50 protein-coding genes (1 of these 50 running past the window's edge) are annotated in these 57,671 nt (G+C 63.7%); 18 read left to right on the top strand and 32 right to left on the bottom strand.

Annotated elements, in window-relative coordinates:
* Window positions 1–674, top strand: the 3' portion of a protein-coding gene (locus DK391_RS20325; protein ID WP_109479770.1) for a LysR family transcriptional regulator. The gene continues 283 nt to the left of window position 1, outside the view; only the last 674 of its 957 coding nucleotides appear in the window; its start codon lies off the left edge, out of view; it ends in the stop codon at window positions 672–674.
* 15 nt (window positions 675–689) lie between these two features.
* Here the strand turns inward: DK391_RS20325 and DK391_RS20320 are convergent, their stop codons facing one another.
* The 6 genes from DK391_RS20320 to DK391_RS20295 form a co-directional block, all read right to left on the bottom strand.
* Window positions 690–1,496, bottom strand: a complete 807-nt coding sequence (locus DK391_RS20320; protein WP_109479769.1) for an IclR family transcriptional regulator — start codon at window positions 1,494–1,496, stop codon at window positions 690–692.
* Window positions 1,497–1,565: 69 nt separating this feature from the next.
* Window positions 1,566–2,297 (bottom strand): SDR family oxidoreductase, encoded by a 732-nt coding sequence (locus DK391_RS20315; RefSeq protein ID WP_109479768.1) that lies wholly within the window; start codon window positions 2,295–2,297, stop codon window positions 1,566–1,568.
* Between the two features lie 15 nt (window positions 2,298–2,312).
* The gene (locus DK391_RS20310; protein WP_109479767.1) at window positions 2,313–3,626 is read right to left on the bottom strand and encodes an MFS transporter; all 1,314 of its coding nucleotides are present in this window, start codon (window positions 3,624–3,626) and stop codon (window positions 2,313–2,315) included.
* Window positions 3,627–3,692: 66 nt separating this feature from the next.
* On the bottom strand, window positions 3,693–4,451 hold the full coding sequence (locus DK391_RS20305) for an SDR family NAD(P)-dependent oxidoreductase (protein ID WP_109479766.1): 759 nt from the start codon (window positions 4,449–4,451) through the stop codon (window positions 3,693–3,695).
* A gap of 3 nt (window positions 4,452–4,454) precedes the next feature.
* Window positions 4,455–4,982 (bottom strand): 2,4'-dihydroxyacetophenone dioxygenase family protein, encoded by a 528-nt coding sequence (locus tag DK391_RS20300; protein ID WP_109479765.1) that lies wholly within the window; start codon window positions 4,980–4,982, stop codon window positions 4,455–4,457.
* 187 nt (window positions 4,983–5,169) lie between these two features.
* Window positions 5,170–6,120 (bottom strand): LysR family transcriptional regulator, encoded by a 951-nt coding sequence (locus DK391_RS20295; RefSeq protein WP_109479764.1) that lies wholly within the window; start codon window positions 6,118–6,120, stop codon window positions 5,170–5,172.
* Window positions 6,121–6,403: 283 nt separating this feature from the next.
* On the opposite strand from DK391_RS20295, the gene DK391_RS20290 reads away from it, so the two are divergent.
* On the top strand, window positions 6,404–7,618 hold the full coding sequence (locus tag DK391_RS20290) for an MFS transporter (protein WP_109479763.1): 1,215 nt from the start codon (window positions 6,404–6,406) through the stop codon (window positions 7,616–7,618).
* A 128-nt stretch (window positions 7,619–7,746) separates the two neighbouring features.
* Here the strand turns inward: DK391_RS20290 and kdgT are convergent, their stop codons facing one another.
* Complete coding sequence (gene kdgT / locus DK391_RS20285; RefSeq protein ID WP_109479762.1) at window positions 7,747–8,763, bottom strand: 2-keto-3-deoxygluconate transporter; 1,017 nt, start codon at window positions 8,761–8,763, stop codon at window positions 7,747–7,749.
* 279 nt (window positions 8,764–9,042) lie between these two features.
* On the opposite strand from kdgT, the gene kduI reads away from it, so the two are divergent.
* The 4 genes from kduI (at window position 9,043) to DK391_RS20265 (ending at window position 12,351) form a co-directional block, all read left to right on the top strand.
* Entirely contained in the window at window positions 9,043–9,879 is an 837-nt protein-coding gene (gene kduI / locus DK391_RS20280; protein WP_109479761.1) for a 5-dehydro-4-deoxy-D-glucuronate isomerase, read from the top strand.
* Between the two features lie 32 nt (window positions 9,880–9,911).
* On the top strand, window positions 9,912–10,667 hold the full coding sequence (gene kduD, locus DK391_RS20275; RefSeq protein ID WP_109479760.1) for a 2-dehydro-3-deoxy-D-gluconate 5-dehydrogenase KduD: 756 nt from the start codon (window positions 9,912–9,914) through the stop codon (window positions 10,665–10,667).
* A 105-nt stretch (window positions 10,668–10,772) separates the two neighbouring features.
* Entirely contained in the window at window positions 10,773–11,657 is an 885-nt protein-coding gene (gene kdgR, locus DK391_RS20270) for a DNA-binding transcriptional regulator KdgR (RefSeq protein ID WP_109479793.1), read from the top strand.
* A 466-nt stretch (window positions 11,658–12,123) separates the two neighbouring features.
* The gene (locus tag DK391_RS20265) at window positions 12,124–12,351 is read left to right on the top strand and encodes a hypothetical protein (protein ID WP_109479759.1); all 228 of its coding nucleotides are present in this window, start codon (window positions 12,124–12,126) and stop codon (window positions 12,349–12,351) included.
* Between the two features lie 110 nt (window positions 12,352–12,461).
* On the opposite strand, the gene DK391_RS20260 is transcribed toward DK391_RS20265, so the two are convergent.
* Complete coding sequence (locus tag DK391_RS20260) at window positions 12,462–13,370, bottom strand: LysR family transcriptional regulator (RefSeq protein WP_109479758.1); 909 nt, start codon at window positions 13,368–13,370, stop codon at window positions 12,462–12,464.
* A 118-nt stretch (window positions 13,371–13,488) separates the two neighbouring features.
* Between DK391_RS20260 and DK391_RS20255 the strand changes: the two genes are divergently transcribed.
* The 5 genes from DK391_RS20255 (at window position 13,489) to DK391_RS20235 (ending at window position 18,801) form a co-directional block, all read left to right on the top strand.
* Window positions 13,489–14,367 (top strand): alpha/beta hydrolase, encoded by an 879-nt coding sequence (locus tag DK391_RS20255; RefSeq protein WP_109479757.1) that lies wholly within the window; start codon window positions 13,489–13,491, stop codon window positions 14,365–14,367.
* Window positions 14,368–14,395: 28 nt separating this feature from the next.
* Window positions 14,396–15,802 (top strand): 3-isopropylmalate dehydratase large subunit, encoded by a 1,407-nt coding sequence (gene leuC, locus DK391_RS20250; RefSeq protein ID WP_109479756.1) that lies wholly within the window; start codon window positions 14,396–14,398, stop codon window positions 15,800–15,802.
* Window positions 15,799–16,413, top strand: a complete 615-nt coding sequence (leuD, locus tag DK391_RS20245; protein ID WP_109479755.1) for a 3-isopropylmalate dehydratase small subunit — start codon at window positions 15,799–15,801, stop codon at window positions 16,411–16,413. The genes leuC and leuD overlap by 4 nt, the downstream gene beginning before the upstream one ends.
* Before the next feature lie 100 nt (window positions 16,414–16,513).
* Window positions 16,514–17,851, top strand: a complete 1,338-nt coding sequence (locus DK391_RS20240) for a dicarboxylate/amino acid:cation symporter (RefSeq protein WP_204117402.1) — start codon at window positions 16,514–16,516, stop codon at window positions 17,849–17,851.
* A 251-nt stretch (window positions 17,852–18,102) separates the two neighbouring features.
* Window positions 18,103–18,801 carry a hypothetical protein gene (locus DK391_RS20235; RefSeq protein ID WP_109479754.1) on the top strand — a complete coding sequence of 233 codons (699 nt, stop codon included), beginning with the start codon at window positions 18,103–18,105 and terminating at the stop codon, window positions 18,799–18,801.
* Between the two features lie 72 nt (window positions 18,802–18,873).
* Here the strand turns inward: DK391_RS20235 and DK391_RS20230 are convergent, their stop codons facing one another.
* The 11 genes from DK391_RS20230 to DK391_RS20180 form a co-directional block, all read right to left on the bottom strand.
* Window positions 18,874–20,301: an alginate export family protein gene (locus tag DK391_RS20230; protein WP_239482897.1), complete on the bottom strand. Its 1,428-nt coding sequence runs from the start codon at window positions 20,299–20,301 to the stop codon at window positions 18,874–18,876.
* A 77-nt stretch (window positions 20,302–20,378) separates the two neighbouring features.
* Window positions 20,379–21,314, bottom strand: a complete 936-nt coding sequence (locus tag DK391_RS20225) for a glyoxalase (protein ID WP_109479752.1) — start codon at window positions 21,312–21,314, stop codon at window positions 20,379–20,381.
* Window positions 21,315–21,372: 58 nt separating this feature from the next.
* Entirely contained in the window at window positions 21,373–22,107 is a 735-nt protein-coding gene (locus DK391_RS20220; protein WP_109479751.1) for a YoaK family protein, read from the bottom strand.
* Complete coding sequence (locus DK391_RS20215) at window positions 22,104–22,340, bottom strand: DUF1427 family protein (RefSeq protein WP_109479750.1); 237 nt, start codon at window positions 22,338–22,340, stop codon at window positions 22,104–22,106. Before DK391_RS20215 ends, DK391_RS20220 begins: the two co-directional genes overlap by 4 nt.
* A 19-nt stretch (window positions 22,341–22,359) precedes the next feature.
* Complete coding sequence (locus DK391_RS20210) at window positions 22,360–23,034, bottom strand: phosphohydrolase (protein WP_109479749.1); 675 nt, start codon at window positions 23,032–23,034, stop codon at window positions 22,360–22,362.
* A 20-nt stretch (window positions 23,035–23,054) separates the two neighbouring features.
* Complete coding sequence (locus DK391_RS20205) at window positions 23,055–23,462, bottom strand: DoxX family protein (protein WP_109479792.1); 408 nt, start codon at window positions 23,460–23,462, stop codon at window positions 23,055–23,057.
* Window positions 23,463–23,488: 26 nt separating this feature from the next.
* Window positions 23,489–25,375, bottom strand: a complete 1,887-nt coding sequence (locus DK391_RS20200; protein WP_109479748.1) for an amidohydrolase — start codon at window positions 25,373–25,375, stop codon at window positions 23,489–23,491.
* Window positions 25,376–25,490: 115 nt separating this feature from the next.
* Window positions 25,491–26,126 (bottom strand): hydrolase, encoded by a 636-nt coding sequence (locus DK391_RS20195; RefSeq protein WP_109479747.1) that lies wholly within the window; start codon window positions 26,124–26,126, stop codon window positions 25,491–25,493.
* Window positions 26,127–26,353: 227 nt separating this feature from the next.
* The gene (locus tag DK391_RS20190; protein WP_109479746.1) at window positions 26,354–29,161 is read right to left on the bottom strand and encodes a winged helix-turn-helix domain-containing protein; all 2,808 of its coding nucleotides are present in this window, start codon (window positions 29,159–29,161) and stop codon (window positions 26,354–26,356) included.
* Between the two features lie 161 nt (window positions 29,162–29,322).
* Window positions 29,323–30,318 (bottom strand): alpha/beta hydrolase, encoded by a 996-nt coding sequence (locus DK391_RS20185; protein WP_109479745.1) that lies wholly within the window; start codon window positions 30,316–30,318, stop codon window positions 29,323–29,325.
* A gap of 248 nt (window positions 30,319–30,566) precedes the next feature.
* Window positions 30,567–33,488 (bottom strand): winged helix-turn-helix domain-containing protein, encoded by a 2,922-nt coding sequence (locus DK391_RS20180; RefSeq protein ID WP_109479791.1) that lies wholly within the window; start codon window positions 33,486–33,488, stop codon window positions 30,567–30,569.
* A gap of 499 nt (window positions 33,489–33,987) precedes the next feature.
* Between DK391_RS20180 and DK391_RS20175 the strand changes: the two genes are divergently transcribed.
* Entirely contained in the window at window positions 33,988–34,902 is a 915-nt protein-coding gene (locus DK391_RS20175; protein ID WP_109479744.1) for an AraC family transcriptional regulator, read from the top strand.
* 10 nt (window positions 34,903–34,912) lie between these two features.
* On the opposite strand, the gene DK391_RS20170 is transcribed toward DK391_RS20175, so the two are convergent.
* From DK391_RS20170 to DK391_RS20155, 4 genes are all read right to left on the bottom strand, one after another.
* Entirely contained in the window at window positions 34,913–35,884 is a 972-nt protein-coding gene (locus tag DK391_RS20170) for an HlyD family secretion protein (protein WP_109479743.1), read from the bottom strand.
* 61 nt (window positions 35,885–35,945) lie between these two features.
* Window positions 35,946–36,146, bottom strand: a complete 201-nt coding sequence (locus tag DK391_RS20165) for a DUF1656 domain-containing protein (RefSeq protein ID WP_109479742.1) — start codon at window positions 36,144–36,146, stop codon at window positions 35,946–35,948.
* Window positions 36,130–37,626, bottom strand: coding sequence for an efflux transporter outer membrane subunit (locus DK391_RS20160; protein ID WP_109479741.1), 1,497 nt, complete (start codon window positions 37,624–37,626; stop codon window positions 36,130–36,132). Before DK391_RS20160 ends, DK391_RS20165 begins: the two co-directional genes overlap by 17 nt.
* The gene (locus DK391_RS20155; protein ID WP_109479740.1) at window positions 37,623–39,821 is read right to left on the bottom strand and encodes an FUSC family protein; all 2,199 of its coding nucleotides are present in this window, start codon (window positions 39,819–39,821) and stop codon (window positions 37,623–37,625) included. Before DK391_RS20155 ends, DK391_RS20160 begins: the two co-directional genes overlap by 4 nt.
* A 272-nt stretch (window positions 39,822–40,093) precedes the next feature.
* On the opposite strand from DK391_RS20155, the gene DK391_RS20150 reads away from it, so the two are divergent.
* The gene (locus DK391_RS20150) at window positions 40,094–41,014 is read left to right on the top strand and encodes a LysR family transcriptional regulator (RefSeq protein WP_109479739.1); all 921 of its coding nucleotides are present in this window, start codon (window positions 40,094–40,096) and stop codon (window positions 41,012–41,014) included.
* Between the two features lie 20 nt (window positions 41,015–41,034).
* Here DK391_RS20150 and DK391_RS20145 read toward each other — a convergent pair whose 3' ends face one another.
* The 4 genes from DK391_RS20145 to DK391_RS20130 form a co-directional block, all read right to left on the bottom strand.
* Window positions 41,035–42,990 (bottom strand): winged helix-turn-helix domain-containing protein, encoded by a 1,956-nt coding sequence (locus DK391_RS20145; protein WP_109479790.1) that lies wholly within the window; start codon window positions 42,988–42,990, stop codon window positions 41,035–41,037.
* Window positions 42,991–43,175: 185 nt separating this feature from the next.
* Complete coding sequence (locus tag DK391_RS20140) at window positions 43,176–44,108, bottom strand: MBL fold metallo-hydrolase (RefSeq protein ID WP_239482896.1); 933 nt, start codon at window positions 44,106–44,108, stop codon at window positions 43,176–43,178.
* A 132-nt stretch (window positions 44,109–44,240) separates the two neighbouring features.
* Complete coding sequence (locus DK391_RS20135; protein WP_109479737.1) at window positions 44,241–45,998, bottom strand: FAD-dependent oxidoreductase; 1,758 nt, start codon at window positions 45,996–45,998, stop codon at window positions 44,241–44,243.
* A gap of 81 nt (window positions 45,999–46,079) precedes the next feature.
* Window positions 46,080–46,721, bottom strand: a complete 642-nt coding sequence (locus DK391_RS20130) for an HD domain-containing protein (protein WP_109479736.1) — start codon at window positions 46,719–46,721, stop codon at window positions 46,080–46,082.
* Window positions 46,722–47,377: 656 nt separating this feature from the next.
* On the opposite strand from DK391_RS20130, the gene DK391_RS20125 reads away from it, so the two are divergent.
* The 5 genes from DK391_RS20125 (at window position 47,378) to DK391_RS20105 (ending at window position 53,692) form a co-directional block, all read left to right on the top strand.
* Window positions 47,378–48,352, top strand: a complete 975-nt coding sequence (locus DK391_RS20125) for a LysR family transcriptional regulator (RefSeq protein WP_109479735.1) — start codon at window positions 47,378–47,380, stop codon at window positions 48,350–48,352.
* Window positions 48,349–48,699 (top strand): hypothetical protein, encoded by a 351-nt coding sequence (locus tag DK391_RS20120; protein WP_239482895.1) that lies wholly within the window; start codon window positions 48,349–48,351, stop codon window positions 48,697–48,699. The genes DK391_RS20125 and DK391_RS20120 overlap by 4 nt, the downstream gene beginning before the upstream one ends.
* Window positions 48,700–48,909: 210 nt before the next feature.
* Complete coding sequence (locus DK391_RS20115) at window positions 48,910–51,270, top strand: FdhF/YdeP family oxidoreductase (RefSeq protein ID WP_109479734.1); 2,361 nt, start codon at window positions 48,910–48,912, stop codon at window positions 51,268–51,270.
* Entirely contained in the window at window positions 51,263–52,672 is a 1,410-nt protein-coding gene (locus DK391_RS20110; RefSeq protein ID WP_109479733.1) for a cytochrome ubiquinol oxidase subunit I, read from the top strand. The genes DK391_RS20115 and DK391_RS20110 overlap by 8 nt, the downstream gene beginning before the upstream one ends.
* A gap of 30 nt (window positions 52,673–52,702) precedes the next feature.
* Complete coding sequence (locus DK391_RS20105; RefSeq protein ID WP_109479732.1) at window positions 52,703–53,692, top strand: cytochrome d ubiquinol oxidase subunit II; 990 nt, start codon at window positions 52,703–52,705, stop codon at window positions 53,690–53,692.
* A 57-nt stretch (window positions 53,693–53,749) separates the two neighbouring features.
* Here the strand turns inward: DK391_RS20105 and DK391_RS20100 are convergent, their stop codons facing one another.
* The 5 genes from DK391_RS20100 to DK391_RS44925 all read right to left on the bottom strand — a co-directional run.
* The gene (locus tag DK391_RS20100) at window positions 53,750–54,622 is read right to left on the bottom strand and encodes an alpha/beta hydrolase (RefSeq protein ID WP_109479731.1); all 873 of its coding nucleotides are present in this window, start codon (window positions 54,620–54,622) and stop codon (window positions 53,750–53,752) included.
* A 123-nt stretch (window positions 54,623–54,745) separates the two neighbouring features.
* A complete protein-coding gene (locus tag DK391_RS20095) occupies window positions 54,746–55,705 on the bottom strand; it encodes a LysR family transcriptional regulator (RefSeq protein WP_109479730.1) in 960 nt (319 codons plus the stop codon).
* A gap of 191 nt (window positions 55,706–55,896) precedes the next feature.
* The gene (locus DK391_RS20090; RefSeq protein ID WP_109479729.1) at window positions 55,897–56,292 is read right to left on the bottom strand and encodes a DUF3331 domain-containing protein; all 396 of its coding nucleotides are present in this window, start codon (window positions 56,290–56,292) and stop codon (window positions 55,897–55,899) included.
* A 71-nt stretch (window positions 56,293–56,363) separates the two neighbouring features.
* Window positions 56,364–57,323, bottom strand: coding sequence for an AraC family transcriptional regulator (locus tag DK391_RS20085; RefSeq protein WP_109479728.1), 960 nt, complete (start codon window positions 57,321–57,323; stop codon window positions 56,364–56,366).
* A 144-nt stretch (window positions 57,324–57,467) separates the two neighbouring features.
* A partial coding sequence (locus DK391_RS44925; protein WP_204117401.1) for a hypothetical protein occupies window positions 57,468–57,671 on the bottom strand: 204 nt, incomplete at its 5' end.

Genomic DNA, 57,671 nt, shown 5'->3' with positions numbered 1-57,671 from the left:
CAGAACGCAAGCGCGATCCGAGCGGGCTGTTGCGCATCAGCGCGAGCCTGCGTCTCGGTCATGACCATGTCTCGCCGATTCTTTCGCTGCTGAGACAGCGTTATCCGTCGCTTGAAATCTGGCTCGAACTGCTCGACCGGCGTGTCGATCTGGTCGGTGAGAACTTCGATATCGACATACGCGTCGGCGAAGTGCAGGAGCCGCATCTGATCGCCCACAAGATCACTGATAGCGCGCGCATTCTGTGCGCGTCGCCCGCGTATCTGAAGCGCGCGGGCATGCCGCGCGCGCCCGCCGATCTCGCGCAGCACGACTGCCTGCTGTTCCGCGACAGAGACCAGCGTTTCGGCGTGTGGCGCCTGAGCGGACCCGACGGCGAGCAGGCGGTGAAAGTGACCGGGCCGCTGGCGTCGAATCACAGCGACATCGTGCAGCGTTGGGCACTCGATGGTTATGGCGTGATCATGGCGGCGATCTGGGATGTCGCGTCGAATCTCGAATCAGGTGCATTGGTGCGCGTGCTGCCCCAACACCAGCAACCCGCCGATGTATGGGCGGTGACGTCGGCGCGCGCATCATCGTCCGCGAAGATTCGCGTGTGCGTCGAGTTTCTCAAGGAGCAGTTGACGCATGGACCGCATGCATTGAAAACGCACGGTGTCAGTGGGTTCTGAGGCGCTGGGAGCAGCTCAGTTCGCCGAGCGCGCAGGCCCGAGCCGTTCGGCAATCGCCGCACACGCGGCGCGCAGCGGCTCGACGTATGTTTCGAGTGGCGTATCGCTGCGCCGGAACAGCGGAATGCTCACGCTGATGCACGCGATCGGCAAGCCGTCGGCACCGCGAATCGCGCAGCCATAGCAGAAGATCTGCGCTTCGTTTTCTTCGCGGTCTTCCGCATAGCCGCGTGCACGCGTCTCCTCGAGTTCGGCGCGCAGCGCGTCTGGCTCGACGATCGTGTTGGGCGTGAAGCGCGCGAGCGTCACGCCTTCCAGCAGCCCGTCGCGCGCGGTGTCGTCGAGTGCGGCGAGATACGCCTTGCCGACCGAACTCGAATACAAGGTCACGCGTGTGCCGATACGCGACGCCATGCGCACCGCGTGCGGACTTTCCAGCTTTTCGATGTAGACCATTTCGCTGCCGCTGCGCACGGCGAGGTCCACCGTTTCCTGCGTGGCGTCGCGCAACGTCTGCAACGCGTCCGCTGCCGCGACGCGCACGTCCGAGCGCTCCCAGCTACGGCTCGCGAGCGTCAACAGGCGCGGTCCGAGTTCGAACGTGCCGCCGCGCAGACTCTCGACCACCAGCCCTTCGGCAATTAGCGCACCGACGATCCGATACACCGTCGGACGCGGAAAGCCGCTGGCCGCCGCGAGTTGCGGCACGCTCGGCGCATCCTTCGCGTCAGCGATCAGCTGCAGCACCGACATGAACTTCGAAAAAGCTGCGGTGCCTGTGGCGCGGGCGGCGTCGAGTGCATCGGCGGCGGGTGTCGGCATGGTCGTTTGATGAGCGTTCAAGGTGCGGGACAAGGCGACGCGATTATAGCGAGGCGCCGCGCCATGCCCTTACGCGACCAGATAACCGCCATCGACAGGCAGCACCGTTCCCGTAATGAACGACGCGCCCGGCGAGCACAGAAACGCGACGGCGGGACCGATATCGTCGGGCGAACCCCAGCGGCCCAACGGCGTGCGATCCAGAATTGCCTTCGAGCGTTCGTCGTTCTGCTGCAAGGCCTGCGTCAATGGTGTCGCAATCCAGCCAGGCGCGACCGCGTTCACACGAATGCGATCCGCTGCATATGCAATCGCCAGCGATTTCGTCAGTTGCGCGACGCCGCCCTTGCTCGCGCTGTAACCCGGCACCAGCCCGCCGCCGAAAAAGCTCAGCATCGAAGCCGTATTGACGATGGCACCGCCGCGCACGCTCAACAGCGGCCGCGCCGCCGCACACACGCGCATGGTGCCCGTCAGGTTGATGTCGAGCACCTGCGCGAACACTTCCGGGTCGAGTTCGTCGCCACGGCGGATCACGCCCGCGCAGTTGACCAGCATGTCGAGCGAAGGCAGCGACGCGAACAACGCGTCGACGTCCGCTTTCGATGCGACATCCAGCGGCGCGGTTTCGATGCCGTCAGCGGCGAGCGCGCTGCGTTGTTCGTCGGTCGGCGCAAGACCGGCGGCGATCACACGCGCGCCGAGCGTCGCGAGTTGCCGCGCGATGCCCGCGCCGATGCCTTGCGTGCCGCCCGTGACGACGGCCGTCTTGCCTGCAAAGAGATCGTGTTGAAACGTCATGTCGATGTGTGAAGTTCAGGAGTGAGTCATGCGGGTTTCCGGCGTCGCATTCTGCTCGGCGCGTTCGGCAATCGGCACGCGCACGACGAACATGTACACCAGCGCCGCCGCGAACGCGACGCCCGCGCTGATCAGAAACGCGTTGACGAAAGAATGCGTGCGATCCACCACCACGCCCGTGATGAACGGCGCAAACGAGCCGCCGAAATAGCCGCCGAAGTTCTGGATGCTGCCCAGCGACGCCACCAGATGTCGCGGCGCGGCCACGCTGACGAGCGCCCATGCGGCGCCGCTCGCGAGGTTGACGAAGTACATCGCCAGCGACAGATACACGATGGCAAGCGTCAGCGTCGGCGTGAACGCAGCGGGCACGGTGAACAGCGCCGCGCCGATCAGGCCACAGCAGATCGGCCATTTGCGGCTGCGGATCGGCGCCACGCCGCGCGCCATCAGGCCATCGGCGACAAAGCCGCTCGACAGCATGCCGAGCGTGCCGAAGATGTACGGAATCGACACGACCCAACCCGTCTTCGCAATGGTCAGATGGCGTTCGTGTTCGAGATACGCGGGCAGCCACGTGAGGTACAGCCACACCATATAGATCACGCCCATGAAGCCGAAGATCATGCCCCATGTCGTAGCCGAGCCGAACAGGCCGCGCCATTCGGCAAACGTCATCTTGCGTTCGGCGCGCGCGAGCGGCTCTTCTTCCGTCAGGTGCCTGACTTCGTCGGGTTCGAGCGCGATGTCGCCGCGGTTGCGATAGATCAGATACCAACCAATCGCTACCGCAATGCCGAGCACGCCCATCACGACGAACATCCAGCGCCAGCCGAACGACAGCAGCAGCACGGTGAGAATGGGCGGTGCGAGTGCCGGTCCGATCGTCGATGACGTGGTGAAGATGCCAGTCGGACGACCACGTTCGCGCAGCGCATACCATTCGCTGACGACTTTCGCGCCCGCCGGAAATTGCGGCGCTTCACCGATACCGAGCGCAATGCGCGCCGCCAGAAATTGCGGCAACGTATGCACGAGGCCACCGCACAACTGCGCGCACGACCATACGAACATGCCCAGGCCAAGCATCACGCGCGCGCCGAAACGGTCGAGCATCGCGCCGACGGGAAGCTGCGAGAACGCATACGCAAACGAAAAGGCCGACAACAGCAACCCCATCTGCGATGCCGACAGACCCAACTCGCCGCTCACCGAATGATTGGCGATAGACAGCGTGCTGCGGTCCAGATAATTGACGATGCCCGCCAGCGTCAGAAACGTTAGCGCGATCCATTGAATGCGCCTGAGGCGCGGTGATTTGGCTTGCATGTGTGTCTCCTCCGTTGCTCTTGCGAGTCTTTATGGAAGTTGTTGCGTGAATGGCACTGCCGTCAATCAGTAAGTCGCGCGTCCTCCCGACAGATCGAACACCGCGCCCGTGCTGAACGTGCACGACGATGAGCACAGCCACAGCGTCAGTTCTGCGACTTCGTCGGGTTCGCCGAGGCGCTTCATCGGGCTTTTGTCGATCATGGTCTGCACGTGCGCGGGCGACATCTGTTCGAGCAACGACGTGCGCACGGCAGCGGGTGCAATCGCGTTGACGAGCACGCTGCCTTGCGCGAGTTCCTTGCCGAGCGATTTGGTCAACGTCAGCACGCCCGCCTTCGCGGCGCTGTACGCCGATGCATTCGGCGTGCCTTCCTTGCCCGCGAGCGAAGCGATATTGACGATGCGCGCATCGCGCGCGCGGCGCAGCGAAGGCACGAGCTGGCGGCACACATTGAAGGTGCCCTTGAGATTCACATCGACGATGCGCGACCATTCGGCGGGATCGTACTCATCGAGCGGCATGGTTGGCCCGGCATAGCCCGCATTGTTGACCAGCACATTGACGCCGCCGAAGCGTTCGAGCGTTGCCTGCGCAGCGCGCTCGACGGATGCGATGTCGACGATATCGACGGCAAAACATGCGATGCCTGGATAGTCGGCAAACGAAGCATCCGTATCGCGATCCCACACGGCAACCGATGCACCGCTCTGCGCCAACCGCTGTGCGATCTCCGCGCCGATGCCGCGCGCGCCACCTGTCACGACGGCTACCGCGCCCGTGAAGTCATACGTCGCGCGCCGCAATTCGAAAGGCCCGTTCACCCCTCACCTCACGAACTGGTCGACGTAGTCCGCGCCGAGGCCGACGCGCTCGTAGTGCGCACGGCACATGTCGAGCTTGGTGAACACGTCTTCGTAGCCGGTGTAGTTGCCGTGCGGGTCGCAGTAGTACATGACGCCGTTGACCTGGAAGTAGGTGATCATCTCTTCGACGTCTTCGGGCACGTAGAGCGTGTGCGTCTCGCCCGGCGGCTCGAACACGTAGCTGCCTTCCGTGGCGATCCAGTCGTGCTCCAGATAGCGCCAGCGGCCTTTGAGCACCATGCCGTGCACGGCCTGTGGATGACGATGGCGGCTCAGCACTCCCGACTTACGCACGCGCAGCAGGTTCATCCAGTAGCCGCTCGACACGTTCAGGCACAGCGGCCTGAACCAGACGTTGTCTGCCTGCGGAACCCACACGCGCTCGTCCTGCGGAATCGCGGATTCGACCACGATTTCGCGCAGGGCTTCGGGCGGATTGGGAAGCTGGTAAGGCGTCATCGCGTCGACGCCGTTCGATGGGGCTGTCATTGTGTCTCCGAGGATTTCGTCCATATTATGGACTTGTAAATCGTATTGTGGACACATGGTCGAACGGATCGACGGCGGTGTCAAGCGTAGATTTCGGGCGTGCGAAAGCGCGATCACATCGCCGTGATCGGGAAGAATGCGAAGAGAGTCTGAAAACTGCGCCGCTGAATGGCCGCTTGATGGCCGCTCAGTGCGCGCTATCTGGCGTGCTTTCCGCGGCGTTTTCTAACGCGCCGCCCACGCGCACTTCGAGAAACCGCAACAACGCCTTCACCTTGCTCGAGTGCCTTCGATTAGGCAGATACGCTGCATAGACGACAGCTGCACCGTTTTGCGGGGTCACGTGGCAATCCGCGAACAGGCGCATCAGGCGCCCTGCGCTGATTTCCTGATTGACCAGCCAGTCGGGCAGCAACGCCAGCCCTTGTCCGGCGAGCACGGCTTCGAGCAGCATCTCCAGACTGTTCGAAATGAGCCGCCCGCGCACATCGACGCGTTCGTGCTCCCCGCCACGGCTAAACGTCCACACCTGACGCGCGCGATAACTGCCGCCGTAGGCAATGCGCAGGCACTCGTGTCCGGCGAGCGCAGCGGGCGTCGGCGGCGTGCCCGCACGTTGCAGATAATCGCGACTCGCCACGACATAGCGCGGATTGTCGGCCAGCTTCTTCACGACCAGATTCGGATCGTGCGACAGCAAACCGATCCGCACGGCCACGTCGATGCGATCGAGCGCAAGGTCCGCGAAATGATCGGCGACCACGACATCGAGCGCGATGCGTGGATACTCGGCGAGAAACGCCGCGAGATGCGGCGCAAGCTGCATGCGGTTATACACGGAAGGCACCGTGATGCGCAGCGCGCCCACGGGCGACGCGCCGCTGTCGAGAATGCTTTCGTCGGCTTCAGCGAGATCGTCGAGCACTTTCGATATCTGCTCGACGTAGGCCGTACCCGAATCCGTCAGACTGACCTTGCGCGGTGTGCGCGTGAGCAAGGCCGTGCCCAGCGACGCTTCGAGCGCATCCATCAGGCGCGTCACCGACGAAGTCGCCACGCCCAGACGCTGCGCCGCCCTGGCGAAACCGCCCGCATCGGCGACTTCGAGCAATGTGTTCAACGCAAGCAGTTTGTCCATGGCGGCGATTATGCCCGCGCCGCCAGTTGCGCTCCACGCAACGGACGTTTGCGGCGCGTACCCATTCAAATCGGGCCACACAACCGCTAACCTTCGCCTGTCCGTTTTGCACGCCGCGGGCACCGTTTGCTGCAATTCGCTATGCTGCAAGGCGTTGCCGGCCGCGCGGCGCGTCCGCTGGCACTTTAGTTGGAAAGTCAGCTGGCACATCAGCCGCGCGCAGCGAAAGCACCACCCGCATTCAAGTCATACCCAGCCGTTTGCTACAGGGAAAGGAGTCAGCATGACCAGCAGTTCTTCGACGCTCGCGCGCAGCGAATCAGCCGCGGGACTCACGCGCGGGCTGATCGCGCTGTTCGCGTTCAGTTGCGGCGCGATTGTCGCCAACCTCTACTACGCGCAGCCGATCACCGAACTGATCGCGCCGTCGATTCACATGTCGAGCGGCACGGCGAGCCTGATCGTCTCGCTCACGCAGATCGGCTATGCGCTCGGCCTGTTCTTTCTGGTGCCGCTCGGCGACCTGCTCGAAAACCGCAAGCTGATGATCACGACGGCGCTGGTGTCGATCGTGAGTCTCGCGATTGCGCCCTTCGTGCACGCACCCGGCACGTTCCTCGCCGTCTCGCTGATGATCGGCTTCAGTTCCGTTGCCGTGCAGATCCTGATTCCTCTCGCCGCGCATCTCGCGCCCGATGAAACACGCGGACGCGTGGTCGGCACCATCATGAGCGGACTGCTGCTCGGCATTCTGCTGTCGCGGCCGATTTCGAGCATCGTTGCGGGTCATTTCGGCTGGCGCGTCGTGTTCGGCGCAGCCGCCGTGCTGATGGCGTTTGTCACGATCGTGCTCGCGCTGACCATTCCGACGCGACAACCATCGCATCAGGCCACCTATCCGCAACTGATCGCTTCGCTCGGTCATCTGGTGCGCACGATGCCCACGCTGCGTCATCGCGCGCTGTATCAAGGGCTGATGTTCGGTTCGTTCAGCCTGTTCTGGACTGCCGTACCCATCGAACTGACGCGTCACTACGGTCTGTCGCAGACGGCCATCGGCATATTCGCGCTGGTCGGCGCTATTGGTGCAACCTCGGCGCCCGTTGCAGGCCGTCTCGCGGACGCGGGCCACACGGTGCGTGCGACGCTGATCGCGCTGGTGGTCGGCGCGCTTGCCTACACGCCTGGGCTGATCCATCCCGCGTTCGGCGTCGGCGGACTGGTCGCGACGGGCGTGGTGCTCGACTTCGCGGTGCAGATGAACATGGTGCTCGGCCAGCGCGAAATCTACGCGCTGCATGCCGCGAGCCGCAACCGGCTGAATGCGCTCTATATGACGAGCATTTTTGTCGGCGGCGCAATCGGATCGGCACTGGCCAGCCCGTTGTACGAGCATGGCGGCTGGACCCTGGTGGCGAGCGTCGCGACGGCTTTCCCCGTGATCGCACTGCTGCACTATCTCGCGGTCGGCAGGCCGCATGCAGCGAGCCGCGCATGACAACCTGAACGGCTTCGCCACGCGCTGAAAACGGCAACGGCGCGAACCGGCTCGATTGAGTCGCCGGTTCGCGCCGTTTTTCTTTTGGTGCGTGTCTGGTTATGCGTAGTTCGAGTGCTATTCGAATGCTATTCGTGTGCGCCGAGCGGTTGAGGTAACGGCCCGTCGTCCGGTTCCAGGCGCTCGCTCAAACCAGCCTTGATGCGCGCACGCCGCGACCACATTGCCACCAGAATCGGCACGAGAATCGCCGTCACAAGACAGGCCGTCGCGACCATCGCCGTTGCGGCCGGAACCATCGGTTTGAAGCGCGGAATCATCTCGCCGATGATCGACGGATTCGCCACGGCCGCGCCCGCTGTCGATGAAGCCGCCAGCCCCGCCGCGCCATTGCCGCCCGCGATCCCGCGGTCGGCGAGAATCAGCGGAATGCCCGTGATGACGATCACGGCAAGGCCAAGCAGCACGCCCGGAATGCCGCTCTTGATGATCACGTTCAGATCGATGCCGTTGCCGAGCGCAAAGCCGAAGAACGGAAGCAGCGGCACCACGCAGCGGCCGAACAGTTCGCGCAGCGCGCTATCCAGATTGCCGAGCGTAAAGCCCACGAGGAACGGCAGCACCGCGCCGACAAACAGACGCGGCTCGAAGAACGCGACGCCCGTCGCGCCCAGAATGCTCATGCTGACGAGCGGCCCCGACTCGATCGACATCAGCACGAACGCGCCCGCCTCTTCCTTGCTGCCGTACTGCTGCATCACAGCGGCGTAGAGGCCGCCGTTGGTCATGTCCATCGAGGTCGTGATGGCCAGCACCGAGAGTCCGGCGAACAGCCCTGTCTTGATGCCGTCGATAGGCAGCAGCGACGACGCGATGACGGTCGCGAGCCACGCCACCAGCATCTTCGTGACGAGCAGCGTGCCCGACTTGCGCAGCACGGTGCCCGTGGCGCGCAGATCGATGGTGGCGCCCATGCAGAAGAACCACACGGCGAGAATCGGCACAGTGCCGGTGATCAGCCCGTTGGTGAACGAGCCAAAGTATTTGCCGGCATCAGGCGCGAACGAATGCACGCAGGCGCCGAGCAACAGCGGTATCAGCATGAGACCGCCCGGTACGCGGTCGATTGCCTTCTTCAGTTTCATGTCTCCTCCATACGACGCCAGGCCGGTGATGGGAACGGCGTAACGAGCCGGTATGGTCCGGCTTCCTTCGCCTGTTCGCGGACTATATCATCGTCAAAGGAACGTTGTTCCGATTTTGTTAGCATCGAGATTAATCGTTTACCCTGCTATCACAAAAACGCTCCGGGAATACGATGATTTGACGTTTTCTTTATTTCGGACCAGCGTTCCGATCATGCTAGACTGCGCGCAAAACCAACCCGGACGCGGCGTTCAGCGCGCGGCCCACGCGGAGGAGACATGGAAGTCAGACAGAGCATCAACAGTGACTACGCAAACACGCTCGACACGGCCGGCCTCAGAAAAGAGTTTCTGGTGGAAAAGGTTTTCGAGCCGGATACGCTCGCGCTCACATATAGCCATATCGACCGGATCATCGTCGGCGGCGCGTTTCCGCAGACGCGTGCCGTCGAAGTGCCCGGCTCGCTCGGCAAGACGATCGGCGTCAGCTATCTGCTGGAGCGGCGCGAACTGGGCGCGATCAACATCGGCGGCAACGGCTGGGTCGAGGCCGACGGCAAGCGCTTTATCGTGCGCAACGAGGAAGCGATCTATGTCGGCAAGGGGACGCAATCGCTGACTTTCGGCAGCGACGATCCTGCGCATCCGGCAAAGTTCTATCTGAACTGCGCGCCCGCGCAGGCCACGTATCCGACGCGCACCATCACGCTCGCCGAAGCCTCGCCGCAAACGCTCGGCGATCCCGCCACCAGCAACCGCCGCACGATCTACAAGTTCATCGTTCCCGAAGTGCTGCCTACTTGCCAGCTGTCGATGGGCATGACGAAGCTCGACCCAGGCAGCTTGTGGAACACGATGCCGTGTCACACGCACGAGCGGCGCATGGAGGTGTATTTCTACTTCAACGTCGCCGACGATGCCGCCGTGTTCCACATGCTCGGCGAGCCGCAGGAGACGCGCCATATCCTCGTGCACAACGAGCAGGCGGTGATTTCGCCGAGCTGGTCGATTCACTCGGGCGTCGGCACACGGGCTTATACGTTCATCTGGGGCATGGTCGGCGAGAACCAGGTGTTCAGCGACATGGACCATCTCGCCGTGCGCGATCTGCGCTAACGACGCGTGCTTTCATCGAACGGGAACAGCGCATGACTTCTTTCGATCTGACAGGCAAGGTCGCACTCGTCACGGGCAGCAACACGGGCCTTGGCGCGGGCATGGCGCGCGCGCTCGCCGCGGCGGGCTGCGACATCGTCGGCGTGAGCCGCTCGGACGATAGCGACACCGCGCAGCATGTGAACGCGCTGGGCCGACGCTACGTCGGCGTCAGCGCCGATCTGTCGAACACGCGCTGCAGCGACGACATCGTGCGTTCCGCGCTCGAAGCGTGCGGGCGCATCGACGTGCTGGTGAACAACGCGGGCATCATCCGGCGCGCAGACGCACTCGCCTTCACCGAAGATGACTGGGACGATGTGATGAACGTGAACCTGAAAAGCGCGTTCTTTCTGGCGCAGGCCGTAGCGCGTCATTTCGTCGAAACAGAGAAGCGCGGCAAGATCATCAACGTGGCGTCGATGCTGTCGTTTCAGGGCGGCATACGCGTGGCGTCGTACACGTCGTCGAAAAGCGGCATGCTCGGCCTCACGCGTCTGCTTGCCAACGAATGGCCGGCGCGCGGCATCAACGTGAACGCGATTGCGCCGGGCTACATGGCAACCTCGAACACGGCGGCGCTGCGCGACGACGAGCAGCGCAACAGCGAGATTCTCGCGCGCATTCCGGCGGGACGTTGGGGCACACCTGACGATCTGGCGGGGCCCGTGGTGTTTCTCGCTTCGCCCGCGTCGGATTATGTGCACGGTCATACGCTCGCAGTCGACGGCGGCTGGCTCGCGCGATGACGCGATTTGATGTGAATTGCACGGCGCACGCGGTATATTCCGACGATCAGCCCTTGTTTGTGCTCTGGAAAGACCGTTGTGACGAAACCCGCTGTGAAGAAACCCATGACAGCCATCGACAAACTCAAGACCGCGCCCGCTGCGGCGCGTAAGCGTGCGGCAGCACCGCTCGCACCTGAAGCGGATGCCGCCGACAAGGGCGAATCGTTATCGTCCGTCGCGCGCGTGTTCGCGATTCTCGGTGCGATCGGCGATAGCGGGCAGATCGGCATCAGCGAGTTGTCGCAGCGGCTGTCGCTGTCGAAGACGACCGTGCATCGCATGTTGCAAACGCTCAAGGCGCTGGGCTATGTGACGCAGGAAGTCGAGACCGAGCGTTACCGGCTGACGATCCGCCTGTTCGAACTTGGCGCGAAGGCGCTGGAGAGCGTCGATCTCGTGCGTGAGGCCGACATCGAGATGCGGCGGATCGGCAGCGTGACGCGTGAGGCCGTGCATCTTGGCACGTTCGACGAAGACGCGATTATCTACATCCACAAGATCGACGCCGATTATGGGCTGAGGATGCAGTCGCGGATCGGGCGACGCAATCCGCTGCATAGCACGGCGATCGGCAAGGTGTTGCTCGCTTACATGGATCCCGCTGAGGCGCGCGAGGTCTTGTCGCATATCGAGTTTCGCAAGTCGACGGCGAAAACGCTCGCATCTGCCGATGCGGTGATGAGCATCTTGCCGCAAGTGCGGGCGCAGGGTTATGGCGAAGATATCGAGGAGCAGGAAGAAGGCTTGCGGTGTCTTGCTGTGCCTGTTTTTGACCGGTTTGGGCGGGTGATCGCCGGGTTGTCGGTTTCGTTTCCAACCATGCGATGTGGGGCTGATACCAAGTTGCATTACGTTGCGCTGCTTAAGGATGCTGGGGCGGCGTTGTCGGTGAGGTTGGGGTATCGGGAAGCTGTTTTTCAGTCTGTTGAGGTGGGTGATCTGGGGTGAAGGTTTTTGGTTTTTGCGGTTTTGGTTTTTTTTGGGGCATCCGCGGTTTGTTAGTGGTCTGCTAGGGTTGCCCCTGTGCGGGGCGGCACCTACTTTTCTTTGCCGCCGCAAAGAAAAGTAGGCAAAAGAAAGCGGGCTAACACCGCCAGTTCTTGTTATTGCCTGCGGGCCCCCGACGGCCCCGTCCTGTTCGCGGCATCGATCTTCTTAATGCCCGCTGCCAGCGCTCTTTAAAGGCGCATCACCCACTCCAAACTCCCGCGTCACAGCACACCTTACCAGTTCGGTTCAGGCCGCCCAGGTGGCAAACGGTGTGTCGGCTTTCGCGCCTTATACGCTTCACTCCGGACTGGACAGGGCCCGCGACACGCCGTCGCATCCGGTCCAGGACTCGTCCGATTCGTGGCATCGAGGCTCCTGCTTATCCTGATTTCTGTCTCGAAATTCACTTTGACAGAGGTAGGCCATGAGCCCGTTTTCATTGATCGATATCGCACGCCTGAACAGGCGCGCTCATCCCCAAACGACATACAGCACCCTGCTCGCAAGAGACGTAGCCGATGTCGTCACCTATGATCCCCTCGGCGGAACCAACGAACTGCGATCGAAAATGACCGCAATGGTCGGCACGATGTTCGCCCTGTCTTTGCTCATATCCGCTGCGCTGGCCGTCGTCTTCTTCCTGCTCGACTAATCCATCGACGATGACCACACATAGAAAAAGCCCGTACGAGAGACGGGCTTTTTTATGCGTGCGCACCCGCGCCGGGAAATGCCGAAGTCAACGGCTTGCTTGCCGTTGGCTCACGGCACACCATCGGTTGTTCCTTTCCGCAAGTATTCCCCGAGAAAATCGACAAACGTCCTCAGCTTCACAGAAAGCTGATTGCGCTCCAGATAGATCGCGTGAATATCGCCACTCGGCAACGCCCAGTCGTCCAGCAGCGGCACAAGTTCGCCGCGCGCCAGATACGCGTTGATCTCCCACTCCGACCGCACGACAATCCCGCGCCCCTGAAGCGCCCACCACAACACGGCACTGCCATCATTGCTGGCCAACGGCCCGTCCACCTTCACTGTCTCTACGCGCTTGCCGCGCGAGAAATGCCACGTGCCGTACGCGGAATCGTTCTCCCGCAACACGATGCACGCGTGCCGCGTCAGATCATGCGGCAAGGTCGGCTTGCCATGCCGCGCCACATACTCCGGCGAAGCGCACACAACGCGCCGGTTCTTCATCAGCAAGCGCGCATTGACCCGCGCATCGGGCACTTCGCCAAAACGGATCCCAAGATCGAAGCCTTCTTCCTGCAGACTCAACGGCCGGTCGGTCAGATGAAGCTGAATTTTCATTGCGGGAAACTGTGCAACGAAATCGGAAATCGCCGGCGCTATCCGCGCCCGACCAAATCCGAATGAAGCATTCACCCTCAGCAAGCCCGTCGGCTCAGCGCGGCTGCGCGTCACCAGTTGCTCCAGTTCCTGCAATTCACCCAGAATCCGCGACCCGTTCGCCAGATACAACTCACCTTCCGCTGTCAGACTCAAGCGCCGCGTGGTGCGGTTCATCAGCCGCACACCGAGCCGCCGCTCCAGTTGCGCAAGACGCTTGCTGACGGCCGGCGGCGTCACGCCGATCTCGCGCGCCGCCGCAGCCAGATTGCGATGCCGCGCGACCAGCGCGAAAAGATTCAGATCCGAAAACCCGTCCATCCGCCCTCTCTCCCATACTTGCCGCGATTCGTTCCCACAAGTTACGACCGGAATGCTTTCACGGAAACCCAATCTCACAAGGCATCAATTAGACTCGATTCAACTTCAGGAGACAACGATGTTCGAAGGTTTCACCGATGCGTCGATCCATACCGACGGCATCCCGATTCACGCGATCAAGGGCGGACGCGGCCCCGCCCTGCTGCTGTTGCACGGTCACCCGCAGACGCACGCGATCTGGCACAAGGTCGCGCCAGTGCTCGCCGAGCACTTCACCGTCGTCGCCGCCGACCTGCGCGGCTACGGCGACAGCGGCAAGCCGCAAGGCACGCCAGATCACGCGAACTACGCAAAACGCCGCATGGCGCTCGATCAGGTTGAACTGATGCGCGCGCACGGTTTCGACTCGTTTGCCGTGATCGGCCACGACCGCGGCGGTCGCGTCGCTGCGCGCATGGCGCTGGATCACCCCGACGCCGTCGAGCGCCTCGTCACGCTGGACGTCGCCCCGACGCTCGCGATGTACGAGAAAACCTCGTTCGATTTCGCCCGCGCCTACTGGCACTGGTTCATGCTGGTGCGGCCCGCGCCGTTTCCGGAGACGCTGATCCGCGCCGATGCCGATCTCTATCTGAAGCAGACCATCGGCGCGCGCAGCGCGGGCCTCGCGCCGTTCACGCCACAAGCGTACGCGGAGTATCTGCGCTGCCTGTCCGATCCCGCGACTGCGCACGGCATCTGCGAGGACTACCGCGCGAGCGTCACGATCGATCTCGATCACGACCGCGCGACGCTCGCCGCCCACCAGCAGATCCAGTGCGATTTTCTCGCGCTGTGGGGCGCACAAGGCGTGATCGAGCAGTGTTTCGATCCCCTCGCAGAATGGGGCGCCTACGCGCCGCAAGTGCAGGGCGAAGCGCTGCCGTGCGGCCACTACATCCCCGAAGAAGCGCCGCAACTGCTGCTCGAACGCGTGCTGCCATTCCTTCGCGCCTGACTTCAACGCCGCACTACTCCTTAACGCCATGTCGAAACGAACCCTCTACCAGAAGCTCGTCGATTCGCACCTCGTGTCGCGTATCGACGATCAGAACGTGCTGCTGTACGTCGATCTGCACCTGATGAACGAATACACCAGCCCGCAAGCGTTCAGCGCACTCGAAGCGCGCGGCCGCAAGGTCCGCAGGCCGCAGCAGCAACTGGCCGTCGTCAGTCACATCATCCCGACGCACGCGGAAACGCCACGCGTGATCCGCGATGCAGCATCGCTGCTGCTCGCGCAGAATCTCGCCCGCAACTGCGAACGGGCCGGCATCCGCATTCTGGCCGCGAACGATCCGATGCAAGGCATCGAGCACATCATCGCGCCCGAAATGGGCCTCGTGCGGCCCGGCATGGTCGTGCTGTGCGGCGACAGCCATACGACGACTTACGGCGCACTGGGCGCGCTCGGTTTCGGTATCGGCACGTCCGAAGTCGAGCATGTGCTCGCGACCCAAACGCTCGTCTACCGGCTCGCGCAGACCATGCGCATCACGATCGACGGCGCATTGCCGTATGCCACGACGTCGAAAGACGTGGTGATCTGGTTGCTCAGCAAGATCGGCGCGCAGGGCGCGCGCGGCTATGCCGTCGAGTTCGCGGGATCGACCATCGCGTCGCTGTCGGCGGAAGCGCGCATGACCTTGTGCAACATGACCGTCGAAGCCGGCGCGCGCGCCGCGCTGATCGCACCCGATGCGACCACCTTCGACTACGTGCGAGCACATGTCGAAGGGCTGGATGAAACCGCATTCGAAGCATGGCGCACGCTGCATTCCGACGCAGGCGCAAGTTTCGATGCCGAACATCGTTTCGACGCACGCGACATCGCGCCGTTCGTCACGTGGGGCACGAGTCCCGACCAGGCCATCGCCATCGATCAGCGCATTCCCGACGAAGCCGAACAGGCATCGCCGGAAGCAGCCGCGTCGCTGCGCCGCGCGCTCGATTACATGCACCTCGAAGCGCACCAGCCGCTCGCCGGCACGCCCATTCAGCGCGTCTTTATCGGCTCGTGCACGAATGGGCGCATCGAAGATTTGCGCGTCGTCGCGCAGATCGTGCGCGGCAAACACGTCGCCGATGGCGTGCGCGCGATGGTCGTGCCCGGTTCGGGCAGCGTGCGGCGCGCGGCGGAACAGGAAGGCATCGCGCAGACGCTGATCGATGCGGGCTTCGAATGGCGCGAGCCGGGTTGCTCGATGTGCCTCGCGATGAACGACGACATGCTCGACGAAGGCGAACGCTGCGCATCGACCACCAACCGCAATTTCGAAGGCCGCCAGGGACGCGGTGGCCGCACGCATCTGATGAGTCCCGCCATGGCCGCAGCCGCCGCGCTGACCGGCTGCATCACCGATGTCCGCACGCTGGAGGCACACGCACAATGAAACGCTTGACGACCATCGAAGGCACGGCGGCGCCCTTGCCCATCGCCAACCTCGACACCGACCAGATCCTGCCGAAGCAGTTTCTGCGCATCATCGACAAGGCCGGTCTCGCTGACGGACTGCTCTACGACCTGCGGTTCGATCCGCACGGAACCCCGCGCGAAGCGTGCGTGCTGAATCAGCCGGAATATCGAGGCGCGCGCATCCTGATCGGCGGATCGAACTTCGGCTGCGGATCGAGCCGCGAGCACGCGGTGTGGGGCTTGCAGCAATACGGGTTCGAGGCCGTGATCGCGCCGAGCTTCGCGGAGATCTTCTATTCGAACGCGATGAACAACCGCCTGCTGCTCGTGCAACTCGAACGCGATGCAATCGATGCACTCGTGCAGGCATCGACGCAATCACCCGAATCGACGCTGCGCATCGATCTCGAACGTCAAACCGTGACAGCCGCCGACGGACAGACCTGGACGTATCCGCTCGGCGCACGCCACAAGCGCATGGTGATCGAAGGCATGGACACCATCGACCTGACGCTGTCCTCGCTCGCCGACATCGAAGCCTTCGAGCAACAGCACTTCGCGCAGCACCCATGGGCGAGCGTGCTCTGAGCGCCAGGCGCTAGCGACAGTTTTTCCCCTTCAGAAACGCCGATTCCCTTCCGACCGCAGAAGGGAACGGCCCCGCTTTGCCCCGACAAACGGAGGAGACATGAAGCGCAAACCGTTCTACAAGGTTCTCTATGTACAGGTGCTGTGCGCCATCGCCGCAGGCATCGTGCTCGGACATTTCGCCCCGCACTTTGCCGTCACGCTCAAACCGCTCGGCGACCTGTTCATCAAACTGGTTCGGATGATCATCGGACCGGTGATCTTCTGCACGGTCGTGACGGGCATTGCGGGCATGCAGGACATGAAGAAGGTCGGACGCGTCGGCGGCAAGGCGCTGCTCTACTTCGAAGCGGCATCGACGCTCGCACTCGCCATCGGCCTGCTCGCGGCGCACGTGCTCAAGCCCGGCAGCGGCTTCAACGTCGATCCGGCCACACTCGACGCCAGCGCCGTCTCCAGCTACGCGGCGCAGGCCGCGCATGGCGACGGCATCGTCGCGTTCATCCTGCATGCGATACCCGAAACGTTCGTCGGCGCGATGACGCAGGGCGACATCCTGCCCGTGCTGGTGATCGCGATGCTGTTCGGTTCGGCACTGGCTGTGCTCGGCGATACGGCTGCGCCCGTGACGAATCTGGTCGAGACGTTGTCGAAAGCATTCTTTCGCATCGTCCATATGATCACCAGCCTTGCACCGATCGGCGCCTTCGGTGCGATGGCGTTCACGATCGGCAAGTACGGCATCGTCTCCCTGCTGCCGATGCTCAAGCTGATCGGCGCGTTCTACCTGACCGCGGGCCTGTTCGTCGCGATCGTGCTCGGTACGATTGCGCGGCTGTGCGGCTTCAGCCTGTGGCGCTTTCTTGCGTATATCCGCGACGAACTGCTGATCGTGCTCGGCACGTCGACGTCCGAAGCCGCGCTGCCGCAGCTGATGGAAAAGCTGGAGCGGCTTGGCTGCCCGCGCGGCGTCGTCGGCCTGGTGGTGCCAACGGGTTACTCGTTCAATCTCGACGGCACCAACATCTATATGACGCTCGCCGTGCTGTTTCTCGCGCAGGCCACCAACACGCACCTCACCGTCACGCAGGAGATCACGCTGCTGCTGGTGACGATGCTGACATCGAAAGGATCGACAGGTGTGACGGGCGCGGGTTTCATCACGCTGGCGGCCAGCCTTTCCGTGGTGCCGACCGTGCCTGTCGCGGCGATGGTGCTGATACTCGGCATCGACCGCTTCATGTCCGAGTGCCGCGCGCTGACGAATATCGTCGGCAATGGCGTGGCGTCGATCGTCGTGTCGGCGTGGGAAGGCGGACTCGATCGCACGGCGTTGAAAGCCGCGCTTGGCGGGCGCAGCGCACCGCCGGCAATGCCACGCGAAACGCCACGTGAGACGTCGCAAGCCGCCGACGTCATCGGCACGAAAGTCGAGTAAGCGGGCGCTTCGCGTTTATCCCGATCATTCATCTGATCTGAAATGTGCGCTACATCGCATCCGGCGCGGTCGAATGCTGGCAACTTCATTCACATCATGTTGCGCGTGCAGGCGATGCGATCCGCATCCTGTCGGCACGTCGATATGGATGTACGTCAGGTTCCGGCAGGAGGCTGATTCGCCAGCGGTCGGCACGGGACACACGTACGGGGATGTGTTTGCCGTGTATGACCACCAGCGAGGTAACAACCATGAGAATCACCATAATGCTCGGGTCTGCGGCGTTGACCGTAGCCTTCGGGCCGGCCCTTCTGTCCGCCGCATGGGCTGACGGGCCGCGGTCAGCCTATGACAACGGCGGCGTCAACGAAGCTTCGCTCGATCCGGGCGAAGAGCAGATGACCGCCGACGAAGAAAACAAGGCGCGCATGAAAGACCTGAGCGACGCGTATCACAACGGCTACAACGCGCGCGCGAAGGAAGACGCCGATACTTACGCTTCCTTGCGCGACCAGTTGAAGCGCACCAAGGCGAACGCGCAGCAGCCGCCGCCGTTGCCATCCGAGATGCCCGCGGAAGACAACGCCCAGGTGCGGCGCGTGAGCCAGCCGCGCGTCGCGCAACGGCAACTGCAGGCCCAGGCCGCATACGACGATGACGATGCCGCGCCCGTGCAATACGCGCCCGCGCAGTACGCACCGCCACCGCCGCCGCGCCCGCACTACCGGCCCGCGACCGTGGTCTATTCGCAGCCGCCCGTCTATGAAGGCCCGTCGCCCGAAGAGATGGAAACGGTGGTGTTCCAGCCGTATCAGGCGCCGCCCGTGCAGTACGTGCCGGTGTATCACCAGCCTGTCTACGTGAGCCAGCCCGTGATGCCGATGCAGTACGCGGCGTCCGTGCCCGCTTATCGGCCTGCGTATTACGGCTATCGCGGATACGGCTGGTAATTCGCAGCAAAGTGGACCTGCCTGACGACGCGCCTTCGAAAGAAGGCGCGGCTCGCGCACGTCGGCGCGGCATCACCAGCCGAACTTCGCCTCGACGCCCACATAGTCCGCATTGCGCGCACCGAGCGCCCGCAGCGAATCGCCGACCTGGAAGTGCACCGCTTCCAGCGCCAGCGCGACATTCGAACTGACGAGATAGTCCGCCCGCACCTGCGCATACATGCCCGTCCAGCTCGTGCCCTTGCCTGCTGTCCCCGGCACCACGGCCGAACCTTGTCCATACACCGCATCGGCCGTCGTCGCGCGCCACTGGAAACCGACCGCCGTTAGCAGCGAGATTTTCGGCGTCACCTTGAAGGTGATCGAAGGCTTCACGTGAAAGAGGTTGCTATAGCCCGTGTAGCCCGCCAGCGTGAAGTAGTAGCCATTCGGAAAGAGCGGATTGAACGTGCCGACACGCCCGTCGCCGGGATGCCGGTCGCCCGATGCACCGTCCACCTGCAAGCCGATACGCGGTGTGCCCGTCATCGATGAAAGCGTGTACCCCGTCAGCACGCCGAACGCCCATGCACCGATGGTGTCGTTGCCCACGTGCCCCGTCTGGATCATCGTTTCCGCGTCCCAGTCGAACGGCGCGACCTTGCCGGCATAGCGCACGTTGAACACGTCGCGATGCTCGGTGCCCGTCGCATCGATAAAACGCGCGTTGTCGCGGTTGTAGCGCGACCAGTACGCGGACAGATCGCCCGGCCCGGTGTTCACGCGCTCGACCCGCACACCGCTGAAGGTCAGATGCCGGTTCGACACATCGTCGAAATCGGAGACGTCGCGGTACTGCACCGGCTGCGTCATGTAGCCGATGAAACGCCACTTGTCGATTTCATAGTCGGCCCACACCGCGTCGAACGCCTGACGCACGTTCGGGCCGTCGCGCACCGACACGAAGCGCTGCAAGTCGAACGCCATTTCCTGGCGGCCCACGCGCGCCTTGAAGGTGCCGCCGCCCACGCCGTAGACGAACGCGACGAAGGCCTGCTCGATATCGAGCGGATTCTTGTCGACGGGCGTAACGGAGTCCTTGCCGAAAGGCCGCGCATCTTCGAGCTGGAAAAACGCCTGCACGTGTTCACCGACATGCGCATCGGCATGCACTTCCGCGCGCTGGATCACGTAGCTGTCGGGCCGCTGGCTGCCGAGGCCGAACAGCGGTGTGTTGTTCAGTTCGAAGCGTTCGCGCAGCGTCGCGCCGAGCGACAGATACGTCGTCGGATCGCCGGGCAGCGGCATGTACTTGAGCGCATCGAGCGGCTTGCGCGGCACGCACGGCAAGCCCAGCACCGACCAGTTCTCCTGCCAGCGGTTGAACGACAGCGACGAGGGGCGCGTGGCCGTGCAGGTCGGAGCATCGGTGGCGCTCGTGGCTGCTGCGGGCGCAGTCGCTGCCGTCGTTGCCGTCGTCGCAGAAGCGTCGGCGGCGAGCGCATTCGCGCCGTCCGCCATGCCGCACACGGCGAGCGCCGCATACGCGGCGGCCCTTCGCGCCGACCGCCTCGCGTTGTCGATTGAACGGCGCACTGTCACTTCTTCGCTTCGTGAATTTCGGCGACATAGCCGCCGGGGAATTCGACCATCGCCGAACGCCCTTCCACCGTGCTCGCCGCCGGCACCAGCACCTTCACGTTGACGCTCTGTGCCTTCGTGAGCGTCGCGTCGAGATCGGCGACCTGATAGCCCGTCGTCTCACGGCCATACGGGTACGGCAGCTTTCCGTCCGGCGCGAACACCAGCATGTTGCCGAAACCCGACTGGATGCGCACGCGGCGGATCGAATCGCCGGGACGGCCGATTTCGGCGCCATCTGCGTGACGGTTATCCGACACCACCTTGCCATGCGAGAAGCGCACGAAACGCTTGATGAAGTTTTCCGCCGCCTGCGGCGACACGTAGACGCGGTTGTCCGGCACCGTTTCGAGCGGGCCATACGACGGCGCCTTCGTGTGCCAGTAAAGCTGCATATAGAGACCGCCCGGCCACTGGATCACGGCATCCTTGCCGATGGGATCGTCGAAGGTATCGACGATCACGTCCGCGCCCGCTGCACGCGCGGCACGCACGGCCTTGTCGATATCGGTGACGAGATAGCCGGTGCGCTCGTTGCCGAACGGATAGGGGATCGGCGTCTGGAACGCGAACACCGAGAGCATGCCCACAGGCGTCTGCACGTATTGCGAAGCCGTCTTGCTCGGCGTCGGCGTGACGGTGAACACGGCGCGCGGCGAAGCCTTGCCGCCGAAGGTGGCGATGAAGCTGTCGACGAACGCGTCGATGTCCTGATTCGCCACGTACACGTGCGTCGTGTCGTACTGCGGCCCGACGGACACGACAGGCATATTCTTGCCCGCGCTTTCGTGATCGGCTTCCGCGAACGCGGGCGAACCGGCCAGCGTGACGCCGAGCGCCGCAAACGCCACAACGGCAGCACGCAACAATCGATACATCTTGACGGTACTCATAAAAACACTCCTTGCTGGTAATGGATGCCGCCGCGATCCCGGTGGATGCGCGGCGCGATCAAACCTGAGCGGGCGGCGCGCCCGTGTTTCTCGACAGAAAGGCAAGCACGCACAGCGCGGCGAGCGGCAACAGCAGCGCCCAGAACGACGCGTACAGAAAGCCCGCCGCACCCGCGCCCGCTCCGATCGCGAAACCGGCGACAGGCGGCAGCGTGCGCACGAGACGCGTACGCGCCGCATGCCGCGCTTTCGCGTCCTCGCGTGAAAACAGCAGATCGAATACGTCGATCACGGCCTGCGTGACGTTGCCCGTCATCACCGTGTTCGCGACCACCGAGCGCGCCGTCAGGCGGCCATGCGCGTTCTGCACGCCCATCGCCGCGGCGCCCAGCAGACCGCAGACGATCGTCATCGGCGCGTCGGAATCGGTGACGGGCGCGGCGAGCACGCCCGCCACCATAAAGCCCGCCAGCAACACGGCCTGCAGCGCATAGAGCGAACTGGCGCGCACGCCATGCCCGAGCGACAGCAGCCGGTTGTCGAGCACGCGCGCGATCACGATGCCCGCCACGAACGCGGGAAACGCGAGCCACTTGATCAGCAGCCCATTGCCCGCGCCCGCGAGTCCCGAGCCGATCAGAATGAAGTTGCCCGTTACGTGCGCCGTGAACAGGCCGAACAGCGCGACGAAGCCGAGCGTGTCCACATAGCCCGCAATCGTCGCGAGCCATGCGTCCTCGCCGGGCACGTGATCGAGTTGCGCGGCCACGCGCACTTCTGCGCCCGCGCTCATTGGTCCTTCGCGCCGGACGACGCCGGCTTGCTGGTGGTAACAGCCGGCGCGCTCTGCGTCTGCGCATCGGGCGTGCGAATCTGCGCCTGCACGAACGGAATCGCGTGCTCGCCGATCACGATGCCAAGCAGCCCCGCCAGCGCGATCAGCGGCGGCGCAGGCGACTGCACACGCACGAGGTAATACAGCAGGCCAACCACGAGGCCCGCTCCCAGTGAAATCAGATAAGACATGACTTGCTCCTTCGTTGCGTCATTCGTCCTTCCATGGCGAGCCGAGAATCAGCCCGCAAAAGTTCGTCCGGCAGAAGTCTGGATCGACGCGCTCCAGTACATCGGCGCTCGGCGTGCCGAACGTCGATTGCGGACGATGCACGATGCCGCGTCCGATCGCCTCGATCATCCGTTCCTTGAAATGCGCACCGCGCGGCCACGCCGCGACGATCTGCTCGCGCTCGGTTTGCGAGTACGCGCCGAGGTTGTCGGCGAGCAGATCCGTGCGCACCGCCGCCGACAGCACGCGTGCAAGCGGCGACATATGCGCCGGCACACCCGGCGTCGTATGCAGCGCGATCGCGCACCACACGGCGTCGATCACTTCGGGCGCCACGCCATAACGTTGCAGCAGCGTGCGCGCGGCATGCGCGCCGTCTATTTCGTAGCGCAGCGTCGAATGCGCGTACGCCGCGCTCAGACCCATGTTGGCGTACAGGGCCGCGACGTACAGCGCGTCGGGTTCGCACGGCCAGCCCTCGCGTTGCACGGCAAGCCACGCAAACACGAACACACGCGACGCATGCGCGGTCATCACTTCGGGCAGTGACGCGCGCACCGCTTCTGAGGCTGCAATGGCAAGCGGCGTGTCGGGAATGCGCACGCCGGCTACTTCGACGGGTCTGGCAGTGTGTTGATCCTGTTCATCCGACATGAGCGCCTCCATCGCTGCGTTCAGGCCTGCCGCTGGCCGGACGCGTGCGGCCGCAGCGCGATGCGGTAACGTCCCGCGCCGCCGATCGCCACCGTGCCGAACAGGATCAGCAGCATCCACGCGAATTGCCCCTGCTCCAGCGTCCACTCGCGATGCACGACACCCAGCGCGATCACGCACACCAGCATGACGGGCAGCGCGGCCAGCCGCGTCGCGATGCCGGCGATCATCAGCAGCGGACACACCACTTCGGCGAAGATCGCGAACGCGAGCGTCAGCGTCTTGCCGAGATGGAACGGGTCTTCGATCGCATCGAGCTGGCTCGCGTAATGGAGCGCCTTCGGCAGTCCATGCACGAGCAGCACGAGCACGCTCGCGGTCACGCGCAGGAACAGCAGCGCGGCATCAGGGGCGGAGAAACGGTTCATCGCGTGGGTGTGCGTATCGATGTGGTTCAGAACGCGAAGCAGCTGCAACCGAGCGCGCCCCAGAACGTGTTCGCATCGCTTGCGGGCACGTTGCTGCGCCATGCCCAGCCATGCGCATGCTTGTGCACGCCGCACAGGTTCACGCACGCGTCGTTGCACGACTGCTGCAGCGGTGCGACAGGACGGTAGCGTGCATAGCCGCCGTACTCGGCAACGGGCGACCACGAAGGGCTGACAGGCAGCGCGGGCGGACCGAACGTTTCGAACTCGTCGGCAGCGTAGACCACGCGGCCATTGACCACCGTCATCACCGACACCAGATGCTTGATGGTCTCTTCTTCGACGGTAAAGAAGTCGTCGGAGAGCACGGCGAAGTCGGCGAGTTGGCCCGGCACGAGTGCGCCCTTGCGCGTGTCGTCGTTCGAGAACCATGCACTGCCCACCGTATAGCGGCGCAGCGCTTCCATCCGGTCGAGGCGGTCTTGCGCCGCGTACATCGGCGTGCCGCCCACCGTGCGTCCCGACACCAGCCAGTACAGCGACACGAACGGGTTGAAGCTCGCCACACGCGTCGCATCCGTGCCTGCGCCGACGGGCAACCCGGCTGCCAGCATCTGCCGCACCGGCGGCGTGCGCGCAGCGGCTTCCGCGCCATACCGTGCGATGAAGTATTCGCCCTGGAACGCCATGCGGTGCTGAATCGCAATGCCGCCGCCCAGCGCCGCAATACGCTCGATATTGCGTTGCGTGATCGTCTCGCAGTGGTCGAAGAACCAGCGCAGGCCATTGAACGGCGTGTCCTGATTCACGCGTTCGAACACATTCAGGAAGCGTTCGATCGATTCGTCGTAAGTTGCGTGCAGGCGGAACGGCCAGCGGTTCTGCACCAGCAATCGCACGACGGCTTCGAGCTCGCTTTCCATCGCGCCCGGCAGATCGGGGCGCGGTTCCAGGAAATCTTCGAAGTCGGCGGCGGAAAACACCAGCATTTCGCCCGCGCCGTTCACCTTGAGGAATTCGTCGCCATCGCCGGGCTTCGTCGCCTTGACCCACTTCGCGACGTCTTCGATTTCCTTCTTCGCGTTCTGCGTGAACAGGTTGTACGCGATCCGCACCGTCAGTTCGTTGCGCTTCGCGAGTTCCATGATGACGGCGTAGTCGTCGGGATACGCCTGATAGCCGCCGCCTGCATCGATCGCGCTCGTCACGCCGAGACGGTTCAACTCACGCATGAACTGGCGCGACGAGTTCATCTGGTCTTCGATGGGCAGCTTCGGACCCTTGGCGAGCGTCGCGTACAGCAGGCCCGCATTCGGACGCGCGATCAGCATGCCCGTCGGATTGCCGCGCCGGTCGCGCTGGATTTCACCGCCCGGCGGATTCGGCGTGTCGCGGTCATAGCCGACGGCGCGCAGCGCCGCTGCGTTCAGCAGCGCGCTATCGTAGAGATGCAGAATGAAGACGGGCGTATCGGGCGCAATAGCGTTGATCTCTTCGAGCGTCGGGCCGCGCTTCTCCGCAAACTGGAATTCGTTCCATCCACCGACCACGCGCACCCATTGCGGCGCCGGTGTGCGCGCGACCTGCACGCGCAGCATTTCGAGCGCATCGCGCAGCGACGGCACACCGTCCCAGCGCAACTCGAGATTGAAATTGAGGCCACCGCGAATCACGTGAAGGTGTGAATCGTTGAGGCCGGGAATCACCGTGCGGCCTTTCAGGTCGATGCGGCGCGTGGCGTCGTTGGCCCACTGCATCATGTCCTGATCGCTGCCGCTTGCAACGATCTCGCCTTTCGCGACGGCGAGCGCCGTCACGAACGAACGCTTGTCGTCCTGCGTCGCTATCTTGCCGTTGTAGATCACCAGGTCCGCAATGCGTGCGGGCTGCGTGGGCTGATTCGATGCGCTCATCGTCGCTCTCCGTCTGACAGGGTCGTGCGTGCGCCACGCGCAGCGCCAGCAGCACTGCGCGTGAAGCTCAACTTAAAAAACGTGTGATGCTATGAAGCTGGGATCAGCCCGCTTGTTAGCCCGCTTCGCTCGCGTGCTCGCCGAGAATCTGCTTCGCGTAACGCACGCCGATGCCGTATGCGCTGTGCGCCTTGAAGATCTCCATGCAGCCTTCGTACGTTTCGCCACGCGCCCAGTCGCGTTGCAGTTCGCACATGAACTGCAGCGAGTTCATCGGCACTGCGCCCGCCTGAACGATGCGTTGCACGGCGCGCTCATGCGCTTCTTCCGTGATGTCGCCGCATGCATCCGTCGGCACATAGATTTCGAAGCCTTCGTTGAGCATCTGGATGGTCGGGAACGTCACGCACACTTCCGTCCACAGACCGGCGATCACGATCTTCTTGCGGCCCGTCGCCTTGATCGCATCGCGGAAGCCCTTGTCTTCCCACGAGTTCATCGACGTGCGGTCGATCGGCTTCGTTTCCGGAAACACGGCTTGCACTTCAGGCAGCAGATGGCCGCTGAACGAATCGGCGGCGATGGTCGTCAGCACCGTCGGCACCTTGAAGAGCTTCGCGGCCTTCGCGAGAATCTGCACGTTATGCAGGACGGTCGTGCGCTCGTGCGAATGCGTGCCGAAGAACATCTGCGGCTGATGGTCGATAAGCGCGAGCGCGCAGGTGTCGGGCGTCAACAGTTCATGTGCCATGAGTAGCTCCATTTCGCAGGCATGCGAGAGACCCGCACGGCTGTCTGGCGACAACCGCGCTGGCGTCCGGTTAGTGGATGAATCCAGTCTTCGCTGCATCGCTGTGGATGCGAACGGCTTGCTCACGCATTTCAGGCGTGAGATTCACGATGCCGGGCGGGCATCACGACTTGCGAGAAGATTAGTGACGGGCGGACTTAAAGTCCTGATGACAGGCTTAATCGTTATTAAGCACGGGACTGAACGGGCACGACATGCAGCGATGCGTGTGCGACCGATGTGTTGCGCGCTGCCACACGTTCAGCGCTGTTGCGCTGCTGCCAGTCGTGCGACATCGCGAGCCAACGTTGCGCTTCGTCGTGGCGCTCGAGCTTGTTCAGCGCATCGCTCTTGATGCGGCACAGTTCGGCGTAGTACCAGCGCTCGCCGTTTTCTTCGACGTGGCGCAGCGTGTCGTCGATGATCGAGAGCGCCTGACGGTCGCGTGAAATCTGCATCATTGCCACGGCACGCTGGCCCTGCAACGGCGAAAGCTGCGCGAGATAGCCGGTGGCGCGCAAGGCCGCGATCGACTTCGACAGGCGCTCGACCGACTCCGCCTCGGGGTTCGCCAGCGTGGCAAGCCAGGCGTCATAGCATGCGCAGCACGCGCTCCAGATCGTGAAGCCGAAACGGGTGGACAGTTCATGCAGCACTTCGATGGCATGGCACGCCGCGGCCTGATCGCCATTGAGCAGTGCAATCGGTGCGAGCGCTTCGACCAGCACATAACAGGTGACGATTTCATGGTCGTACTGCACGGCCGAATCGAAGCAGCGCGCGGCGAGATCGTAGGCTTCGCTGCGATGGCCTTGCACCCACAGCACGCGCGCGAGCGTCGCGCGCGCGACGATGCCGTGATCGACGCGAAAGCCCGGGGTGTGCCAGCGGCTCAACGGCTTTTCTTCGTATTCTTCGATCATCCGTTCGAGCAGTTCGCGCGCGCGCCACTGGTCGCCTGCATAGTGCTGCGCGATCCCTTCGACACGTCCTGCCAGCACCACCGTCGTCGCGTGGCCGCTGCTGCGTGCAAGATCGCCGAAGCGGCGTGCGAGCATCAGCGCATCGCGTGCGCGTCCGCTGTACTGATGCCAGTTCCACACGCCCCAGCGCGCCCGCGATGCGTAGTGAGCGTGTGCGCCGCGCACGGCATCGTTCAGCACCAGCGTCCATGCTTCGCGTGTTTCCGTCAGCGGCCCTTCCGTATAGACGAGCGCAGCCGCCAGCGCCGACACGAGCCGCAAACGCATCTCGACATCGACGCTGCCCTCTTCCTCATCGCCGGACCGCGGCGGCATCACACGCAACGCGGCACGCGCACGGCTGCAACACTCTTCGACCAGCGACAGGTCATACAGATACGGCACCGTGAGCGCCGCGAGCGCGACACCCGTGATGTGATCGCCGCGTTCGCCAAGCGACCAGTCGAGCGCCGTGCGCACATTGCCGAGCTCGCGCGTGAACTCCACCTGCCATTCGACGACAGGCCGATCGGCCCAGCGTTGCTGCGCGGCTTCGAGCATCTCCAGAAACAGCACGGCATGCGCGCCGGCGGCAAGCGCGCGTTCGCCGTTGTCGTCGAGTTGCTGCAGCGCGTACGCGCGCGTCGATTCCAGCAGGCGATAGCGATACGACAGCCCTTCGAAATCGGTGGTCAGCAGCGAGCGCGACACGAGGCCGCTCACGGCATCGAGCGCTTCCATGCGCGCCAGTCCGGCGTGTTCCGCCATCGCGCAGGCGGCATCGAGCGTGAAGCTGTTGACGAACAGACCGAGCCAGCGCAACAGCTTCTGTTCGTCGCGGCTCAGCAACCGGTAGCTCCAGTCGAGGGTCGCCTTCAAGGTCTGATGGCGCGGCAGGGCCGTGCGCCTGCCGCCCGTGAGAATGCGGAAGCGGTCGTCGAGATGTTCGGCCAGCAGGCCGATACCCAGCACGGCCGCTCGCGATGCCGCCAGCTCCAGCGCGAGCGGAATGCCGTCGAGGCGGCGGCACACTTCGCCCGTCAGCCGGACGCTGGTGTCGTCGAGTGAAAACTGCGCGCCGTCGGCTTGCGCGCGCGCGAGAAAAAAGCGCACGGCAGGCGTGCGCAACACATCGGCGCCGGGATCGTCGGCCGTCGGCACCGACAGCGGCGGCACCTGATAGACGATTTCTTCACGCACGCGCAAGGCTTCGCGGCTCGTCGCCAGCACGCGCATGCGGCTGCCTGCGCCCGTCAGCGACTCGGCGATGGCGGCGCCGATCTCCAGCACCTGCTCGCAGTTGTCCAGCACCCCGAGTGCCTCGCGCTCGCGCCATTCGGCGGCGATCTGCGCGAGCGCCGTGCGGCTCGCGGAGAGCCGGCTGCCCATAGCGAAGGCGAGCACGTCGAGCGCCGACTGCGCGTCGCTGGCTGCCGCGAGCGGCCCGCACAGCACGCCATCGGCGAATTCGTGCGGGAGCGCAGGGGCGACTTCCTCGGCAAGGCGCGTCTTGCCGCTGCCGCCCGTGCCGACCAGCGTGACAGACTGATGCGCGCGCAGCGCGGCCGTCACCACATCCAGGGCTTCCTGACGGCCGATCAGTTCCGGCATGCGCGCGGGCAGCGGCTGACGCGCGGGTCTCGGGGCTTCGTGACTGACGGGTGCGATGTCGCCGGGCGTGGACGATTCGCGTGTCGTGGCGTCCGGCCCGGCAGCGCGCGCATCGCTCTCATGGAGCGCATGGCGCATGATCAGACGATAGCCGCGGCCAGGCACAGTGCAGATACGCTCGCGCTCATCGCCGAATGCGCGACGCAGCGCCGAAATATGCACTTGCAGATTGTTTTTTTCGACGACGGTAGTGGGCCAGACGGCGCGCATGATCTCGTCTTTCGATACGAGTTCGCCATCGGCTGCGATCAGTAACGCAAGAATATCGAACGCGCGACTGCCGACCGGGACATTCCGCCCATCGTGACGCACTTCGCGATGATCGAGTGAAATCTCGAGTTGACCGATCCGGATCGCCGTCATCTGAAGAGGTGATGTTGAGGACTGTGGCGCTGACCACGCGCCGTTGTGTGGTATTTAAAACAGGCCGTAAAGCAGTGTACAACGAACAAAAGCCGCCCGGCATTCCTGACGGGCGGCCCTGACGTTGCTGCGCGGCGCCTGCACCGCGAAGCGGCTGGCGCTTACTGCTTCAGGAACGCGAGCAGATCGGCGTTCACCTGCTCGACATGCGTGCTGCACATGCCGTGCGGCGCGCCTGCATAGACCTTCAGCGTGGCATTCTTCACCAGCTTCGAGGCGAGCTTCGCCGAATCGTCGATAGGTACGATCTGGTCGTCGTCGCCGTGCAGGAACAGCGTGGGCACGTCGATCTTCTTCAGGTCGTCGCTGTAGTCGACTTCCGAGAACTGCTTGATGCACTCGTACTGGCCTTTGATCGAACCGTCCATGCCCTGACGCCAGAAGTCCTGCACCAGCCCTTGCGAAACCTTCGCGTTGGGGCGGTTGAAGCCATAGAACGGCGTCGCGAGATCGATATAGAACTGCGAGCGGTTCGCGGCAACGCCCACGCGGATACCGTCGAATACGGACATCGGCAGGCCGCCGGGGTTGGCGGTTGTCTTCAGCATCAGCGGCGGCACCGCGCCGATCAGCACGGCCTTCGCGACACGCTTCGAGCCATGACGGCCAATGTAGTGCGCGACTTCGCCGCCGCCCGTCGAATGGCCGACCAGCATCGCGCCCTTCACGTCGAGAGCATCGAGCACGGCGGCGAGATCGTCCGCATAGGTGTCCATGTCGTTGCCGTTCGACGGCTGGCCCGAGCGGCCATGGCCACGGCGGTCATGCGCGATCACGCGATAGCCCTGATTCACGAGGAACAGCATCTGCGGGTCCCACGCGTCGGAAGAAAGCGGCCAGCCGTGCGAGAACACCACGGGCGTGCCCGTGCCCCAGTCCTTGAAGAAGATATCGGTGCCGTCCTTCGTTTTCACGAAGTTGCCACCCTGGTGGTGTAGACGCGATGCGTGCCCGCCCGCCGATGCGCCGCCCTGCGTGCCCGCGGCGTTCGCCGACAGGCTCGCCATCGCCGCCACGGCGCCCGCCATCGTCGCCCCTGCTCCCAGCAGCTTGCGGCGCGACTCCGAGGGGACTGCCGTGTAGCTTTGCGTGTTCATCTGTTGCTCTCCGTCGTTGCATCGCGTCGCGCGTACGGGCGCGGCGATGGTGTGTTTGTCGATGACATGACATAGCGGGAATGCCCGCTGCATCAGACGAGACGGAGCTTAGCGACGTGGTGGAGCAAAGTCCTTGAGTGCGCCTTAATTGTCCTTAATAAAGGCTTTCAGGCCCGCTGGACAAGGCGCTTCGGCATGCGCGACGGAAACTTAAGAAGATTTCAGGTGCGCTGGCGGGAGAGCGCGTATCAGAGGTCGCCGGCCATGACGGGATGGCCGCTGTCCGCGTCGCGTGATGTGTGCGTGGCTTGCGCCATCTGGATGAGCCGGGCCAGCCGCCGGATGTCGGGTGCCTTCGATTGCAGGTCCACGCGCTGCGACACATCGTCGAGCAGCGACGCCGCGCGCACCGTTTCGCGACGTTCGAGCAGATGGTCCGCGAGGTCCAGCGCGGCGCGCAGTTCGAGCATGGCTGCATGCTGCTCCTTGGCCGTGTGAATCGCGTCGTACAAGTGGCTGCGTCCTTCCGTTTCGAACTCATCGGCCATCGACGCGCGACCGTTCGCCAGAAGCGCGCGCGCCTGCTCCAGCGCCGTCACGCCCATCACGCGCTGCAACTCGGGAATGAAGAAATGCTCGCCGTGCGCGTGACAGAACTCAAATGCCTCGTCGAGCTTCGCACGCGCTTCGGCGATGCGTCCCGTGCGCGCCAGGGCCTCCGCACAGATCGCGATGATGGGCGTCAGTACGCGCCGGAAGCCGCACGACAACAGACGTTGCAGCCCCGGTTCGAGCTTCGCGAGTCCGGCCAGAGGACGCCCCTGCAGGATGTCGAGATGGCCCGCATGGCATTCGCCGTACGCCTGCCAGATTTCGAAGCGGTTCAACGCGACCTGCGAACGCAGCACGGCAAGATAGCGCGAAGCCGTTTCGAGTTCGCCGCATTGCAGTGCGATCGGCACGGCCGCCACCGCGAGCACGTGACTCAGCGACGGCTCCAGCATGTCGGGCCGCAACGCATTGAGAATGTTCTCGACCAGTTGCATCGCGCGCTCGGGATGCCCTTGCATCCACACGATCCGCGCAAGCGTGCCGTTGCCGAACGTGAAGGGATCGACGGCCACGCCGAGCGCGCCGGGCGCAACCGGCCCAAGTTCGGTGAGCGCCGCGACGGCGCGTTCGAGCCGCACGCGCGCCTGTTCGTGCTCGCCAAAGCAATGCAGCGAGACGGCGATCATTTCCGCTGCGAGGATCTGCTGCCACGGCGTGCCGCAGCGTTCCGCGAAGGCCTGAAAGCGTGTGGCGAAGCGGAACGACGCGTGAATATCGGAGCAGGCGAGCGTCGAGTTCCAGGCGCCCCACAGCGCACGCGCCTCGAAGGCTTCGTCATGTGTCTGGCGCGCGAGCACCAGCACGCGCTTCCATAGCGGTCCCGCCTCGCGCACCGCACCGCCCGTATGCAGCAGCGTCGATGCATAGGCGGAACAGAGGCGCATCTCGCACAGGCTGTCGACGGAACCGGGCGGCAGCGCGTCGAGCGCGGCCAGCGCGCGACCCGCACGCTCATAGCATTCGTGCAGCAGCGGACCTTGCAGCAGCGTGCCCATCAACGAGCCTGCCAGCGCGACGCCGAGCGCGGGATTGCCGCCCGGCGAAAACGCCCATTCGAAGGCCGCGCGTGCATCGTCCAGTGTGTGACGCGGCTCGCCCGTGCCCGCGAGTGCCTGCGCGGCATCGCCCACGGCGACCTTGCCGTGCTCGATGCGCTCCTGCAGATAGTGCATGTGGCGCGTCGCGATACGCTGTAACTCGCCTTCGTCGCGCAGCTTTTCCATCGCGTAGGCACGCGTCGATTCCGTCAGGCGGTATTGCGCAATCGCGCCGCAAAACTCGACGCTCAACAGCGATTTGGTCGCCAGTTCGCGCAGGCTCGAGATCACGGCGGCGATCGGCATGTCCGGCTCGGTCGCGACCGAGCACACGGCGTCGAACGCGAATGCGCCTGCGAAAAAGCCCAGCCGCCGGAACAGCATGCGCGAAGTCGCATCGAGCAGCGTGTAGCTCCAGTCGAAGGTCGCGCGCAAGGTTTGATGGCGCGGCAATGCCGAGCGCAGTCCGCCCGTCAGCAGATTCAAACGGTCGTCCAGACGCGACGCCACGCCTTCCACGCCGAGCGTCGCCACGCGCGCCGCCGCGAGTTCGATGGCAAGCGGCAGCCCTTCGAGCCGACGGCAGATTTCGCCGACCAGACGGATCGCGTGATCGTCCGCGCCGCAATCGGGCGCGACCGACCGTGCGCGGCTCAGAAACAGTTCGACGGCGGAATGCGCAAGGATCGCGCTGGCCGGCGCATCGCTCGCGGGGATCGCGAGCGGCTCGACGCGAAACACGGACTCGGCCCAGATATGCAGCGGCTCGCGACTCGTGACGAGCACACGCAATGCATGATTGCGCGCGGCCAGTGCTTCGACCAGACTCGCCACCACGTCGATCACATGCTCGGCATTGTCGAGCACGAGCACGCAGGGTGCGGCGGCCAGTACCTCGGCGAGGCTTTCCTGGGTGAGGTATTCGTCGGATGCGTCGATGTGCAGCGCCTGCGCGAGCGTCTTGAGCACGGCATCGCGCGATGCGGCTCGCGCCAGTTCGACGAAGCACACCGGCTCGCCGAGCCGGTCGCGCATGGAACGCGCGACGTGCACGGCCAGACAGGTCTTGCCGATACCGCCCGCCCCGACCAGCGTGACCACGGACACGCGTCCCAGTTGCTCGACGATCTGCGCGACCTCGGATTCGCGGCCCACCAGCGTCGCAGCGCACGCGGGCAGCCCGCCGCTGTTCGCCTGCCAGTTGCCGGTCCGCTCGGGCGCACGCGCGTGCCGGTTCTCGGAGACCAGCATATAGCCGCGGCCCGGCACGGTCTTGATCAGTTCGCGGTCCGCGCCGAACAGCTTGCGCAGCGCCGCGATATGCACCTGCAGACGGTTCTCTTCGACAATCGCGCCCGGCCAGACGGCATCCATGATCGCGTCTTTCGACACGATGCCGCCGTTGGCGCGGTACAGCACGTCGAGGATATCGAAGGCGCGCGCGCCGATGCGCACCGGGCGTCCGTTCTGACGGATCTCCCGCTGGTCGAAGTTGACTAGCAATGTGCCGATCTGAATCATGGCCGCCTCCAGGAAACGCTGACGCGAGTTCGATTGACCGATGAGATGCATCGGGTTGAAGGTCGAAGATCGGGCGCACCAACCTTTCGCTGCGAGCGTGTTCATTGGCTTGCACGCATCGCGGCCCAGAGCTGCTCACGTATCGGGCAACGCAGGCAACGCGGGAGACGCCAGAGAGCTGGCTAAAACAGAATATCGCGGAGTGAATTGTAAACACGCCGTAACGGCGTGTCTTGAATAATAGTGACCTCAATTGTATTTGTGCGGGCTTTTTTACCGTTCTGAGGATGGCGTCACATCTCGCGCATTGGCAACGTGTCAAGCGCCGCACGGCGGCAAAATCCGCCAAAATCATGGCACGACTTCAAAGCGCGTGAATTGCCGTGCAATAAGGACATAAAAGACGTCAAGCGGCTTTGAATATTTATCGCTCATTTTCTTCCGTGTAGACTGACGCCATTATGTTTCGCAGGCAATGCATGAATTGAGGATGTCTCTCATGTCGACTGACGCCCATCCCGCAGCGGCCGCGCCGCTCAAGCCCAAAGACACGCTGGGCTGCGTAGCGAGCAAATTGCGCAAGGACATTGAATTAGATATTGGCGACATCCGCTTCTATCGCAAGTGCATGGACGAAGCGAATCTGGACCGCGTCACCATGCCGGCCAGCGAGCGCGGCTTTCTGGTCGGCGTTTCACTGAACAGCGGACATCAGCGCAAAATCTTTAACGGCTCGCGCACGCTCGTCAAACGGTTTGAAGAGGATTCGATTTATATCCGCGATTTCTCAGAAGATTATCGCGCTGATCTATATGGCAATTTTGACTTTGTGCTGGTCGAATTATCGCGCGCATTCTTCGCGCGGCTCGGCGACGAGCACGGCGGAACTGCCATCGACGGGCTGATCTGCGCGGCCGAACAGAAAGACCCCGTGCTCGGCCATCTCGCGCGGGCGTTCGATAGCAACCTCGCGCTTCATGGCGCCAACGGCTCGCTATTCGTCGAGCAGATGGGCATCACCATCGGCACGCATCTCGCGCAGCGCTACGGCAATCTGCGCGAACGAGGGCCGCGTGCGAAAGGCGCGCTATCACAGGTTCATGAAGCGCGTGCGAAGGAGCTGCTGATCGAGCGTTCGCGGCACGGCGCATCCATTGCGGAAGTGGCGAGCGAATGCAACCTGTCGCGCGGCTATTTCATCCGGGCGTTTTCGCGTGCCACGGGGCGCACGCCGCATCAGTGGCTGCTCGAGCAACGCGTGACGGAAGCGCGGCAACTGATCGAAGCGACCACCATGACGTTGACGGAAATCGCCAGCTTCTGCGGGTTCGCCGATCAGAGCCACCTGAGCCGCGTATTCCTGAAGGCGACGGGCATCTCGCCGGGTGCGTGGCGGCGCGCGGCAGTACGCTGACTGGCCGCCTTCAGGTGCCTGCATGTTTTTCGGGCAGCAAGGTCACCGTGCAGGTCATGCCTGCCGCGAGGTGCATGCCCGCCGGCACGCTGTCCAGATGCACGCGCACAGGCACCCGCTGCGCGAGCCGGACCCATGTGAAGATCGGGTTCACATTGGCGAGCAGATCGTTCGCGCTGGTGGGATTGTCGCGATCGGCGATGCCGCTCGACAGGCTGTCCACATGCCCCTGTATATTCACGCCTCCTGACAGCAGCCGCACCACCGCGTGCTCGCCGACATGCACGCGCGGAATTTTCGTTTCCTCGAAGTAACCGTAAACCCAGAACGAATGCACGTCGATCAGCGCCATGCGGGCCACGCCCGCCGTCGCGTAGTCGCCCGGCCACAGGTTCAGGTTGGTGATATAGCCGTCGGCGGGCGCTCTCACCACGCTGCGCGTGAGATTCAGTTGCGCCGTCTGCTGCTCGACCAGCGCTGTCTTGTACTCGGCCTCGGCAGCCTGCCAGGCCGCGAGGTCGGCACGATACGCGGCGTTCGACTGGCTCGCGGCCGACTCGGCATCTTCGCGGGTTTCGTCGGAGATCACGTCGCCTGCGAGGTTCGCGCGGCGTGCAGCCTGCTCGCGCTTCATCTGATCGCGCGATGCGCCTTCCGCCACCTGGGCTTTAGCCTTCGCCATGTCGGCCTGAGCACGGGCGACATCGGCCGCCGCCTGCGCGACGGCATAGTTGAAGCGATACGGGTCGAGCACGAACAGCACGTCGCCGCGATGCACATACTGGTTGTCTTTCACGCGCACTTCGCTGACGAGACCCGATACGTCGGTGGCGACGTCGATCACGTCGGCACGCACGCGGCCATCGCGTGTCCACGGCGAGTACATATAATCGGCCCACAGCATGCGCACCAGCACCACGGCGATCACGAGTATCGTCACGGTGAACAGCGCGCGCAGAACGGATTGCGGTTTGATCGTCATGGTCGTTGGCAGGGTGATCCGGCTTTACCGGAAGCGTTGGCCCTGAAGTTGATGTTGTGCCTCATCCACGCACCAGCAGCGACACGCCACTGAACATCGCGGCAAAGAGCGCGACCCGGAACAGCCCCGGATGCCACGCGTAGCGATAGACACTGAGCCGCGCCAGCAGCAGATCGAGCATGACGAAGACAATCACGCAGCCGATCAGCACGGGCAGCAGATACGGCACGAGAAAGCCGCAGAATTCAATTTCGGCTGGCATGATCAGGCTCCATCGCAGCGCGGTCGGCTGCCGTCGCGGCGAAACCGCCGCCCAGTTCTTTCATCAGCAGCGCCCATGCGTCGAGCCGTCTGGCCTCGACGTCGGCGAGCCGCTCTTCCTGTTCCTGCAATGCGTTCTGCGCGGCGAGCACATTCAGGAACTCGGTGATACCGCTGCGATAGCCTGCGTCCGCAAGCCGGTAAGCCTCGCGCGCCGCATCGAGCGTGGCGTCGATCGACACCTGCTGCGCATCGAGCGCGTGCAGCGAGGTGACCTGCGCCGCGACGCCGCGCATCGCATCGACGATGGCTGCGTTGTACGCATCGACGGCTGCATCGCGATCCGACACGGCCACGCCATACTGGCCGCGCAGCCGTCCGCCATCGAAGATGGGCAGCGAAATGGCGGCACCCAGGCTGTGACCTGCGCCGTCGCTGCTCAACAGATTGAAGAAGCCGCCAAACGTCGCCGCCGAGCCGAGCGACGCTGTCGCCAGCAAATCGATGTTCGGATAGAACGCCGCGTGCGCGGCCGCCATGCCCTTTTCGGTTGCCAGCACGCGCCAGCGCTGCGCGACGATATCGGGCCGATGGCCGATCAGATCGACAGGCAGCGATGCGGGCAACGCGATGGGCTCACTCAGCGCCAGCGCCGGGCGCGCGAGCGTATCGCCGTACCCCGCGCCCTTGCCCGCGAGCGCTGCAATATCGATGCGGCTCAAGGCAAGCTGCTGCTGCGCTTGCTGGACCTTCGTCAGGCTCGCTGTCAGTTGCGTCTTCGCCTGCGACACTTCGAGGCGGCTGCCGATGCCCGCTTCGAGGCGTCGCTGCGCGATGTCGAGCGTCTGCTGCTCCTGCTGCTGCACCGCCTGATACGCGTCGAGCAGCGCGTACTGCAGCGCGAGCTGCACGTACGCGCGCACCACGGCCGTCTGCAGTTCGACCACGGCGAAGCGGTCGTCGGCGACGGATGCCTGCACGGCATCGAGCGCGCCTGCGCGGATTGCGCGGTTCTTGCCCCACAGGTCCAGGTCGTACGACAGCCCCGCCGATACGCTGTTGTTCCAGACCGTCGTGCCGCCTGGCGGCGCCGGCGTCGTGTCACGCGCGAAACGCTGGCGCGCGAAGTTACCCGATATATCGACTTGCGGCAGTTCGTCTGCGCCCGCCACTTGTGCCTGGAAGCGTGCGTTGTCGATGCGTGCCTGGGCTTCTTTCAGGCCGGGATTGCCCGCGGTCGCATCGTCGACGAGGCGGTCCAGTTGCGGATCGCCCCATGCGCGCCACCAGTCACCCGTGGGCCATGCAGCATCCTGCCGCGTCGTGCGGATCGCCTGGCCGGCATCGAGCGATGTCGGGTTCAGTTCGGTTTCGTGCGGACGAATGCCGCCGCTGGTGATGCACGAGCACAGCATCACGCACAGCGACGCTATCGACAGTGAACGGCACGCCGCAAGCAGCGCACTTAGATGTGGCTTCATGCGTGCGCTCCGTTGATCGCTGTCGTTTGCACGGCGTTTTGTGGTTTCCAGAGCGGCAGATTGTCGTCCTTCAGCATCAGTTCGCTGAAGTGCATGAGGCGACGCATACGCTGCACGATCGCCGCCTCGGCAGAGACCGCACTTGTATCGGCGAGCAGCAGTGCGTATCGCGCCTGCTGCGTTGCGTGCAGCGCGCGGGTTCGCGCTTCAGGCGCGGCAGCCGCAAACAGGCTGGCCATTGCGTCGAGCCACTCGCGCTGGAGCGGCGGCCAGCCGTCGGGCAAATGCGCGGACGCGCGTGCCGTGTCGTGACGGATCGCGATCATCGCCCGCCCTGCTTCGAGTGCCGCAAAGGCCGATGCCATCAGCCGCGTCTGGTCGACGCGCTCGCCCGCAGGCGCCGACGCGATCCGCATGATGAAGCCGCGCATGCCCGCGTCGAAACGTTGCGCGAGGTCGTCGAGATCCTCATCGCGCGCAGACCGGGTAACCAGTGTGTGCATCTGCTTCAGGTACTGGCGCGAGATCCAGTCGCCGGCGAGCGGCACGATCGTCGAGAACGCGACCGCAGCCGCGGCGATGCCGAGCGACAGGCCGAAAGCGGAATCGAGAAATTCGGCAGGGTGATACGTCACCGGGTTCGCGATATTGACCGTGTAGCAGAAGAACACACCAAAGCCGAGACCGAGCGTTGCCGTTTTCGGAAACGTGTTCAGATAGCTGCTCACGGCAATCGGAAACGCCATGCACGCCGCGAGCAACGCAAAGCTGTCGAACAGTGGAAACACGAAGAACGCCATGCCGAAGCCGACGATCCCGCCCGCCACGCAGCCGCAAAACATCTGCCAGCTGGCGACGACAGGATCGGGCGCCAGCGTAAACAGCGCGGCAACGATCGCAACCGAAACCAGCGCACTCGATCCGCCGACCCAACCCGACGCCAGCCACATCGCGCCCACCGACAACACCGCCGTTGCCGCGCGCAGCCCGTTGATGACAGCAGCCGCACGATTGGACGTGGCACGTGTGCTGTCGATATGCGTGAGCAGATGCAGCACCGACTGCGGCCAGGGCCGCCGATCGGCACGGCGAGAATCGACGAAACTGCGGCACAGGTCGCGCAGATTGCCGGTGAAGCCCAGCAATGCAGCGCCCGTCATGTCGATGAATGCGCGTTGTGCTTCAGGCGTGTGCTCCAGCAACTTCAGCGCCGCTTCTACACGCCCGCTCAGCGAGCGCTCGAAACCCACAAGCGCGTCCGCCACCTGACCTGCTTGCCACTCCGCTGCGGTGCCAGGCACGATATCGTGCGGCAGAACTGCCAGTAGCGCATCGACCAGTTCGGTCACCGCACGCATCGTCGACGTGTCCGCTTCGGCGCGCGCCTGCGCAATCACCTGATGCAGCGTATGCACAGACGCGAGCGTATCGACAAAGCCCGTATCGAGCTTGCTGAGCGCATGATTGATGAGGCGGATCGACGGATCTTCAAACACTGCGCCCGCACGCAGGCTTTGCACATTGGCGCGCTCGCGCAGCAGATCGAGCGTAGTGCCGAAGCCGTCCTTCGGCAACGCCGTGCCGAGCAGCGCATGAATCGCCGCGAACAGTTGTCCGAGATTGCTGTTGCTGGCCGAATACAGTTGCGGCACCACCTGGCGCGGCAGGATCAACGCGCTAACGAGGCTCGCACATGCCACGCCAATCACCACTTCACTGATCGTGTAGACGAGATTGTCGAATACGCCATACGGATTCGACAGCGCAGGCAGCGACGTGATCGCAGTCGCATAGCCCGTCAGCAGAAAACCGTACGACTGGAAATTGCGGAAGTACGACGACCCAAACACGCACAGCCCGATCCATGCAGCCAGCACGATCAGGAACGCCCACGACGCCTGCGAGAACAGCGACACCAGCACCAGCCCTGCGACGCTGCCGCCCACCATGCCCAGCCCGCGATAAAAGCCGCGTGCGATCACCATGCCGCTTTGCTGGAACATCATCACGACGATGCACGACACCATCGCCGTACCCGGCCCGCGCAGTTCGAGCAGCATGCACAGGCCCATCGCGAGCGTCGCAGCGAGCGCGACCTTCGCGACATGCCTGAAGCGCGGATAGTCGTCGCGCCAGTACTGCCTGAGTTCGTCACGCCATCGCACGTGTGTTGCGAGGGCTGCATCGGGATTCATAGAGTGTCCATAGTCTGCCGGGTCGATACGCATGTCAGCAGCGCGGCGCGCACCATGCGTACAGTGGAGTTTCGAGTGTGCGTGAACGGGGCTTGCATCGATTGCCGAATTGCACGCTCATGCTTGCAGCGGGCCGACAATCGCAATCACGTATTGCGCGAATGCACGCGCACCTGCATCCTGACGACATCTGCATGCAACGCCTGAGTGCAGGTGCGAAGTGAAAAGGTTTCGCACTCGCGCCGGCTGTTCGTCACCCTCTTACGTCACTCATGAATCTTTCCTTTGAAGTCCTGCAGGCGCTCGACGCCATCGATCGCACCGGCACCTTCGCCGCCGCCGCGGAAGAACTGCACAAGGTGCCGTCTTCGCTGACGTATCTGGTGCAGAAGCTGGAGGTCGATCTCGGCGTCAAGCTGTTCGAGCGCACCGGGCGGCGCGCGAAGCTCACGCACGCGGGCCGCGTCATCGTCGAGGACGGCAGGCGTCTGCTCGAAGCAGCACGCGAACTGGAACAGAAAGCGAAGCGCATCGAGCACGGCTGGGAATCCGAACTGCGCATTGCCATCGACGAAATCATCCCGTTCGAGCTGATATGGCATCACGTGACAGAGTTCTACAAGCTCAATCTCGGCACGCATCTGGTGCTGTCGAAGGAAACGCTGGGCGGAACGTGGGACGCGCTGATTACGCGGCGCGCCGATCTCGTCGTCGGTGCGGCAGGCGAGCCGCCGCCCATCGCCAACCTGGTCGCGAAGCCGATCGGTTCACTCAGGCATGCGTTCGTGGTTGCACCCGGACATCCGCTCGCATCGGCTGCCGAGCCGCTCACGATGGATACCGTCGCACGCCATCGCGCAGTCGCCATCAGCGATACGTCGCGCAAGCTCGCGCCGCGCACTATCGGGCTTGCCGTCAATCAGGAAGTGCTGACGGTGCCGACCCTCGAAGCCAAGCTCGCTGCGCAGATGCGCGGCCTCGGCGTGGGCACGGTGCCTGAATGTATCGCCGCCGGGCCGATCAACCGGGGACAACTGGTGCGCAAGGAAGTGTGCGGCATGCGCGACGTCACGCACTTCTATCTCGCGTGGCGCGACGACGAAGCGGGCAAGGCGTTGCGCTGGTGGGTCGATCAGCTCGAACGTCCCGATCTGATCGATGAGGTCGCGCAACGGCGTGCCGCCATGGGTTGACGCGAGGCGGGCCTTCGCCGCTATGCGTATTTCCTTAGCGACGTCACGCCTGCCAGTCTGCTTGCGGCTTCCGGGCGCCGACGCTCGCCCGGCATGTCGAACGGTTTCTGCACCAGGCCCTTCACGTGCAGGAGCAGTTGGCCCGCCATTCTGAAGTCCTCGCAATCGCGGCCCAGGCTTACCTTCGCACATGCCGATCGAAGCAACTGCGCAGCCTCCGTTTTCGCGTTGGGGCCATGCACGAGCGCGAGCGCTGCGAACAGCCTGAGCCGCGCGCGCTGGCGTGGCGACGACGCTGAAGATTCGCCCGATACAGGCAGCGCGGCAAGCGCACGCCGCGCCCACGTGCAGCATTCGTCGATCAGCGACAGGTCGTAGAACAGAAACACGGCATCCACGGGCAAGGTTTCGCGCAATGCGTCGTCGCCGTCGTCGGACAACACCCACGCGAGCGCGGCGCGCACTTCGTCCAGTAGCTCGGGCATGCGGCTACGCCAGCTGTCGCTCGCAGACTGCGCCTGCGCACCCGCGCTGCTATCGATCAAGGTGGACACATACCGCGCATGGTTGAGCGCGACGCGACGGCGTTCACCGTTGTCGTCGAGCTTCTGCAGCGCGTACATGCGCGTCGTTTCGAGCAGACGGAACGACGCGTTACCCGGACCCGTGCTCGCGGCCAGCAGCGACTTCTCGACCAGCGCCGCGATGGCCGCGACCACATCCAGTTCGCGTATGCCTGCGTCGCTCGCGACGGCAATCGCCGCTTCGAGCGGAAAACGGCTGGCAAAAATGCCGACGCGGCGCAGGGTTTTGCGCTCGACATCGTCGAGCAGTGCGTGACTCCAGTCGAGCGTGGCCTTTAGCGTCTGATGGCGCGGCAACGCGGTGCGCGTGCCGCCCGTCAACATGCCGAAGCGGTCGTCGAGATGCGCGGCGAGCGTGTCGATGCCGAGCAGCGCCGCGCGCGCAGCGGCCAGTTCGATCGCAAGCGGAATGCCGTCGAGCCGGCGACACACCATGCCCGTGACGTGGACGCTCGGTTCATCGGCGGCGAAGCGCGCGTCGATGGCGCGGGCGCGCATCAGGAAGAGGCTCACGGCGCTGCAGCCGTGCACATGCTGCATGTCATCGCCGGGTTCGGGCACGTCGAGGGCGGGCACCCAGTACAGCGATTCGGAAGGAATGCGCAACGGCTCGCGGCTGGTCGACAGCACGCGCAAACGCGGGCACGCGTTCAACAGATGATTCGCCAGCTGTGCAGCCACGTCGATCACATGCTCGCAGCTATCCAGCACGAGCAGCATCTGCCGTGCGCCTATCATGTCGACGATGCGCTCGCGGCTCGCCGCAACGCTTTCGGGCCGCATGCCGAGCGCGGCGGCAACCGTGGCCAGCACGCCGGCCGTATCGGCGGCGCTGCTGAGCGACACGAAGAATACGCCGCCTGGCGCATGCTCCAGCAAACGGCGCGCAACCTCGATTGCAACCCGCGTTTTGCCGATACCGCCCGAGCCGACCAGCGTCACGTGACGCAGGCTGCACAGCGCGTTGGCGACATGCGTCATCGCTTCGTCGCGGCCTACCAGCATGGAGCCATACGCAGGCAAGTTGTTCGGCACGGCGCTTCGGTCCACCGCCTCTTCGCCCGTCTGCAACAGCGTGGCCTTGCGCTCATGCGTGACCGTGACGCACGCGCGCACCAGACGGTAGCCGCGCCCTGCGACGGTCTTGATCAGATCGCGATCATCGCCGAGCAGCTTGCGCAGCGCCGACATGTGAACCTGCAGGTTGTTGTCGCCCACTATCGTTTCGGGCCACACGCGCTCGATGATGGTTTCCTTCGAGACCAGTCCGCCCTGGGCTTCGATCAGCAACTCGAGGATATCGAACGCACGGCTTCCGATGCGCGCCAGCTTGCCGTCGACGCGGGCTTCACGGCGCGCAAGATCGATATCGAGCGGTCCAATCTGGATCATGAGCGGATCAATAGGCAAGTCAGGAGCGGATGCATCACGCGCACGCACAATGCGTAGCATGCTGCTTATCGGTGAATGTGCCTCGAAGTCTAGAACGGCGCGACGCGCGCATGGATGGAAAAATCCGAACGATCCGTTCGAAAATTTTGAAGACGTTGCACACTCATCGAATCTCATCGTCGATGTCATCGCGCCGGCGACGCATCGTAGTTGACGGGCACCCATTGATAGGTCGTACCGTCCTTGCGAATATGCCCGAGACCGGGAAACGCGATGTGTGCCGCCGCCACGAGATCACGCTGCCCGGCAGCAAGGTCCAGCATGTCGCGCCGCGCACGCTGCGCGGCACCGGCATCGCTGTCGTACTCGACGGATGCAGCAGGGTTCTGCAACTGGATAGCGGCCACATGCACGATATCGCCCCACACCAGCATCCGTTGCGATGCGCTCTCGATCACATACACGCTATGCCCCGGCGTGTGCCCCGGTTCGATGCGTGCATGGATGCCAGGCTCGATGAGCACGTCGTTGCCGCTGAACGGCTTGAAGCGCCCTGCCGCAACGTACGGCGCAACAGACGCGCGCGCGGCATCGAAAAAACTGGCGAGAAACGCGGGCGCTTTGGCCTTGTTCGCAGGATCGAGCCAATAGTCCGCCTCGGCCTGGCTGGTACGCACGATCGCATTCGGAAACGCCATCGCGCCGTTCGCCACGATCCCGCCCACGTGATCCTTGTGCAGATGCGTCAGCAGCACTTCGTCGACATCTTCAGGTTTGTATCCCGATGCGCGGAGATTGGCCATCACCTTGCCGCAGCAGTCGCCGTACAGCACGCCCGCACCCGTATCGATCAGCACGAGCTTCGCGCCCGTGTTGATGAGGAACGCGTTGATCGATCCCTGCACGGGTGGCTGCAGGAATTCGCGGTCGAGATCGTGTGCGATATCCGCTTTCGACACGCCTTGAATGACCGTGTCGATGGGGAACGGATGCGTGCCGTCCGACAAGGCCGTCACTTCGAAATCGCCTAACGCAGTGCGGTAGAAGCCGGGCGCCTGAGTGCCCGCTTTCGGCGCGGCGGCGAGCGAGCTGCTGGAACACACCGCTACGGCGAACATGCACGACAGGAACGGACGGGAGCACAGCCACACGGCGCGCATTGCATTGAAACGGGTCATCGGTTATCTCTCACTCGCTGCGACATGCGCCGAAGCATAGCGAGTGGAGCGGCACGCGGCGGCTAATTGTTCTTAAATGTTCTGTGCGGCCGCACTGCACTGCGCAAGGTACGCATGAATCTGGCTGACCACGGCCGCGCCATCGCCCACCGCCGATGCCACGCGCTTGGTCGATTCGGAGCGCACGTCGCCGACTGCGAACATGCCCGGCAAGCTGGTTTCGAGCGGATACTGAACGCCCGTGCCCGTGCCCGTGTGCGTCTGTGCGCGCCGGGAGAAACCCGTGACGACGAAGCCGTGGCTATCCAGTTCGACGCCGCTCGCCATCAACCAGTCCGTCTTCGGATCGGCGCCGATGAACAGGAACAGATGGCGCGTATCGATGGTTTCGTCACCCTCGCCTTCCCCTTGACGCTGCACGTGAACCCGCGTGAGTCCCGCTTCATCGCCGTCGAGCGCCTGCAGCGTGCAGCGCGTGCAGACGGAGACATTGGGCAAGGAGCCGATCCGGTCGATCAGATACTTCGACATGCTCGCGTTGAGATCCGCGCCGCGAATCAGCACCCGGATGCTACGCGCGAAGTTGGCCAGAAACACGGTTGCCTGACCCGCCGAGTTGCCGCCGCCGATCAGCACGATGTCCTGCCCCTTCACGAGCTTGGCCTCGATGGGCGATGCCCAGTAGTAGATGCCGCGCCCTTCGAACTGCTCGAAACCGTCGATCCCCGGCTTGCGGTACGCCGCGCCGCTCGCGACCACCACCGTGCGCGCGCTGACGCGCTGGCCATCGAGCAGGGTCAGGCCATGCACGCCGTCTTCCGTATCGACGCAGGTGACCTTGCCGGGAATCGCCAGATGCGCGCCGAACTTCAGCGCCTGCTGGAACGCACGTGCGGCGAGCGCCTGGCCCGAAATGCCCGTCGGAAAGCCAAGGTAGTTTTCGATCCGCGAACTGGCGCCTGCCTGGCCGCCCGGCGCGCGCTGGTCGAACACCGCGACGGACAGCCCTTCCGTGGCGGCATAGACGGCCGCCGCCAGCCCTGCCGGCCCGGCACCGACGATCGCCACGTCGTACACATGCGAGCGCTCGAACGTCGGCACGAGGCCGAGGCACGATGCAAGCTGCGCTTCATCGGGCGCGCGCAGCACGAAACCGTTTGGGCAGAACACCAGCGGAAAATCGTCGGGGCCTGTCGTGATGCCCGCGAGCAGCGTCATCGCCTCGGCGTCGTGCCGCGCGTCGATCACCATCGCGGGATACGCGTTGCGGCGCAGAAAGCCCTGCAGCCGCACCAGACGCGCATCGTCGCCGTTGCCGACGATGATCGGCCCGAGACCCTGCTCGATCAGCCCCAGCCGGCGCAGGATCAGCGCCCGCATGATGTGCTCGCCGAGTTGCGCGTCGGCGACGATCAGCGCGCGTAGCTTGTCGGGCGACACCATCAGCGTTTCGCAATCGGTCAGCGCAATGCCGTCGATCAACGCAGGCTTGCCGGACAGCTGCGCCATCTCGGCCATGAAATGCCCGTCGTCATGCTCCGTCACGAGCGTCGAGCGGCCAAAGCTGTCGCGCGAGCAGATCCGCACGCGGCCATGCAGCAGCACGAACAGCCCCAGCGCGATGCGGCCCGTTTCGAAGATCAGCTCGCCTTCACGGAACGACATAGGCTGAGCAAAGCGGCGCAGGCTCGCGATTTCAGCCGCGGACAGGCGCGGAAACATCTGGTGCTGCCGGTATTCGAGCGATGAATACGGCATCGCCAGATCGTGCGCGCCCGCATCGGGCTGCGTGGAGAGGACGGGCGGAAGATTGATCGCCGGGGTGCTCATTGCTTTACCTTGCCTGAATGTTCTGACTTCATCGGCCCCTGATCCGCGGTGGGATCCGCAGTAGGATCATCCACTGGATCGTCAATTGGGCCACTCCGATCCCAGTACCAGCCCGCAGAAATTCAGGCGCCGGTAATCGGGATCCCATCTGTCGAGCACGTCCGCATTGACCGTGCCGAAGGTCGTCTCGGGACGAAGCTCCATGCCGCGCGCGTATGCTTCGATCAGCATCGACTTGAAGCCGCGTTCCCGTGGAAACGCCTGCACGATTGCGTCGCGCTGCTGCGCGGTGAACTCGTGGTAGCGTGCGCCGCGCGCGTCCATCTGCACGCCCGCACTGACGAGCGCGACGAGCGGCGCCATATGTTCGGGAATGCCGGGCGTGGTGTGCAGCGCGATGGCCGTCCATACCTGTGCCGCCGCGGATTCATCGGCGCCCTGGGCGAGCAGGAATTCGTGCGCGGCGTTCGCACTGTCGATTTCGAAACGGTTAGGCGAACGGCTGTAGCGCACGTGCAGGCCGACATTGTGAAAAAGCGCGCCCACATAGAGCAATTCGGCATCGAATGGAAGCGCTTCCTTCGTGCCGATCAGCGCAGCGAACAGAAACACGCGCAGTGCGTGGTTCAGCAATGACTCGGGTTCGAGCCCGCGAACTTCCTCGAATGCTGCGCTAGCCAGTGCGCCATCGGGCATCTCGACGCCGGCAATGTTCTTGTTCATCACGACTCCTCCGCGCCGGACGACATCCGGCCTTTTTGCTCTGATGCAGCCGGCTATTCCGGCTCATCTCGCAGCGTAGCAATGCGGAGTGAAGAATACTTTGTCGGACCATTAAAAAACCTGAATACACACGCTGAAATTCACACCTTGCGCCGAGTGCCCACACGTATGTTTTCTCGCACGTGAGGCATCGCAACGCAGCACATGTGGCACGAAACACGTTGCGTTTGCACTAAACACGTGGCTGCATGCGACATACGACGATGCTGCAGGTAAAGATCGCCCCTTTAAATTTTCTGAAGCACTGCCGACGGGCACGACCGAAGCATAAACGCACGGCACAGCAGTATGGTTGCGCGCAACGCAATGCGGGATTGCAGCGCAGACGGGTTCATCTCATAGCGCGCAACGAGAAGGCGCATCGACGTGTTCGCCTCATGCTGCGCATGCGCCATAAGACCGACAGCAGCGCTATCCGACACAACACCCTATACCTCCGTATGAAGCTCTGACTACTTGGATTAAACCGCCGTCCCAACGTAGGATTTTCCATTCCGTCGCCACGCTCTATCTTTGTCTCATGCGGCAAAAGACGTATGCCGTACCAGCCAAATCGGATCAGATAGCGGATCAGACAGCACGAGGTGAACGGTTCCATGGACAAGATCTTGAGCATGCGCATCTTCTCGCGCGTCGTCGAGTCGGGCAGCTTCAGCGCGGTTGCCGAGCATATGAGTTGCAGCACGGGCAGCGTGTCGCGCGCCGTGTCGTCGCTCGAAGACCAGTTGTGCACGCGGCTTCTGCAACGCACGACGCGCAAGATTTCGCTGACGGAACCGGGCGAGCGCTACTACCAGAAGTGCAAGAAGATCCTCGCGGATCTCGAAGAAGCCGAGGCCGAAGCCGGCGACGCGCATACCTGCGCGCGCGGCACGCTGCGGATTCATTGCGTAACGGAACTGGGGCTCGCGCAACTGACGCATTCGGTCATGGAATACCGCAAGCGCTTTCCGGCCGTGGCCGTGCAACTGAAGTTCCTGCCGCGCATGGCCAATCTGTTCGAAGACGAAGTGGACGTCTCCATCGTGTCGGCACCCGCGCTGCCTGATTCGGGCAACGTCTGCAAGCTGATCGGCCATTGCGAGCGGGTGCTGATCGCATCGCCGGGCTTTCTTCAGACGCATCGGATCGACGCCGCGAGCGATGTCGACGAACACGCGCTGACGCCGGTGGCATTCCGCATCCCGCCGAATGAACAGACGGTCAAGCTCAGCCTCGTCAAACCCGCGGACCAGCCGGGCAGCCCGGACAGCGCCAGCCAGTTCTCGATCAACGATATCGAGGCGATCCGCATCGCGGCACTGGCAGGCGCGGGCGTAGCGGCATTACCCGTGCACTGCGTAAGCGACGACATTCGCGACGGCAGGCTCGTGCAACTATTCCCCGAATCGCGCCTTCAAAATACGCGTGTTTTCGCCGTCTATTCGAGCAGGCATCACATCGACGCGAAGATCAAGACTTTCATCGATTTCATGACGTCGCACCTGAGAGCCGTACTCGATGCGCAGCTTGTCAGCGCGTACCCACAGCCAACGTTTAATCGTGTCGCGCGCGTAATGGAGAATGCATGATGCGCACCCTCGCCTTTCCTCGTTTTCGTGCGTCGTACGCTGTCGCGGCGTGCAGCGTTGTACTGGCGGCGCTCGGTGCGTATCAGGCGCCGGGCATGATGCAGGCCATTCTGGTGGTTGGCGCCAATGCGCAGTTGCCGCTCGAACGGCTGGCTGCCGAAGCGGATACGTCCGCGCCCGTGTCGGCCACGGCTGTGCCGTCTGCATGGAAGGAAGCCGTACCCGCGCAGGCGCGGCCCGCCATGCAGAAGCTGGAACGCGATCCACGGCCTGCGCACGAACGGCACGAGCAGCGCGATATCCACGGCTACGTACATGGCGTGACAGACTACAAATACTGGACGTAAGCACGTCATTCATTTCCGCGCTGTAAAAAAAGCGGGCGGTCTGCATCTGGCAGATCGCCCGCTTTCGTTTTACCCCTTGAAATACAGCGTCAACATAGAAACGGCGCGTTCGTTTAGATTCAAAACCTGCGGGCGAACTCGCAAGCCCGGTTGTTTCCTTCACCCGATCATTTGCTTAATGAAACTGGTTGGACTGCACAGGAAACCGAAATGGGCAAAAAAAAGGTGATCCGCATTTACAGCGACCCGGCAGGCGGTTGGGGCGCGCTCATGGCAACAGGCGAAGCATTGACGTTGCAGGGCATTCCCGTGTCGGGCGCAAAGCCGCTGCTGCACATGAACCAGCCGGAAGGCTTCGACTGTCCCGGTTGCGCGTGGCCCGACCCGAAGCACACGTCGTCGTTCGAGTTCTGCGAAAACGGCGCGAAGGCGGTTGCGTGGGAAGCGACCGTCAACCGCTGCACGCCGGAGTTTTTCGCTGCGCACAGCGTGTCCGAACTGACCGCGTGGGACGACTACGATCTGGAAATGGTCGGACGTCTCACGCATCCGATGGTCTATGACGCCGCGTCGGACCGCTATGTGCCGATCGAATGGGACGACGCGTTCGCACTCGTCGGCCGTCATCTGAATGCGCTCGATCATCCTGATCAGGCCGACTTCTATACGTCGGGCCGCGCGTCTAACGAAGCGGCGTTCCTGTATCAGCTGTTCGTGCGCGAATTCGGCAGCAATAATTTCCCCGACTGCTCGAACATGTGCCACGAAGCCACCAGCGTGGGCTTGCCGCAATCGATCGGCGTCGGCAAAGGCACGGTCCTGCTCGAAGACTTCGAACACGCCGATGCCATTTTCATCTTCGGGCAAAACCCCGGCACCAACAGCCCGCGCATGATGAGCGACCTGCATTCGGCGTCGCGCCGTGGCGCGAAAATCGTGTCGTTCAATCCGTTTCGCGAACGCGCGCTGGAGCGCTTCGCATCGCCGCAAAATCCCGTCGAAATGGCGACGCTCGGCTCTACGCCGATCAGCACGTATCTTTACCAGGTGCGCGTGGGCGGCGATGTGGCCGTGCTCAAGGGCATGATGAAAGCCATCGTCGAAGCGGACGACGCCGCACTCGCCGCCGATCAGCCGCGCATTCTCGACATCGAGTTCATCGAAGGCCATACGCATGGCATCGACGCGTTGCTCGACGATCTGCGCGCGACATCATGGGATGCCATCGAACAGCACGCCGGTCTGTCACGTGCCGACATCGAGAATGCGGCCAACATCTACATGCGGGCCGAGAACGCGATTCTCGTGTACGGCATGGGCATTACGCAGCATCATCGCGGCACTGAAAACGTCCAGCAGATCGCCAACCTCGCGTTGCTGCGCGGCAATGTCGGAAGGCCCGGCGCGGGGATCTGCCCCGTGCGTGGACACTCGAACGTGCAAGGCAACCGCACGGTCGGCATCACGGAGAAGCCGAGCCAGGCGCTCGTCGACGGTATCGAGCGTGCGTTCGGCTTTCGCCCGCCGGGCAATCACGGCAACGATGTGATCGCGACGCTCGAAGCAATGATGCGCGGCGAGGCAAAAGTGTTCATCGGCCTGGGCGGCAATTTCGCCGCGGCCATTCCCGACTGGGTGCGCATGCAGGAAGCGATCCGCACGCTCGATCTGACAGTACATATCGCCACCAAACTCAACCGCAGCCATCTGGTGCATGGTAAGGCAGCGCTGATTCTGCCGTGCCTCGGCCGCACCGAAATCGACATTCAGGCGGACGGCCCGCAATCGATCACCGTCGAAGATTCGATGTCGATGGTGCACGCATCCGGCGGCCGCAACGAACCGGCTTCGCCGCATCTGAAAAGCGAACCGGCCATCGTCGCCGGCATTGCACGCGCGACGCTCGGCGCGAGGTCGCGCGTGCCGTGGGAGCAGATGATCGCGAACTACGACCGCATTCGTGATGCCATCGAAATCGTCTTCCCCATCTTCCAGGCGTACAACGAACGGATTCGCATGCCGGGCGGCTTTCATCTGGTTTCATCGGCGCGCGAGCGCGTCTGGAACACGCCGACGGGGAAGGCAAATTTCCTGGTCTTCATGGGACTCGACGAAAACCCGTGGCACAACGACGACGAAGCGCTGTGGCTCACCACCATGCGCAGCCACGACCAGTACAACACCACGCTGTACTCGCACTCGGACCGCTATCGCGGTGTGTTCGGCCAGCGCGACGTCGTGTTCATGAACCAGCATGAACTGCGCAAGCGCGGACTGCATCCGGGCGAGCGCGTCGACATCGTCGCACTGTCGACGGACGGAATCGAACGCGTGGTCCGCAGCTTCAAGGTGGTCGAATATTCGCTGCCCGATGGATGCTGCGGCGCGTACTACCCCGAAGTGAACCCGCTCGTGCCGCTCTATGCCTTCGATCCGCAAAGCCGCACGCCGTCGTACAAGTCCGTGCCCGTGAAGATCGTGCGCGCCGTGGCTGTCGGTCCTGATTCCGCGACCCGCGCCATTGCCGTGCCATCCGTCACGATGCAAACCGAGGAAACCAGCCATGCTTGATCACGTCGCCAATCTGTCGCGCGCGCAGTTCGCGATGACAGCCATCTTCCACATACTCTGGCCGATCCTGACCATCAGCCTGTCGGCCTTCCTCGTGCTGGTGGAAGCGCTATGGATCAGAACGGGCGACGTGATGTACTATCGTCAGGCGCGCTTCTGGAGCAAGCTGCTGGTGCTGAACTTCGCGGTCGGCGTGGTCAGCGGCATCCCGATGGAGTTCCAGTTCGGCACCAACTGGGCAGGTTTCTCGCAGTACAGCGGGCAGTTCATCGGCAATATTCTCGGCTTCGAAGGCGCGATGGCGTTCATGCTCGAAGCGGGCTTCGTCGGCGTGATGCTGCTCGGCTGGGGCCGCGTGCCGCGCGGCGTGCATCTGTTCGCCACGGGCATGGTCGCGCTCGGCTCCAGCATCTCGGCGTTCTGGATCATGGTCGCCAACTCGTGGATGCAGACGCCGGCGGGCTATGCCGTCGTCGACGGCAAGATCGAGGTGACCAACTATCTGGCCGCGATCTTCAATCCCGACATGGTGTGGGGCGTGTCGCACATGTGGGTCGCGGCCATCGAAACAGGCATGTTCGTGATCGCGGGCATCTCGGCGTACAACCTGTTCCGCAAGCGCCACCCCGAGTTCTTCGCGCGTTCGTTCAAGATCGCGCTGGCCGTGCTGGTGATTGCCGCGCCCTTGCAGATCTGGCTCGGCGATTCGAGCGGCGTGAGCGTGTTCGCAACGCAGCCTGCGAAGGGCGCGGCGATCGAAGGCCACTGGCACACCAACGCGCCGGGCACGGGCGCGTCGTGGTCGCTGCTCGCGTGGCCGGACAAGGCGGCGCAGCGCAACGACTGGTCGCTGGAAATCCCCGGCATGCTGAGCGTGCTCGGCACGCACTCGCTGCACGGCCAGGTGAAGGGTCTCACCGACTTCAAGCCCGAAGACCAGCCGCCGATGATCCCTCTCCTCTACTACGCGTTCCGCGTGATGGCCGGGATCGGCTTCTGCTTCATGCTGCTCGCGTTCTGGACCGTGCATGCGCTGCGCAAGGCGCGTGGCAGTCTCGATGCATTGCTTGCACGCCGCAAGCTGCTGCTCGCGTGGGTGCTGTGCATTCCGTTGCCTTACGTGGCCGTCGAAGCGGGCTGGATCGTGCGTGAAGTGGGACGCCAGCCATGGGTCGTGTACGGGCTGTTGCGCACGAGTCAGGCGGCATCGGCGGTCGCGCCTTCGTCGGTCTCGCTGAGCATGGCGATGTTCTTCGCGTTCTATGTCGTGCTGCTCTTCACGTTCTTCGTGCTGGCGCGCCGCTGGCTGCGTCAAGGCCCCGATCTGACGGCTGTTCCGCCCGCCATCGTCACGGCTGCCAATACGCGCGCCACGACGCCGAAATCCATCTCCGGCTATTGATGCCGCGTACTCCCCTTACGAGATTGCCTCATGGATAGCTCTACTCATTCGCTGCTGGCCTATACGTGGTTCGGCCTGCTCGGCCTGATGCTGGTCTTCTACGTCGTCACCGATGGCTTCGATCTCGGTGTCGGCATACTCAGCCTGCTGCGCTCGCGGCGTGAAGACCGCGATGTGATGGTCGAATCGATCGGTCATGTGTGGGACGCGAACGAAACGTGGCTCGTCGTGCTCGGCGGCGGGCTGTTCGGTGCGTTTCCGATGGCCTATGCGCAACTGATGCAGGATCTCTACCTGCCCATCATGGCGCTGATCGCGGGACTCATCATGCGCGGCGCGGCAATCGAATTCCGCCATAGCGTCGAGCATGGTCCGCTGTGGGACAAGGTGTTCGGCCTCGGCAGCCTCGTCGCGGCGCTCGCGCAGGGCGTCGTGCTCGGCAAGATCATCACGGGCCTCGTGCCCGATGAAATGAGCACCGCGTTCACGGTGGTGGCGGCCATCGGCGTGGTGGCCGGTTACGCGCTGCTCGGCTCGACATATCTGGTGAAGAAAACGGTAGGCATGATGGAGCAATGGTCGCGGCGGCTGGCCTTGCTGAGCGCAGTGTTGACGGTAGCCGCCGCGCTGCTGCTGACCATCGCCACGTGGTTTTTCAGCGATGTCGGACTCGGCCGCTGGTCGCAGCCCGGCGTCATGCATGTGCTGATCGCGCTCGGGCTGGCAGCGGCGCTCGCGTTTGCGTTCATCATGGCGTCGCTGTACATGGGCGCAGCGCGCGGGCCGTTCCGTGGCGCGGTGGCGCTGTTCATCGTGTCGTTTGCCGGGCTGGCGGTGAGCCTGTTTCCGGATTTCGTGCCGGGCAAACTGGGGATCGTGCAAGCCGCTTCGGACTCGCACACGCTCGCGTTCATGCTGGCGGGGATCGGTTTGATTTTCCCGGTGATGGTTGGGTACAACCTGTACCAGTACTACATCTTCCGTGGCAAGGTCATCGGTGAGGCGCACGCGGGCGAGTGACTCGCGTTCATCGCATGACGACGCGGCGGTGAGTCTGGCCGCGTCGCAAGCATGTTCTCACCCCCTCCAGCCCTCAAGAAAATCAACCAGAATCCGGTTCACAACTTCCGGCTGTTCCTCATGCGGCAAATGCCCTGCACGCGGAATCGCGTGCGTCACGACATCGCGCGCCATGCTCTTCCACACGTTCGCCATATCAAACATCTGCCCGACTGCGTAGAAAGACTCGCCCCACAACGCGAGCGTCGGCGCTTCGATCAGCACGTCGGCATCTTCCTTGTCCTGCGCAACGTCGACAGCGTTGGCGCGATAGTCCGCCATCGCACCACGCACGGCACCCGGCGCTTCATAAGCGCGCACATAGGCTTCGAACGCTTCGCCTGAAATTGCGTTCGGGTCGTAGCACCAGTCCGAAAAGAAGTGCCGCAGCCATGCGCGTTCCTTGCCCGCGATCAGCGTCTCCGGCAGATCGGGCACCTGATGAAACAGGAAGAACCAGTAAGCGCGCGCGATTTTCGCATCGAGTGTCTGCGCGACGATGCGCGTCGGCACGTTGTCCATCACGACAAGGCGGTCCACCACTTCCGCGTGGTCCTTCGCAAAGCGCGTCGCCACACGCGCGCCACGATCGTGGCCGACGAGTGCAACCCGTTCGATATCGAGCTCGCGCAACAATGCGCGCAGATCGTTGGCCATGGTGCGCTTGTCGTAGCCGCTCGCTGGCTTGTCCGTCTCGCCATAGCCGCGCAAGTCCGGCGCGATCACGCGATAGTGCTGCGCGAGCACGGGAATCTGGTGCCGCCAGGCGTAATGCGTTTCGGGAAAGCCGTGCAGCAGCACGACGGGTGCGCCCTCGCCCGCTTCGACATAGTGCTGGCGAATGCCGTTCGCATTGATGGTGTGATGCGTGAGGTCGATCGTGGTCGTCATGACTGATTCTCCAATGGTGATCCGGTCGATACCGGTTGAGAATCAGTCTATTGAGCGGCCACGCTTCGATTAAGCCTGCCGCGAGGATAAAGATTCTTGATGGCGCTGCGTGTAATCGCGTTGCTACGCCCGCCTGGCCGCACGCGCCACGTTCAGCGCCTCGATGCGTTCGATCGCTGCCTCCAGCGCCGGCGTAAGCGTCGCGCGCAAGTGGTCGAGCAAGGTGCGCACTTTCGCTTCCAGATAGCGTCGCGACGGATACACCGCATACACGGTAAACGGCTTGAGCCTGTACTGCGGCAACACACGCACCAGGTTCCCCGCGACGAGATCTTCCACGGCCGAATAGGTCGCCAGCGTGCCAATGCCTGCGCCATCCAGAAGCATTGCGCGCAATACGCCGGGCGCGTTGACCTGCAGCGGCGCATGCGCGAGCGTCAGGATCTGCGTTTCATGCCCGCTTTCGAGGTGCCATTCGTCGGGCGGCGAAACGGGCGATTCGAGCTTGAGCAACGTATGCGCGGCGAGATCGTCGGGCGTGAGCGGCATGCCATGCTGCTTCACGTAAGCAGGCGAGGCAGCCATCAACGCCCAGGCAGCGCCTAGTGGTTGCGCGATATAGGCCGAATCCGGAAGCTGGGTCGCCGAGATCAGCGACAGGTCATAGCCATCCTCGACCAGATTCGGCATGCTCTGCTCGATTTTCAGTTCGACGGAGACATCGGGATAGGCGCGCTGATAGCTGACCAGCGCCGCTGCCACGGTGCTCTGCGCAAGGCCCGGCGCGCAATGCAGCCGCACCTTGCCGGCGGGAGAGACGCTGGCGTTACGGGCTTCATCCGTGGCTGCGTCGAGGTCGGCGAGGATCGCCTTCGCGCGTTCGTAGAAGCGGCTGCCCGCTTCCGTCAGCGACAGGTGGCGCGTCGTGCGATGCAGCAGCGCCGCGTGTAACTGCTCCTCGAGCGAGGTGACTGCACGCGAAATCTGCGCAGCCGTGACGTCATTTTCTTTCGCCACCGCCGTGAACGATCCCGTCTCGCCTACCCGGACGAAGACACGCATGCTGCCGACGATATCTGCCATTCGCGGACCCAGGCAAAGTGAGCATTCCTACTCGCGCAATCCGGCGGCTATATCAGCGCTTTCCGCTCGCAGCCGCCTCGCGCTCCAGCCGGGGACTATGCCACACGCGCCGCGAGGCGCGCACGACAGGGGACACGATGCGCCGCCAGCACGCCTCTGAGTGTCGCCGCTGTGCGCGCGTCGTCGGTGCCCTACGCTGCCTCCGCTGTCTGCGCGCCGCGCAGGACGGACGCGAGAATCATGGCATCGCCATTGACGGGCGTGGGGCGCGGGTTCGGTTTGTAGACGGCGTCGCCGGGATGGATGGCCTGACCGCTCATCGCGCAGAAGCCTGCCATGCGGGCGCGCGCCATGCGCCAGACCTGGTCGCCGAAACAGCCCCGCGTCGAATCGCGCCACGCGATGGTCGCCGTCGACGGCGTGGGCCGGTCGATCAGCGTCACCGATGCGCCCGCCGGCTCATCGACATTGCGCATGACCAGACGCGGCTGCGCTGCGCCTTCTGCGACGGCCATCAGGCGTGAGGGCGTCCCTAGCAGACCAATGGTCTGGGTCCATGGATCCATCATGTTTGCGTTTGCGAGCATGGCGAAACTCCTGTGAAAAGCGATCGGTTCGGGCGAGGCTATTGGACAGTCGAAAGCGCGGGACAGCGCGTTTAACGCGCGTCGCTGGTCTTTTCTTTCCAGCGATGCGGCGTCTCGCCGACGAACTTCTTGAAGACGGTCGTGAAGTGGGCTTGCGAGCGGAATCCGCAGCTGAGCGCGACATCCATCACGTTGTGCTTCGATGTGACGAGCAGATGTTGCGCATGCTCGACGCGGCGGCGCAGCAGATATTCATGCGGGCGCAGCCCCGTGGCACGGCGAAACTGGGCGGCGAAGTGCATGCGTGTAAGGCCCGCGCTCGACGCGATGTCGGCGAGACCGATCGGCTCGGCGAGATGGGCATCGACGAATTCGATTACGCGATTCATGCGCCATTGCGGCAGGGGTGCGGCTTCGCGCGAACGGCGTGTTGCGCCGGCGAAATGACGCGCGACGATGCGCGACACGATGGCGAGGCTGACGCTATCGGTGAACATCTTGCCGAGCGCGGCGTCGTTGCTTTGCGACACGGCCAGCGCCTGGCCGAGACGTTCGAGCACGGGGTCGCGGATCAGTTCGGGATCGTCGAGCACGATGTCGCCATCGCGGGTGTGCTGGAACAGGTCCTGATAGCACTCGGCCAGTACCTGTTGCGATACGAACAGATGCATTACATCGGCAGAAGACGCGAAGGTGGCTCGAGTCGGTACACCGGGTGCCGTGACCTGGACTGCGCCTGCCGTCAGACGGCCGTGGACGAGCCGCCGTCCTGCGTGATCGAACGTGAGTGCGGCGCACTTCAGATTCAGGCCGATGCAGTGATCGTCGACGCTGCCTTCGTTCGAGACGTCGATCGGCGCGTTGCCGCCATGGGTCCAGCGGGCGACGGCGACGCTGCCGCGCTGCGGCGCGGATTCGTATGCCGATGGGTTCATTCGGCGCCACTGCTGCTCGGCGGCGATGGGCGATGCCGGGCGGCGCGACACGACGTCGGCGAGCGGTGCGGGCAGGTCGATAAGCGAGGTAGTCATGGCAGGTCTGTCCGGTTCAATGATGTCGGTGCGGTTTGCGTTTTTTTAACGCTTGCGCGATGGATCAAAGTTAAACGGATGCACCTGGCGCGACTAGCCGTACATAAGGTTCGACTTGCAGTCGAATGGTTGAGTCAACCTATATCAAGGTTTAATGCGGCAAGGGGTTGCCGGTGGGGTTTTGGTTTTTCTGCGACGCTGGTGGTTTTGGTTTTGCTGTTGTTTTTGTTTTCGCTTTCGCTGGCATCCGCGATTTGACTTACCACTGCTCGCGTCGCCCCTGTGCGGGGCAGCACCTACTTTTCTTTGCCGCCGCAAAGAAAAGTAGGCAAAAGAAAGCGGGCTAAC

Origin of the sequence: Paraburkholderia sp. C35, assembly GCF_003121405.1 — a bacterium.
In the GTDB taxonomy this organism is placed as follows: Bacteria; Pseudomonadota; Gammaproteobacteria; order Burkholderiales; family Burkholderiaceae; genus Paraburkholderia.
The sequence above is the reverse complement of the archived record's forward strand: the minus strand, read 5'-3'. Positions and strand labels throughout refer to the sequence as shown.

What these genes read in the sequence shown, in the direction of transcription:
- DK391_RS20320 (WP_109479769.1), bottom strand. Translation starts at nt 1,496, where the DNA reads ATGCCGACACCCGCCGCCGATGCACTCGACGCCGCCCGCGCCACAGGC.
- DK391_RS20315 (WP_109479768.1), bottom strand. Translation starts at nt 2,297, where the DNA reads ATGACGTTTCAACACGATCTCTTTGCAGGCAAGACGGCCGTCGTCACG.
- DK391_RS20310 (WP_109479767.1), bottom strand. Translation starts at nt 3,626, where the DNA reads ATGCAAGCCAAATCACCGCGCCTCAGGCGCATTCAATGGATCGCGCTA.
- DK391_RS20300 (WP_109479765.1), bottom strand. Translation starts at nt 4,982, where the DNA reads ATGACAGCCCCATCGAACGGCGTCGACGCGATGACGCCTTACCAGCTT.
- DK391_RS20295 (WP_109479764.1), bottom strand. Translation starts at nt 6,120, where the DNA reads ATGGACAAACTGCTTGCGTTGAACACATTGCTCGAAGTCGCCGATGCG.
- DK391_RS20290 (WP_109479763.1), top strand. Translation starts at nt 6,404, where the DNA reads ATGACCAGCAGTTCTTCGACGCTCGCGCGCAGCGAATCAGCCGCGGGA.
- kdgT (WP_109479762.1), bottom strand. Translation starts at nt 8,763, where the DNA reads ATGAAACTGAAGAAGGCAATCGACCGCGTACCGGGCGGTCTCATGCTG.
- kduI (WP_109479761.1), top strand. Translation starts at nt 9,043, where the DNA reads ATGGAAGTCAGACAGAGCATCAACAGTGACTACGCAAACACGCTCGAC.
- kduD (WP_109479760.1), top strand. Translation starts at nt 9,912, where the DNA reads ATGACTTCTTTCGATCTGACAGGCAAGGTCGCACTCGTCACGGGCAGC.
- kdgR (WP_109479793.1), top strand. Translation starts at nt 10,773, where the DNA reads ATGACAGCCATCGACAAACTCAAGACCGCGCCCGCTGCGGCGCGTAAG.
- DK391_RS20265 (WP_109479759.1), top strand. Translation starts at nt 12,124, where the DNA reads ATGAGCCCGTTTTCATTGATCGATATCGCACGCCTGAACAGGCGCGCT.
- DK391_RS20260 (WP_109479758.1), bottom strand. Translation starts at nt 13,370, where the DNA reads ATGGACGGGTTTTCGGATCTGAATCTTTTCGCGCTGGTCGCGCGGCAT.
- DK391_RS20255 (WP_109479757.1), top strand. Translation starts at nt 13,489, where the DNA reads ATGTTCGAAGGTTTCACCGATGCGTCGATCCATACCGACGGCATCCCG.
- leuC (WP_109479756.1), top strand. Translation starts at nt 14,396, where the DNA reads ATGTCGAAACGAACCCTCTACCAGAAGCTCGTCGATTCGCACCTCGTG.
- leuD (WP_109479755.1), top strand. Translation starts at nt 15,799, where the DNA reads ATGAAACGCTTGACGACCATCGAAGGCACGGCGGCGCCCTTGCCCATC.
- DK391_RS20240 (WP_204117402.1), top strand. Translation starts at nt 16,514, where the DNA reads ATGAAGCGCAAACCGTTCTACAAGGTTCTCTATGTACAGGTGCTGTGC.
- DK391_RS20235 (WP_109479754.1), top strand. Translation starts at nt 18,103, where the DNA reads ATGAGAATCACCATAATGCTCGGGTCTGCGGCGTTGACCGTAGCCTTC.
- DK391_RS20230 (WP_239482897.1), bottom strand. Translation starts at nt 20,301, where the DNA reads ATGGCGGACGGCGCGAATGCGCTCGCCGCCGACGCTTCTGCGACGACG.
- DK391_RS20225 (WP_109479752.1), bottom strand. Translation starts at nt 21,314, where the DNA reads ATGAGTACCGTCAAGATGTATCGATTGTTGCGTGCTGCCGTTGTGGCG.
- DK391_RS20220 (WP_109479751.1), bottom strand. Translation starts at nt 22,107, where the DNA reads ATGAGCGCGGGCGCAGAAGTGCGCGTGGCCGCGCAACTCGATCACGTG.
- DK391_RS20215 (WP_109479750.1), bottom strand. Translation starts at nt 22,340, where the DNA reads ATGTCTTATCTGATTTCACTGGGAGCGGGCCTCGTGGTTGGCCTGCTG.
- DK391_RS20210 (WP_109479749.1), bottom strand. Translation starts at nt 23,034, where the DNA reads ATGTCGGATGAACAGGATCAACACACTGCCAGACCCGTCGAAGTAGCC.
- DK391_RS20205 (WP_109479792.1), bottom strand. Translation starts at nt 23,462, where the DNA reads ATGAACCGTTTCTCCGCCCCTGATGCCGCGCTGCTGTTCCTGCGCGTG.
- DK391_RS20200 (WP_109479748.1), bottom strand. Translation starts at nt 25,375, where the DNA reads ATGAGCGCATCGAATCAGCCCACGCAGCCCGCACGCATTGCGGACCTG.
- DK391_RS20195 (WP_109479747.1), bottom strand. Translation starts at nt 26,126, where the DNA reads ATGGCACATGAACTGTTGACGCCCGACACCTGCGCGCTCGCGCTTATC.
- DK391_RS20190 (WP_109479746.1), bottom strand. Translation starts at nt 29,161, where the DNA reads ATGACGGCGATCCGGATCGGTCAACTCGAGATTTCACTCGATCATCGC.
- DK391_RS20185 (WP_109479745.1), bottom strand. Translation starts at nt 30,318, where the DNA reads ATGAACACGCAAAGCTACACGGCAGTCCCCTCGGAGTCGCGCCGCAAG.
- DK391_RS20180 (WP_109479791.1), bottom strand. Translation starts at nt 33,488, where the DNA reads ATGATTCAGATCGGCACATTGCTAGTCAACTTCGACCAGCGGGAGATC.
- DK391_RS20175 (WP_109479744.1), top strand. Translation starts at nt 33,988, where the DNA reads ATGTCGACTGACGCCCATCCCGCAGCGGCCGCGCCGCTCAAGCCCAAA.
- DK391_RS20170 (WP_109479743.1), bottom strand. Translation starts at nt 35,884, where the DNA reads ATGACGATCAAACCGCAATCCGTTCTGCGCGCGCTGTTCACCGTGACG.
- DK391_RS20165 (WP_109479742.1), bottom strand. Translation starts at nt 36,146, where the DNA reads ATGCCAGCCGAAATTGAATTCTGCGGCTTTCTCGTGCCGTATCTGCTG.
- DK391_RS20160 (WP_109479741.1), bottom strand. Translation starts at nt 37,626, where the DNA reads ATGAAGCCACATCTAAGTGCGCTGCTTGCGGCGTGCCGTTCACTGTCG.
- DK391_RS20155 (WP_109479740.1), bottom strand. Translation starts at nt 39,821, where the DNA reads ATGAATCCCGATGCAGCCCTCGCAACACACGTGCGATGGCGTGACGAA.
- DK391_RS20150 (WP_109479739.1), top strand. Translation starts at nt 40,094, where the DNA reads ATGAATCTTTCCTTTGAAGTCCTGCAGGCGCTCGACGCCATCGATCGC.
- DK391_RS20145 (WP_109479790.1), bottom strand. Translation starts at nt 42,990, where the DNA reads ATGATCCAGATTGGACCGCTCGATATCGATCTTGCGCGCCGTGAAGCC.
- DK391_RS20140 (WP_239482896.1), bottom strand. Translation starts at nt 44,108, where the DNA reads ATGTTCGCCGTAGCGGTGTGTTCCAGCAGCTCGCTCGCCGCCGCGCCG.
- DK391_RS20135 (WP_109479737.1), bottom strand. Translation starts at nt 45,998, where the DNA reads ATGAGCACCCCGGCGATCAATCTTCCGCCCGTCCTCTCCACGCAGCCC.
- DK391_RS20130 (WP_109479736.1), bottom strand. Translation starts at nt 46,721, where the DNA reads ATGAACAAGAACATTGCCGGCGTCGAGATGCCCGATGGCGCACTGGCT.
- DK391_RS20125 (WP_109479735.1), top strand. Translation starts at nt 47,378, where the DNA reads ATGGACAAGATCTTGAGCATGCGCATCTTCTCGCGCGTCGTCGAGTCG.
- DK391_RS20120 (WP_239482895.1), top strand. Translation starts at nt 48,349, where the DNA reads ATGATGCGCACCCTCGCCTTTCCTCGTTTTCGTGCGTCGTACGCTGTC.
- DK391_RS20115 (WP_109479734.1), top strand. Translation starts at nt 48,910, where the DNA reads ATGGGCAAAAAAAAGGTGATCCGCATTTACAGCGACCCGGCAGGCGGT.
- DK391_RS20110 (WP_109479733.1), top strand. Translation starts at nt 51,263, where the DNA reads ATGCTTGATCACGTCGCCAATCTGTCGCGCGCGCAGTTCGCGATGACA.
- DK391_RS20105 (WP_109479732.1), top strand. Translation starts at nt 52,703, where the DNA reads ATGGATAGCTCTACTCATTCGCTGCTGGCCTATACGTGGTTCGGCCTG.
- DK391_RS20100 (WP_109479731.1), bottom strand. Translation starts at nt 54,622, where the DNA reads ATGACGACCACGATCGACCTCACGCATCACACCATCAATGCGAACGGC.
- DK391_RS20095 (WP_109479730.1), bottom strand. Translation starts at nt 55,705, where the DNA reads ATGGCAGATATCGTCGGCAGCATGCGTGTCTTCGTCCGGGTAGGCGAG.
- DK391_RS20090 (WP_109479729.1), bottom strand. Translation starts at nt 56,292, where the DNA reads ATGCTCGCAAACGCAAACATGATGGATCCATGGACCCAGACCATTGGT.
- DK391_RS20085 (WP_109479728.1), bottom strand. Translation starts at nt 57,323, where the DNA reads ATGACTACCTCGCTTATCGACCTGCCCGCACCGCTCGCCGACGTCGTG.